Origin of the sequence: uncultured Paracoccus sp. (genome assembly GCF_947487305.1) — a bacterium.
Taxonomy (GTDB): Bacteria; Pseudomonadota; Alphaproteobacteria; order Rhodobacterales; family Rhodobacteraceae; genus Paracoccus.
Genome location: NZ_CANKWH010000016.1, coordinates 1 through 54284, shown reverse-complemented (window position 1 = coordinate 54284; position 54284 = coordinate 1). Strand labels below are relative to the sequence as shown.

The following is a 54284-nucleotide window of genomic DNA, read 5'->3' as shown; positions in this document are numbered from 1 at the left end:
TTCGGCGGTCACGGCTATATCGAGGAACATGGCATGAGCCAGTTCGTCCGCGATGCCCGGATCACCATGATCTATGAAGGCGCCAATGGCGTGCAGGCGCTGGACCTGGTGGGCCGCAAACTGGCGGCCGAGGGCGGCAAGCCGGTCATGGCCTTCTTCGAGATGGTCAAGGGCTTCTGCAAGGAGCATGGCAGCAACGAGAAGCTGGCCGCCGACTTCATCGAGCCGCTGAAGGCCGCCTCGAAGGACCTGCAGACCGCCGGGATGTTCTTCATGCAGAACGGCATGAAGAACCCGAACGCGGCGCTGTCGGGCAGCTATGACTTCATGCATCTCTTCGGGCAGACCGTCATGGGCCTGATGTGGGCGCAGATGGCGGTTGCGGCGCAGGCCAAGCTGGACGCCGGCGAAGGCGATGCCGGGTTCCTGAACACCAAGCTGGCCACCGGGCGCTATTACATGAAGCGCCAGCTGCCGATCACCGCCACCCATCTGGCGCGCATCCAGTCGGGCGCCGAGCCGGTGATGGCGCTGGACGCCGAGCAGTTCTGATCCCTCATCCCCGGCGGAGATGCCGCAAGCCTCCGGCGGGGATATTTCAGTGAAGAAGAAGGGGCCGCCCCGGCCCGCGCGCGGCCAGCTGTCCGCCGATTCAAGCCGGGGCTTTCTCCTTCAGCGGTCATCGGCTTCCCAGCCTGTACCGCAAGGCCGAGACTAGGGAAGAAGGGTTGCGGAAGCGTTAATCCGGCCTTTCTTCTTCAGGAAAATATCCCGCGGGGGTGCGGGGGCCGCGCAGGCCCCCGATCGACAGGAGGAACCGCAGATGACCGCGAAACTCTGGTGCTTTGGCGAAAGCGGCAATGCCTACAAGGCGGCGCTGACCATGGAACTTGCCGGTTACGACTGGCAGCCGGTCTATGTCGATTTCTTCGGCGGCGAATCCCGCAGCCCGGAATTTCGCGCCCTCAACGAGATGGGCGAGGTGCCGGTCTTCCGCGAGCGGGATCTGACCCTGACCCAGTCGGCGGTGATCCAGTTGCACATCGCCGAGAAGACCGGAAAATTCCTTGGCACCGACCGCAACGAGACCCTGCGCTGGCTGATGTTCGACAATCACAAGCTGTCGGGCGTGGCGGGTTCGACCCGCTTCCTGATGAATTTCCTGCCCGAGGACAAGCGCCCGGCCGAGGTCATCGCGTTCCAGCAGGGCCGGCTGAAAAGCACCTACAAGATCCTGAACGACCAGCTGTCGCGCAGCACCTGGATTGCGGGCGCTGATCCCAGCATCGCCGACTTCGCCTGCTGCGGCTATCTCTATTACCCCGAGCCTTTCGGTTTCGACCGCGCCGACTGGCCCCATATCAACCGCTGGCTCGACGCGATTGCCGCCCTGCCCGGCTGGAAACACCCTTATGATCTGATGCCCGGCAATCCCTCCGACCGGGCCTAAAGGAGGACCAATGACCGAAGCCTTTATCTATGACGCCGTCCGCACCCCGCGCGGCAAGGGCCGCGCCGATGGCAGCCTGCACGAAGTCACCTCGCTGGCGCTGTCCGCCCGCCTCCTGAATGCCGTCAAGGACCGCAACAACCTGGAAGGTCACGCGGTCGAGGACGTGATCTGGGGCAATGTCACCCAGGTCAAGGAACAGGGTGCGTGCCTTGCCCGCTCGGCCGTGCTGACCTCGAACCTCGATGAATCGATCCCGGGTCTCGCGATCAACCGCTTCTGCGCCTCCGGCATGGAGGCGGTGAACCTTGCCGCCAACCAGGTCAAGGGCGGGGCCGGTCAGGCCTATATCGCGGGCGGCGTGGAAATGATGAGCCGCGTGCCGATGGGCAGCGACGGCGCCGCCATTGCCGTTGACCCGACGCTGACCTTTGGCACCTATTTCGTGCCGCAGGGCATCAGCGCCGACATCATCGCCACCGAATACGGTTTCACCCGCGAAGATGCCGACGCGCTGGCGGTTGAATCGCAGCGCCGCGCCGCTGAGGCCTGGGCCGACAACCGCTTCGCCCGTTCGATCGTGCCGGTTCTGGACCAGAACGGCCTGACCATTCTGGACCGCGACGAATACATGCGACCCGGCACCACGGTCGAGGACCTGGGCAAGCTGAAGGCCAGCTTCAAGGACATGGGCGAGGTGATGCCCGGTTTCGACAAGGTGGCGATGCTGAAATACCCGCATCTCGACCGGATCAACCACATCCACCATGCCGGCAACAGCTCGGGCATCGTCGATGGCGCCGGCGCCGTGCTGATCGGCAACGAGGAGTTCGGCAAGGCCTATGGGCTCAAGCCCCGCGCCCGCATCCGCGCCACCGCCAAGATCGGCACCGATCCCACGATCATGCTGACCGGCCCGGTGCCTGTGACGGAAAAGATCCTGCGTGACAGCGGCATGTCGATCAAGGACATCGACCTGTTCGAAGTGAACGAGGCCTTCGCCTCGGTCGTCCTGCGCTTCATGCAGGCCTTCCAGGTCGATCCGGCACTGGTGAATGTCAATGGCGGCTCGATCGCCATGGGCCACCCGCTGGGGGCGACCGGCGCCATCATCATCGGCACGCTGCTGGATGAGCTGGAGCGTCAGGACAAGAACGTCGGCCTCGCCACGCTCTGCATTGCGTCCGGCATGGGCGCGGCCACCATCATCGAACGCGTGTAAGGGGAGGTTTCCGACATGACCGATTTCACCATGACCAAGGACGCCGACGGCGTCGCCCTGATCACCTGGGACGTTCCCAACAAGTCGATGAACGTGCTGAGCCTCGATGGCGCGGCCACGCTGAACGGCCTCATCGATGACGCGCTGGCCGATGCGGCCGTGAAGGGCATCGTCATCACCTCGGGCAAGAAGGACTTTGCCGGCGGCATGGACCTGAACGTCATCGCCGGGATGAAGCAGAACGGCGGCGCACAGGGCGTGTTCGACGGCGTGATGACCCTGCACCACCTGCTGCGCAAGATCGAGCGCGCCGGCATGGATGCCAAGACCCTGAAGGGCGGCAAGCCGATTGCGAGCGCCCTGCCCGGCACCGCGCTGGGGATCGGGCTGGAGCTGCCGCTCTCGACCCATCGCATCTTCGCGGCCAACAACCCCAAGGCCAAGATCGGCCTGCCCGAGATCCTCGTCGGCATCTTCCCCGGCGCCGGCGGCACCACCCGCCTGTCGCGCAAACTGGGCGCGATGGCGGCGGCCCCCTTCCTGCTGGAAGGCAAGCTGTCGGACCCGGTCAAGGCCAAGGCCGCCGGGCTGATCGACGAGGTGGTCGATGATCCGGTCGCCGCTGCACGCGACTGGGTGCTGAAGGCGACCGATGCCGATATCGTCAAGCCTTGGGATGCCAAGGGCTACAAGATGCCGGGCGGCGACCCCTACAGCGCGCCGGGCTTCCCGACCTTCGTCGGCGCCAGCGCGATGGTGCATGGCAAGACCATGGGCGTTTATCCGGCGGCCAAGGCGCTGTTGTCGGCGGTCTATGAAGGCGCGATGGTGCCCTTCGACCAGGCGCTGAAAATCGAGGCGCGCTGGTTCACCAATGTCCTGATGAACCCCTCGTCGACCGCGATGATCCGCAGCCTCTTCATCAACAAGGAAGCGCTGGAGAAGGGCGCGAACCGTCCCGAGGCGCCGGACCAGTCGGTGAAAAAGGTCGGCATCCTTGGTGCCGGCATGATGGGCGCGGGCATTGCCTATGTCTCGGCCATGGCCGGCATCCAGGTCGTGCTGATCGACGCCAAGCAGGAGTCGGCCGACAAGGGCAAGGCCTATTCGGAAGGTCTGCTGGACAAGGCGATCAGCCGCAAGAAATCGACCGAGGAGAAGAAGGCCGAAGTTCTGGCCCGCATCACCGCGACCACCGATTATGCCGCGCTCGAGGGCTGCGACCTGATCGTCGAAGCCGTGTTCGAGGATGTGGCCGTCAAGGCCGAGGTGACGAAGAAGACCGAGGCGGTGATCCCCGCCGACGCGATCTTCGCCACCAACACTTCGACCCTGCCGATCAGCGAGCTGGCCAAGGCCAGCAGCCGTCCGGATCAGTTCATCGGCATCCACTTCTTCTCGCCGGTCGACAAGATGCTGCTGGTCGAGATCATCAAGGGCAAGCAAACTGGCCCCGTTGCCGTCGCCAAGGCGCTGGATTTCGTCCGCCAGATCAAGAAGACCCCGATCGTCGTCAACGACGCCCGCTTCTTCTACGCCAACCGCTGCATCATCCCCTATATCAACGAGGGCATCCGCATGGTCGGCGAGGGCGTCAGCCCGACCCTGATCGAGAATGCCGCCAAGCTGATGGGGATGCCGCTGGGTCCGCTGCAGCTGGTCGACGAGACCTCGATCGATCTGGGCGTGAAGATCGCCAAGGCGACCCGTGCGGCGATGGGCGATGCCTATCCCGATGGCGCGGTCGATGAGGTGCTGTTCAAGCTCTACGATCAGGGCCGTCTGGGTCGCAAGTCGAACTCGGGCTTCTATGACTATGACGAGAAGGGCAAGCGCGGCGACTTCTGGGCGGGCCTCGCCAGTGAATGGCCGGTCTCGGACGAGCAGCCGGAACTGACCGACGTGCAGCATCGCCTGATGTTCGCGCAGTCGCTGGAAGCCGTGCGGGCGCTGGAAGAGGGCGTGCTGGAAGACATCCGCGAAGGCGATGTCGGCGCCATCCTCGGCTGGGGCTTTGCCCCCTGGTCGGGCGGCCCGTTCAGCTGGCTCGACATGCTGGGTGCAACCCGCGCGGTCGAGATCTGCGACCGTCTGACCGCCGCCCATGGCGAACGCTTCAAGACGCCCACCCTGCTGCGCGACATGGCCGCCAAGGGCGAAAGCTTCTACGGCCGCTTCGGCCAGCAGAAGAAGGCAGCCTGAACCCTCAGGTCTGTGACGATGCGGGGGCCTTCGGGCCCCCGTTTCCTTTTGTCGCGACAGGAACTTTCGGCCCGGCCTGCCGGTTGAACCGCCGGGATTTCAGCCTATGCTGCCCCGCAACAGCCGACGCAGACAAAGGACCGGCCCATGAGCACTGACAGCAAGACGCGCGCCGAGGCCGCGGCGAAGGACATCGAAGAGCTGACCGCCGTGGTCCTGCCCGAGCCTGCGCCCGAGATCGTGCCGCTGACCGATGCGCCCGCCCCGGTGGCCGAGGAAATCCGCAAGCGGATGGACGAGATCGACCTGAAGAATACCGGCTCGGTGGTGAATTTCGGCAGCCGCGCGCAGGCCGGTTTGCAAGAGATCAGCCAGAAGATGCTGGCCGATGTGAAGAACAAGGATGTCGGTCCCGCCGGCGAGAGCCTGCGCGAGATCGTCACCACCATTCGCGGCTTCTCGGTCAACGAGCTTGACATGCGCCGCAACCGCAGCTGGTGGGAAAAACTGACCGGTCGCGCCGCGCCCTTTGCCCGTTTCGTGGCGAATTACGAAGAGGTGCAGACCCAGATCGACAAGATCACCACCGATCTCGAAAGCCACGAGCAGCGCCTTCTGGTCGATATCAAGTCGCTTGATGTGCTCTATGAACGCACGCTGGCCTTCTATGACGAGCTGGCGCTCTATATCGCGGCAGGCGAGGAGAAGCTGCGCGAACTGGACCACGAGACCATTCCCGCCAAGGATGCCGAATTGCAGGCCGCCGGCGGCGCCGATCAGGTGATGGAGGCGCAGGAGTTGCGCGACCTTCGGGCGCTGCGCGACGATCTGGAACGCCGCACCCATGACCTGAAGCTGACCCGGCAGGTGACAATGCAGTCGCTGCCCTCGATCCGGCTGGTGCAGGAAAACGACAAGTCGCTGGTGACAAAGATCAATTCGACGCTGGTGAACACCGTGCCGCTGTGGGAAACCCAGCTGGCGCAGGCCGTGACCATTCAGCGCAGCGCGCAGGCCGCCGGTGCTGTGAAGGCCGCCACCGACCTGACCAACGAGCTTCTGACCCGCAATGCCGAGAACCTGCGTCAGGCCAACAGCGCCATCCGCACCGAGATGGAGCGCGGCGTCTTCGACATCGAATCCGTCCGCACCGCCAATGCCCATCTGATCGCCACGATCGAGGACAGCTTGCGCATCGCCGACGAGGGCAAGGCCCGCCGCGCCGCCGCCGAAGAAGAACTGCGCCAGATGGAGGGCGATCTGCGCGACGCGCTGGCCTCGGCCCGCGCCCGTCCGGTCTCCTCCGCCGCCGGCGGCCAGTCCGCCCGCGTCACGTCCCCGAGGTGATCCGATGGCGGCTGGCCTGTCCCTGAGTTTTCGTCCCCGCGTTCCCGCCGCCCCGCTTCTGGCTGCATTGCTGGCCCTGACCGCCTGCACCAGCGCGCCGCCCCCCGCCCCGCCGCCCGTGGTCGAGCCCGAGCCGGAACCCGAAGGACCGACGCCCGAGGAACTGGCCTCGCTGCGCCAGGCCGAGATCCGCGAGGCGCGGGCCGAACGCGCCCGCGCCACCAACGCCGCCGCACGTTCTGAAGACAGCGCCCCGGTCGGCAATATCCGCAGTTATCTGGCCAGCAGCGAAGCCGCGCTGATCGCGCGCGGCAAGCTGCGGACCGAACGCGTGCCTGAGGATGTGCCGTTCACCGCCGAGGGTCTCGCCCGCGATTTCCTGCAGGTCGCCCTGCGTGATGAATATGGCCGCGACGGCCAGCGCCTCGTCGCCGATCACCACACCGCGCCGCTGCGCCGCTGGCAGGACCCGGTGCGGATGCAGATCGAATGGGGGCCGTCCAGCGACATCGCCACCCAGCGCCGCGACCGGGGCGAGATCGCCGCCTTTGCCTCGCGCCTCGCCCGTGTCACCGGCCACGAGGTCGGGCTGGTCAGCGAGGGCGGCAATTTCGCCGTGATGATCCTGAACGAGGATGAGCGCCGCGAGATGGGCCCGAGGCTGGAACGCCTGCTGCCCGGCATCCCCAATACCGATGTGGCGGCGCTGCGCGATCTGGACCGGGGCAATTTCTGCACCGTCTTCGCCTATTCGCGCGGTGCCGGCTCGACCTATGTGAATGCCGTGGCGCTGATCCGGGCCGAACTGCCGCCGCGCCTGCGCAGCTCCTGCATCCACGAGGAACTGGCGCAGGGCATGGGTCTGGCGAATGACAGCCCCGAATCCCGCCCCTCAATCTTCAACGATGACGAGGAATTCGCGCTGTTGACGCTGCATGACGAGCTTTTGCTGCGCATCCTCTATGACCGCCGCCTGCGCCCCGGCATGTCGCAGGCCGAAGCCGCCCCGATCGTGCAGCAGATCGCTGCCGAGTTGCTGGACGGCTGATCGCAACCCCTTTCCCGACGGAGCATCCCATGGGCATTCTCGATTTCCTCTCTGGCGAGTTCATCGATGTCATCGAATGGACCGATGACACCCGCGACACCATGGTCTGGCGGTTCGAGCGTTACGGCCACGAGATCAAGTACGGCGCCAAGCTGACCGTGCGCGAGGGGCAGGCCGCCGTCTTCATCCACGAGGGGCAATTGGCCGATGTCTTCGGGCCGGGGCTGTATCTGCTGGAAACCAACAACCTGCCGATCCTGACCAAGCTGCAGCATTGGGATCACGGCTTCAAAAGCCCGTTCAAGTCCGAGATCTATTTCGTCAACACGACGCGGTTCAACGATCTGAAATGGGGGACGAAGAACCCGATCATCGCCCGCGACCCGGAATTCGGCCCGGTGCGGCTGCGCGCCTTCGGCACCTATTCCATGCGCGTCACCGATCCGGCCAAGTTCATGGCCGAGATCGTCGGCACCGATGGCGAATTCACCAAGGACGAGATCAGCTTTCAACTGCGCAATATCATCGTGCAGGAATTCTCGCGCATGATCGCCGGTTCGGGGATTCCGGTGCTCGACATGGCGGCGAATACCGAACAGCTGGGCAAGATGGTCGCCAAGGCCATCGCGCCCACCGTCGCAGCCTACGGGCTGACCATCCCGGAATTCTACATCGAGAACATCAGCCTGCCGGATGAGGTCGAGAAGATGCTGGACAAGCGCACCAGCATGGGAATCATCGGCGATCTGGACCGCTTCAACCAATATGCGACCGGCGAGGCGATGCTGAACGCCAGCACCAATCCGGGCGGCGCGGGTGCGGGTCTGGGCGCGGGGCTTGGCGCCGGCATGGGCATGGCGATGGGCGGGATGGCGATGGGGCCATGGGGCGCCCGTCCGGCGCAGGCCGGTGCGGCGACACCGCCACCGATGCCGAAACAATCTGAAACCGTCTGGCATATCGCCGTCGACGGCGCGGCACAGGGCCCCTATGGCCGCGGCCATCTGGGCCGGCTGGCCGCCGAGGGCACATTCACCCGCGAGACGCTGGTCTGGACCCCCGGTCAGGACGGCTGGAAATCCGCCGACGAGGTGACGGAACTGGCGCAGCTGTTCACCAACATGCCGCCGCCCCTGCCCACGCCGCCCGCACCACCGCAGGCGTAGATGCCGACGCCGCAGTCCGAATACCGCTATCCCTGCGAGAATTGCGGGGCCAGCCTGCGCTTCCAGCCCGGGCAGGAGGTGCTGGTCTGCGACTATTGCGGCCACACGCAGCGCATCGGTCAGGGCCAGTCCCGCGCCCCGGCCCGGCAAAAGCAGGGCGGGGCAGATGGCGAGGCGGCGATCCTGCGCGATCCCTCGACCGGTCGGGCGCTGCAATGGGATGCGCAGCACAAGTCACCGGGGCTGGTCGAGATCCCGCTCGACAAGGGCTTGCGGCTGGACCAGGGCAGCGAATTCGTCGAGGAGGTGCGCACCCTCTCCTGCCCGAACTGCGGTGCCAAGATCGAGGTCGATGCCGACAGTCACGCCACCGAATGCCCCTTCTGCGCGACGCCTGTCGTCACCGATACCGGCGTCACCCGGCAGTTGAAGCCGCAGGGCGTGCTGCCCTTTGTCCTCGACGAGGGCAAGGCGCGGGCGGCGATGGAGGACTGGATGGGCCGGCTGTGGTTCGCGCCCTCGGGCCTTCTGGCCTATGCCCGGCGCGGGCGGAAGATGACCGGGGTCTATTCGCCCTTCTGGACATTCGACGCCCGTACCCGGTCCGACTATTCCGGTCAGCGCGGCGATTACTATTACGAGACGGTCTATGTCACTCAGCAGGTGAATGGCCGCAGCCAGCGGGTCGCCCAGCAGGTGCGCCGCATTCGCTGGCGCCGCAGTGCGGGACAGGTGGCGCGGGATTTCAACGACGTCTTGGTGCTGGCCTCCTCGTCGCTGCCGCGCCGCTTCACCGACGGGCTGACACCCTGGGACCTGTCGCATCTGGTTGATTACCGGCCCGAATACCTCGCCGGTTTCGAGGCCGAGCGTTACACCATCCCGCTGTCCGAGGGGCATGGCATCGCCCGGCAGGAAATGGCCGGGGTCATCATGATGGATGCCCGCCGCGACATCGGCGGGGACGAGCAACGGGTGGAACAGATCCGCACCGATTTCTCCGGCGAGACCTTCAAGCACATCCTGCTGCCGGTCTGGACCGCCGCCTATAAATACAACGGCAAAAGCTATCGCTTCATCGTCAACGGCCAGTCGGGCCGGGTGCAGGGCGAACGGCCCTATTCGGCGTGGAAGATCGCAATCGCGGTGCTGCTGGCGGCGCTGGCCATCGCGGCGATGGTCTGGCTGGCGAACGAGGGCGGCTATGTCCAGTTCGACGGCAGCGGCGGGCTGAACCTGCCGGGCGGCTTCGACCGCAATGGCGACTACATCATCCAGGGCTATTAGCGGGTCTGCGGCGCGCTCAGGTGGCGCAAGTTCTGGACATTCCGCCCTTCCTTGCCGCAACCTCTCAAGGGGGCTGTTTCACGCCATTGTCATACGCTAACATACCGGCATTATTCGAGGGAGGGCCAGAATGATCCTGTGCACGGGCGAATCGCTGATCGACATGGTGCCGGAGAACGGCAAATACCGTCCGCTGTCGGGCGGGGCGGTCTATAACACCACCGTCGCGCTTGGCCGGCTTGGCATCCCCACCGCCTATTTCTGGCCGATCTCGCGCGATCCCTTTGGCGAACAATTGCTGCGCCCGCTGCTCGAGGCCGGGGTGGATATCGATCTCTGCCCGCGGACCGACCGGCTGACCACGCTGGCCTTCGTGACGCTCACGGGCGGCGAGGCGCGCTATTCCTTCTACGACGAGGGATCGGCCGGGCGGATGCTGCACCCCGACGAGGTGCCCGCCCTGCCCTCCCAGATCACCGCGCTTTTCGCCGGTGGTATCAGCCTTGTTCCCGATCCCTGCGGCGCGGCGGTCGAGTCGCTGGTGGCGCGGGAATGCGGCCGGTTGCCGATCATGCTCGATCCGAACATCCGTCCCTTCTTCATCCAGGACGAGGCCGCCTATCGCGCCCGGCTGTCGCGGATGCTGCCCATGGCCGATATCGTGAAGCTGTCGGGCGACGATCTGGAATGGCTACACCCCGGCGCCTCGCATGAAGAGGCCGCGCGCTCGGTTCTGGCGCTTGGTCCCAAGGTGGTGCTGCAGACCGGGGGTTCCGAGGGCGCGCGGGCGCATTGGGCGGGCGAGACCGTGTTCGCACCCTCGTTCCGGGTGCAGGTCGCAGACACCATCGGCGCCGGCGACACCTTCAACGCGGGCGTGCTGACCAGCCTGTCGCGTCAAGGAATGCTGACCCCGGAGGGGCTGGAGTCGCTGGCGGCCGAACATCTGCTGGCGGCGCTGACCCTTGGCGCGCAGGCCGCCTCGATCACCGTCTCGCGCCACGGGGCGAACCCGCCCTGGGCGCATGAGATGACGGCATAGGGCGCGCGAACCTCAGGCCGGGGCTTCGACCAGGATCTTGATCTGGGTCTTCTCGGCCACCAGCGCCTCGAAGCCCTGTGCCACGATGTCATCGATGGCAATGCGCTTGGTCACCAGCTTCTCGGCGCTGAAATAGCCCTGCAGCATCAGCTGCATCACCGCCGGATAGACATCGCGATAGGCGATGGTGCCCTTGATCTGGCGCTCCTTTAGCACCACGGAATTCGGCTGGAAGGACGCCTCGCTTTCCCAGATCGACACGATCAGTGTCTGCCCGTCATAACGGGTCGCCTCGATCGCCTGCGGCAGGACGCGAGGCACCCCGGTCACCTCGAAGGCCACGTCGACGCCCGATCCGGTCGCCTTGCGGATCGCCTCGACCGGGTTTTCGCCCGCCGGGTCGATGGCCGATGTCGCGCCCAGTTCCAGCGCCTTCTGCCGGCGCTCGGGTGATGGCTCGACCACATGGATCGCCGTCGCACCCGCCACCCTCAGCGCCTCGATCACCAGAAGACCGATCGGCCCGGCGCCAAAGACCGCCGCCGTCCCGCCCGGCCTGATCGCGCTGATGCGGATCGCGTGCAGGGCGACCGCGGCAGGTTCTACCAGCGCGCCCTGCTCGATCGACAGTCCGTCCGGCATCTTGTGGCACATGCGCGCCGGCACAACGGAATAGGCAGCGAATCCGCCCCAGCCGCCAGACAAGCCGACGAAGCCCAGTTTTTCGCAGAGGTTATAAAGGCCCGAGCGGCAGGGCGCGCAGTCGTCACAGGCAAAGATCGGCTCGACCGCCACCCGATCGCCGATGGCAAGGCCAGTGACGCCCTCACCCAGTTCGGTGATCTCGCCGCAGTATTCATGTCCCATGACGATGGGCGCGGCATCATGGCTCAGCGGGTGCTCGGACCCCACCGGAATGAAGATCGGCCCGGCCAGATATTCATGCAGGTCGCTGCCGCAAATGCCCGTCCAGGCGACCTTCATCTTGACCTCGCCGGGGCCGGGTTGCGGCTCGTCGATTTCTTCCACGCGGATATCGCGTGCGGCATGCCAGCGCGCAGCTTTCATCGTCTCGATCCTTTCGGGGAAATGGCAGATGCCGCGCCGGCGCGACGGGCCGGCGCGGCGAAGGGGGTCAGCCCTTGTGATGCACCTCTTGCAGCGCATAGACGGGGGTATCGATCCCCTCATGCCGCGCCTTCAGCTGCAGCGCGAGATACAGCGAATAGTGCCGCGACTGGTGCAGGTTGCCGCCGTGGAACCACAGGTTCTGCTGCTGGGTCGGCTTCCACATGTTGCGCTGCTCGCCCTCCCAGGGCCCGGGATCCTTGGTGGTGTCCGAACCGAGGCCCCAGACCTTGCCCACCTTGTCGGCGACCTCGCGGCTGATCAGGTCGGCGGCCCAGCCATTCATCGAGCCATAGCCGGTGGCCAGCACGATCAGATCGGCCTCGAGCTTCGTGCCATCCGACAGCACCACGCCATCAGCCTCGAATTGATCCACCTGCCCCTTCACCAGCTTGACCTTGCCGTCGATGATCAACTGGCTGGCGCCGACGTCAATGTAATAGCCCGAGCCGCGGCGCAGGTATTTCATGAACAGGCCCGAGCCGTCATCGCCCCAGTCGAGATCAAAGCCGGCGCGCTCCAGCCCGGCATAGAACTCGGCATCCCGCTCGCGCATCTTGTCATACAGCGGGATCTGGAACTCGTGCATGATCTTGTAGGGCAGCGAGGCAAAGATCATGTCGGCCTTCTCGGTCGTCATGCCGTTCTGCACCGCCTCTTCGGAGTACAGCGAGCCGAGGCCGATCTCCATCAGCGAGTCCGAGCGCACGATATGGGTGGATGACCGCTGCACCATGGTCACGTCGGCGCCGTTTTCCCACAAGGCGGCGCAGATATCATGGGCCGAGTTGTTCGAGCCGATGACCACCACCTTCTTGCCGCTCCAGCGGTCTGGCCCCTCGTGCTCCGAGCTGTGCTGGATCTCGCCCTTGAAGTCGTCCATGCCGGGGAATTTCGGCTTGTTAGCCTTGCCCGACATGCCGGTGGCCAGCACCAGTTGCGTCGGCTGCAGCACGACCTTTTCACCGTCGCGATTGACCTCGACCGTCCATTTGCCACTGGCCTCGTCGAAGCTGGCCTTTGTCACCTCGGACCGGGTCCAGTAATTCAGCTCCATCACCTTGGTGTACATCTCCAGCCAGTCGCCGATCTTGTCCTTCGGCGTGAAGACCGGCCAGTTGTCTGGAAACTTGAGATAGGGCAGGTGGTCGTACCAGATCGGGTCATGCAGGCACAGCGACTTGTAGCGGCTGCGCCACTGGTCGCCGGGTCGGTTGTGCTTGTCGAGGATGATGGTCGGCACGCCCATCTGCCGCAGCCGCGCGCCAAGGGCGATGCCGCCCTGCCCGCCGCCGATGATGACGGTATAGGGCTGGGTCTCATAGCCGAGGGTCGCATCCTCGTGCTCACGCTTTTCCTTCCAGGTCTGGCGATCCTTGTCGGCGCCATGTTCCGCGCCCATCGGGCGGCGGAAGTTCTTCGGCTCCTCATGGTCCTTCAATTCCTGCAGCGCGGTCAGCAGGGTCCAGATGCGGTCCTCGCGGATCCGCACCAGCCCCCAGCCGCGCCCCTTGGCGGTCTCGAAGGTGATCCAGCCGGTGGTGACGCCAGCGTCCTCGGCCGGCACTTCGCCGTCCTGGATCTGGAAGCGCACCGGCTGGACCTGCGACAGCTGCGCGTCGAGCATGGCCTTGACCGCCTCGGGCCCCTCGACGGTCTTGAGGTTCCAAGTAAAGGCGACCAGATCGCGCCAATAGCTGTCGGTCAGGAACAGCGCAGCGGCTGCGGCGGTGTCGCCCTTGGCCAGCGCCTGGTTCAGCCGGTCCAGAATGATCTGGACGCGATCGCTTGCGGTTGTGTCGAGCATCGTCTCCTCCCGTCTGTCAACATGGGTTCAAGGTGACGCAAGGGGGCGATTCCGGGCAGTCCCCAATTCCGGCGCTTACGACCTTGGTCTAGCCTTCCAGGCGGGCGATGTTGCGCGCGCAACAGATCGCGCAACACGCCGTCACTGCGGGACGGCGATCCCGGCCTTGCGCATCCGCCGCAGGATGGTCGAGCGGTTGACCCCCAGCCGCCGCGCCGCCTTGGACATGTTCCAGCCACAGGCTTCCAGCACCCGTTCAAGCTCGTCATCCGGGGCCTCCTCCGGCGCCGCCGGGGCAGCAAGCGGCGGCGGCAGGTCGGTCAGGTCGATGACCGGGCTGCCGGCCAGCGCGACGGCCACATCCAGCACCCGCTCCAGCTCGCGGATATTGCCGGGCCAGTTGCGGCCGGCCAGTTCGGCGCGGGCGGCGGGGGACAGGCGCGGATCGTCGGACATGCGCCGGCGCAGCAACCGGTCGACCAGCCAGTCGAAATCCCGTCGCTGGCGCAGCGGCGGAACCGCCAGCACCGCCCCGCTGACGCGATAGAGGAGATCAGGGCGGATGAGCCCCGCCAGATCGCGCCGGGCCGAGACGATGATCCGCCATTCGGGATGGTCGTCGATCAGGGCCGAAAGCTGCGGCTGCTGATCCGGCGGCAGGTTATCCAGCCCGCGCAGGAGCAACGTCCCTGCCCGCACCTCGCCGCCTGCCATCGCCACCTCAAGCCGCGTGATGTCCAGCCGGGCGCAATCCTCGACCAGAAGACGCGCTCCGGGGCGCCCGATCGTATGGATGGCACGCCCCAGCCGCGTCTTGCCGGTGCCAGTCTCGCCGGTCAGAACCAGCGGAATATCGGTCGCTGCCAGCCGCTCGGCCTGACCCAGCAGCGCATCCATTTCCGGATCGGCACCGGCCAGATCCGCCAGCGCCCCGCCACGCCGGGTGGCAGCAGGAACCACACGCCCAATGCGCGGGTTCTGTGGCGCGATGGCATGGCCGAACAGCGCCCCGCCGTTGCGGGTGCGGATCAGCCGCTGCTCGGTCGGGCGGTCGCGCATCAGGTCGGGCAGTTCATCGACCGACAGGTCCAGATAGCTGTCGATGCCTTGGCCCAACAGCGCCCCCGCCCCGCCCTCGGCCAGCATCGCCGCCGCCCCGCCGGTAAAGCCGACGATGCGGCCCGACCCGTCCAGCGTGATCGCGGCCTCGGGGTCCACGTCCAGAAACTCGGGCCGCTCGGCCAGCCGCAGCACCCATTCGCGGCGGCTCTCGGCCATCAGGTTCGCCAGTTCCACCCGGCGCGCGGAGGATGTCACCAGCGTCATCGCCAGACGCTGGCTGGATTTCGGTCCGGGCGAGCGCAGCAGTGAAATGTCCAGCACCGCCGTCAGCTTGCCCAGACTGTCAAAGATCGGCGCGGCGGTGCAGGACAGCGGCGTATGGGCGATACCGAAATGGTCGGTCTGATGGATGGTCAGCGGCTGGCCGGTATAGAGGCAGGCCCCGACCGCGCTGGTGCCCGCCCGGTCCTCGGCCCAGTCCGAACCGAGGAAAAGACCCGAGCCGCGCAATTCATCCTCGAATTGCGGATCGCCGAAGTAATCGACGCAGACACCCTTGGCATCCGACAGCAGCAGCACGTAATTCTGCCCGGCGACCTGCCGGAACAGCGATTGCAGCCCGGACCTTGCGGTGGCGATCAACCGCTCGGATTGCTCGCGATGTTCGCGCAATTCGGTATCGGTAACGATATGCGCCGGGTCGCGCCGCGCGGGGTCGAGGCCGTAAAGCTCGACACAGCGCCGCCAGGACTCGGCCACAAGATCGTCACGCCCGGTCGCCCGCCCCCGCAGCGCGTGTTCGATTTCCTCGATATGGACCTTGTCGCTCATCCGGTGCGGCCCCCGATCTTCGGACAGCCTAGCAGAGATCGTCGGGTTTCACCCTGCCACTTTAGTCGCCAACCCCGCGCGGGCCGCCCCGCAACGATGGCCGGTGACAATCAGCGGCAGACAGTGCTCTCGCGCTCGATCACCGTCGCGTCAGCAGCAGCCTGATCGCCCGTTTCAGTGGCGTCCTGCGCCGACCCATCCTGCACCCCCGCAGCCTCGTCGCAGCCGCCGATCATTTCGGCATCTTGCGGCACGGCCTGGGCGGCCTCGGCGGCGGGCTTCGCCGGTGCGGGCGCATCGCCATGCGAATGGCCGGCATGGGCGTTCGCGGCCTGCGCGAGCATCAGGAAAAAGATGGGGGCAAGAAATCGACTCATTCCGGAACCTCGGTGGTCATGGACATCAGGGCGCAGGCCCAAATCCTAGCCCATCGAAACGGTTGCTGACCAGAGCCAGCGGCGCAGCCAAGGGTTGTCGGGCAGAGCATCTCCGCATCTTCGGGGACAGTTGCGCCTCGGCGCATCCGCGATCCAAGATGATCTGCCGGCTGGCGGGCGAGCTATTGCAGGCAATCGGCCAATCGGGCTTCGGGCTCGGGCATGAGATCGAGAGCAAACCCGAAATATTCACCATCGCGCAGCGATATGGTGGAATTTCATTTTGATTTACAATGCACTAATTTAATCATGAATATTTCAGATATAGGATTAATCCGGCAATTATAATTGGAATAAATATCTTCTGTTTCCGCCGATATTAATTCATTATATAATAATCGCTCGCCCGATCCCGTGGGGAGAATTCCGATGTCACTGGTCACCGATTTCCGCATCCTGCGCAGCCCGACCGAGATCGAGGCCTTCTTCTGGCGCATCGCCCCTTTCATCGACGCCAAAAGCATCCGTGCCTCGGTGGAGCATGGCCCCGCCCTGACGCGGATCGGCAGCTATGAGGCGCTGGTCGATCGCGCCGGGCGCACCGCCGCCGAGGAAGAGATCACCCATGAGATCGCCCGGGCCAGCAATGGCAGGGGTCTGCCGCAACTGATCCTTCTGCCCTCTGGCTCGCTGTCGGTGATGCGCTATTTCGGCAGGCTCGAACAGCAGGACAAGGAGAAGCCGGCCGAGACGATCATCCGCATGATGGTCTGCCCGGCCGCGCCCGATCAGGCCGCGCCCATGCTGGCGGCACTGGCACAGGCATTGTTGGGCCTGCGGGACAGTGTCGGTGACAAACCGGGGCGCGCGCCCCTGCGCGGACGCCGCGAGATGGCGTGGCCGGAAGCGGTTGCGGCACTCTTTACGCGCGACGCGGTCGAGGCGGCCTATAACCAGCTGGCAGAGCAGCGTGAGCGCACCGGCGTGCAGCGGCTCACCTCGCGTCACCGCGACGTGGTCGAGGCGCATGTCCGCTGGTTCGCCGAGCGGCGCAAGGATGATGACGAGAGCCTGGCCCGGGAAAAGGCGGCGACCTCGCCGCCCAAGCGCAAGGCATCGCCAGCCATGCGCAACGCCCGCACCGATGTCGACATGAAGTTGCACATCATCAACATGCTGCAACGCGAACTTCTGCCTGCGCGTGAACGAGCTGATCCCCGGCAATGACCAGACCCCGGGCCTCTACTGCGACCCATCCCGGCGCGACCTTGCCTTTCCGCTGGCCGGGCGCTGAGCCATGGGCGATCTTCCCCGCTGCACCGTCTCCGCGTTCATCGGCCGCGAGGCCGGGGTGGCCGCGGCCTGTTACCGGCTGAAGGGCAACATCCCCGCGGCGCTGCGCAAGGGTCAGGTCTATACGGTCGACAGCGCGATCCGCATTTCCGAAGGCGCGTTTTCCGAGATCAGCATCCCGCACGAGCCCCTGCGGCCCGGACCCGAGGGCAAGCTGTTTGCCGTCAGCGCCACCGATTTCGAGACCGGGCTGGACCGCAGCTTTCCCGATCTCGACCGCAGCAGGGGCGGTGAGTTCGGCTTTGATCAGGGCGATTTCGAGACCCATTGCCGCAATGTCTATCTCTCGGCCATGTCGGTCTATGAACTGTTCCGCCGCGCGCTGGGGCGCCCGGTGGCCTGGGCCTTCTGGACCGAGGACGCGCACCCGCCGCTGCGCCTGCGACCCTTCGCCCAGAGGGCGCTGAATGCCTATTACGACCGCGACCGGGCCGAGATCGGCTTTGGCTTCGACCGTGCCAGCCCCGACAGCGCCCGGGCCGATGCCCGGCTGCTGCGCTTTACCGCGCTGTCCAGCGACGTGGTGGCCCATGAGGTGACGCACGCGCTGCTGGACGGGCTGCGACCGGATTACGACTTGCCGGTGCATCCGGATGTCTTCGCCTTTCACGAGGCCGTCGCCGATATCGTGGCGCTGCTGTCGCGCTTTACCCGGCAGAATTACCTGGCCTATGTGCTGGCCGATTTCCGCAAGCGCGGGCTGAAATACGACTTCATGACCAGCCTTGCGCCCGAACTTGGCCGGTTGGTGCGGAAATCGGGGCTGCGGACGCTGACGGTGGAGCCGAACGACTACGACGCCGGTCTCGCGCCCTTCGACACGCCGCGCTATGTCACCGCCGAGCTTGCCGCCCATGAGCGCGGCGGGCTGTTGTCCTCGGCGGTGTTCGAGGCCTTTCTTCAGGCGCTGATGCGGCGGATCAAGCCGCTGGTGGATCTGGTTGCGCCGCCGGGCAATGGCGTCGCAGACCGCTACCTGATCGAGCAGATCCAGCACATCGCCGCTACCACCGCCGGGCATTTTCTGGAAATCTGCATCAGGGCGCTGGATTATTGCCCGCCGGCCTCGATCCGCTTTCCCGATTACCTGCGCGCGCTGATCACCGCCGACCAGATCCTGGTGGCGGATGATCGCTATGGCTATCGCGAGAGCCTGATCGAAGCCTTCCGCAACCGCGGCATCTATCCCGAGGATATCGATATCGTCTCCGAAGCCGAGCTGCGCTGGAATGCCCCCAGCATCCCGGTCTCGCGCATCCCGGGTCTTGCCCTGTCGGAGCTGCGGTTCGACATCTCACCCGTGCTGCCGCGCTCGGCGGATGAGGTGCGCCGGCAGGCACAGGCGCTGGCGCTGGCCATCGATGACGATCCGCGACTGGCGCGCGAGATGGGACTGGCCGACCCGGGCGAGGTCAAGGGCGGTGGCGTGTCGCCCCCGGTTGTCACCTCGATCCGCCCGACGCTGCGGGTCGGGCGCGAGGGCTATGTGGATTTCTCGATCATCGCCGAGGTGACACAGGACCGACTGGTGAGCATTGATGGCGGCATCGTGCGTTTGCGCGGCGGGGCGACGCTGATCCTGGGACCGCAGGGCGATCCGCAGATGATCGTGCGCCAGCGGGTCGACAATGACGCGCGCATCAAGGCCGAGACGGACCATCTGCAGCAGGCCATCGCCGGGCGGCAATTGGTGCTGCAGGATGGCCGTTATGTGGTCGCACAGGAATTCCGCCACGCGATGTGCGGCAGCCACTGAGGCTCAGCCGACCGGCTGCGCCACCTCGGCCAGGGCGGCGTCATAGACCTCGATCCCGCCACGGCTGGCGCCTTCCGACAGCACCCGCCGCCAGTTCCGCGCGCCGCTGCGGCCGTGGAAAAGGCCCAGCATGTGGCGGGTCATCTGGTGAAGCCGTCCGCCCGCTGCGAGATGGTCCAGCAGCAGAGGCCGCATCGCCAGCGCCACATCGACCGGGTCGGTGAAGGGCGGTTCCTCGCCCCACAGCCGATCGGCCTCGCCCAGGATATCCCAGGGCCGATGATAGGCCGCCCGGCCCAGCATGGCCCCGTCCATCACTGCCAGATGATCTCGCACCGCGTCCAGCGTCTCGATCCCGCCATTGATCGATAGGTGCAGGTCGGGAAAGGCCGCCTTCATCCGGTGGACCAGCGGATAGTCCAGCGGCGGGATCTCGCGGTTGTCCTTGGGGCTCAGCCCCTGCAGCCAGGCCTTGCGGGCGTGGATGGCGATGCGCCGCACACCTGCCACCTGCATCTTCTCCAGAAAAGCGGGCAGCACCTCCTCGGGTTCCTGCTCGTCCACGCCGATGCGGCATTTCACCGTCACCTCGACCGGGCTTTCCGCGATCATGCCCGCGACGCAATCGGCAACCAGGTCGGGCGTCTTCATCAGCACCGCGCCGAAACAGCCCGACTGCACCCGGTCGCTGGGGCAGCCGACATTCAGGTTGATCTCGTCATAACCCCAATCCGCCGCGATCCGCGTGGCAGACCTAAGCTCCGCCGGGTCCGAACCGCCCAGTTGCAGGGCCAAGGGATGCTCGACCGCCGCGTAATCGAGCAGGCGCCCCCGTTCGCCATGGATGACCGCCGGCGCCGTCACCATCTCGGTATAAAGCAGCGCACGGCGAGAGATCATCCGGTGGAAAACCCGGCAATTCCGGTCAGTCCAGTCCATCATCGGTGCGACAGATAGCCGCGAAGCAGCGCCTGCTTGGGAGTTTTCGATACTACGCATCCACTTCGACCGTTGCTACGGCTTGCCCAGAGTCATTACAGTGCAGGGCTTTTCCGGGTTTTTTCCGAGTATCGCAAGCGGAGTCGCGGCTGCCCGGCAATTCGTTGCATCTTGCCATCTCCGTTTTCATGTCACCGGTGGCTCCGGTGATTTGCGGAGGGGACAATGGCGAGGAAAACCATCCGCGCCACAACCCGCGCCCTCCCTAGCGCTCGGCAGTCAGGCGCTGGCTCAGCCAGGTGCGGTACTGGCCGTTCCTCCGACGGGTGCGCAACTGGTCGGCAATCAGCACAGCTGGCGCCCAAGCGCCCGGTTTTGGCACCTTACCCGCCCCCAACCGGCGCATCTGCAGCTTGGCCAGTCCCATGGTCGCGAGACCGGCCAGCGCTGGCTTCCTCCAGCCAAGCACCGGCACTTCGGCAACCGCCTCGGCGCCGCGCCAGCGGTTCGGAAGGTCGGGCTGATAGGCCAGCGCCGTCGCGATGCCAATCATGGCGACGCCAGGACGACCGTCTTCTGGGGCAAGCGCCGCCTCTGCGGTGGCGCGGCGGCGAATGCCGCCTGTGACCATGACTGGCATGCGCGCCTCGGTCACGACATCACGGGCGAAGTCGACGAAATAGGCCTCACGGGCACGAGTGCTGGCGCGTTCGGGGCGGCCTTGCATCGCCGGGCTTTCATAGCTGCCGCCCGAAAGCTCGACCAAATCGACCGCTTCGGCGTTCAGCAAACGGACCACCGCGACCGCATCCTCGGCCTCGAACCCGCCCTTCTGGAAATCGGCCGAGTTCAGTTTGACGCCGACCCCGAAACCTGCCGGCACCCGGGCGCGCGTGGCGCGGACGATTTCGATGAGGATCCGGGCGCGGTTCTCCAGCGATCCGCCCCAGCGGTCGCTGCGAAGATTGGTCAGCGGCGACAGGAACTGGCTCAGCAGATAGCCATGGGCGGCATGGATCTCGACTCCGTCGAACCCAGCGCGTTCCGCCAGTGCCGCGCTCTCGGCAAACTGGCCGATGGTGCGCTGAATCTCATCCTCAGTCATCGCACGGGGCCGGGCAAACAGCGTCGAGAACCCCTCGATCGCGACCGGCACGGCCGAAGGGGCGATGGCCTCGGGATTGGTCGCAGCGAAGACTTGGCGACCGGGGTGATTGATCTGCATCCAGATCCGCCCGCCTCCCGCCCGACCGGCTTCGGCCCACCGCCGGAAGGGTTCAAGCGGCTGCCATTCGTCCAGCACCACACCGCCGGGGCCGGTCATCGCATCGGCGGCGACCATCACATTGCCGGTCAGCAGCAGACCGGCACCGCCCGCGCCCCAGCGACGATAGAGCCGCCACAGCGCCTCGCCCGGCAGTTGGCCCGCATCGGCCATGTTCTCCTCCATCGCCGCCTTGGCGATCCGGTTCGGGATGACCTGACCATTGGGCAGGCTCAGCGGCGCGAAGAGGTCGGTACTGTGGTCAAACTCGAACATTGGTGCGATCCTTGAAAGGGCTTCGCAGGTGATATAGGGTTTGAACCTAAGTTTAAGGTCAAGGGCTCTGGTCATGAAAATCGGCGAAATTGCCCGAGCAGCCGGCGTCAGCACCTCACGCATTCGCTTCTACGAGCGAGAGGGCATTATCCCGAACGGAGAGCGCAGGGCGAATGGCTATCGCGACTACCCGGCGGATCTGGTGGGCCTGTTGATGTTCATCGAACAGGCGCAGAGCCTTGGCTTCACACTGCGCGAGATCGCTCAGATAGGGGCACAACCGGGCGGGCATATCATTTCGTGCGATGACGCGATGACCGCGCTTGCGGCCAAGAACGAGAGTATCTCTGCGCTGATCGCAGAGGCCGAGGATCGCAAACGCCGGATCGAATTGTTGATGGCAGATCTAGCAGCCAGCAAGGCAGGCAGGCCGCCGATCTTGCCGGCGCCGTCAACGTGACCTGGCCGGCCTGACCAAACGGCGCCAGCCTCCGGCGAGCCGAAGGCCCATCAGCAAAGTGGCAAAGGAGGCCCGCCGCTTCAACCCCGCGCCCGGACGACCTGCAGAAGCGGCATCACATCGGCCATTTCCGGGCCATGCGCCTGCCCGGTCAGTGCCTTGCGCAAAGGCATGAACAGGCCTTTGCCCTTGCGGCCCGTCGCCTCTTTCACTGCGGCGGTCCACTCGCCCCAGGTCGTATCTGTATAGGGCGGCGGCGGCAGGAGTTTCATGGCCTCGGCGATGAAATCGGCATCCTCGGGCTCGATCTGCGGCTCGGCGCCGTCGCTGAAGATCGTCCACCAGCCTGCCAGATCGTCCAGCTTGGTAATGTTGTGGCTGGCCACGCGCCAGAAGCGTTCGGCCAGATCAGCCGGCACGCCAAGTGCGGCGATGCGGTCCTGCACGGCGGCGAAGGGCAGGTGCTGATTCCGCTCGCGGGTCAGGGGCCACAGGTCCTCGGCGTCGAACTTGGTCGGCGAGGCACCGAATTGCGACAGGTCGAACCCGTCCGCCAGCTCGTCCAGCGACATCCGCAGCTCGACCGGCTGGCTCGACCCCAGACGCGCCATCATCGACAAGAGCGCCTCGGGCGCCACGCCCGCCTCGCGCAGGTCGCGGATCGACAGCGCGCCGATGCGCTTCGACAGTTCCTCGCCCTGCGCCCCGGTCAACAGGCTGTGATGGGCGAAACGCGGCGGCGTGCCACCGATGGCCTTGATGATCTGAATCTGGGTCGCGGTATTCGTCACATGGTCGGCACCGCGCACGATGTCGGTGACGCCCATGTCGGTGTCATCGACGGAACTGGCGAAGGTATAAAGGACCTGCCCGTCGGCGCGGATCAGCACCGGATCGCTGACCGAGGCCGCGTCGATGGAAATATCGCCCAGGATGCCATCGGTCCATTCGATGCGCTCCTGATCCAGCAGGAAGCGCCAGTAGCCCTCGCGCCCCTCGGCCCGCAGGCGCTCCTTGTCGGCCTCGGACAGCGCGTGCCCGGCGCGGTCATAGACCGGCGGCTTGCCCATGTTCAGCTGCTTCTTCCGCTTCAGGTCCAGCTCGGTCGGGGTCTCGAACACCTCGTAAAGACGACCGTTGCCGCGCAGCTGTTCGGCCGCCTCGGCATAGCGGTCAAGGCGCAGCGACTGGCGCTCGACCCGGTCCCAGTTCAGGCCCAGCCATTCCAGATCACGCTTGATGCCATCGGCATATTCTTCCTTGCTGCGTTCCTGGTCGGTATCGTCGAGCCGCAGGATGAAGCTGCCGCCCGCCTTGCGCGCGATCAGATAGTTGAACAGCGCCGTGCGCAGGTTGCCCACATGGATGTGGCCGGTGGGCGACGGGGCGAAGCGGGTGGTGGTCATGGCGGTCTCCTGTACCCGCCCGCTCTTTCACAATGGCCGGATTTTGTCCATATGAGGGGCAGAGAAGCGAGGTAACGAATGGCCGACTGGACCGATCTGACCGCCCCCGACGCCGCCGAGATCGAGGCGATGGCCCGCGCCGCGATGGCCGCCCTGCCCGAGGCCTTCACTGCCCATGCGCAGGACGTGGCCGTGCAAGTGGCCGAATTCGCCCCGGAAGAGGTGCTGGACGAGCTGCAGGTGGATGATGCCTTCGAGCTGACCGGGCTCTACGAGGGCATTCCGCTGACCGAGAAGTCCTTTGCCGACCAGCCGGCCGGGCCGGATATCATCTGGCTGTTCCGCCGGGCGATCCTGGACGAATGGGCCTCGCGCGGGAACGTGACGCTTGGCGATCTGGTCGGGCATATCGTGGTGCACGAGCTGGCGCATCATTTCGGCTGGTCCGACGAGGACATCGCCACCATCGACCGCTGGTGGGAGTGATGCAGGAGCCGATCCTGACCATCACGCTGAACCCGGCGCTGGACCTGTCCACCGGGATCGAGCGGGTGGTGCCGGACCAGAAGCTGCGCTGCGAGAAACCGGAGGTCGATCCGGGTGGCGGCGGCATCAATGTCAGCCGCGCCATCCAGATCCTTGGCGGGCAATCGACGGCGCTTGTCGCGCTTGGCGGCGCCACCGGCACGCGCATCGCCGACATGCTGAAATCCGACGGGCTCAGCGTCATGCGCCTGACCGCGCCGGGCGAGACAAGGCAATCGCTGGCAGTGTCGGAACGCGAGACCGGGCATCAGTTCCGCTTTGTCCTGCCGGGGCCGGAATGGCACCGCGCCCATGTGGCCGATGCCATGTCGGCCATCGCCGAGGCGGCGCGGGCCGGGGGCTGGGTGGTGCTGTCGGGCTCGAACCCGCCCGGCGTGCCGGCGGGCTTTGCGCAGATGCTGGCGGTGCGGCTCAAGGACAGCGCGGCGCGTCTGCTGGTTGACACCTCGGGCGAGGCGCTGCGGGCCATTGCCGCCTCGTCCACGCCGGTCGATGTGCTGCGCATGGACAGCCTCGAGGCCGAGGGGCTGGCGGGCCGCCCCCTGCCCCATCGCCGCGACAGCGCGGAATTTGCCGCCGGGCTGGTGCGCGACGGCGTGGCGCGGGCGGTGATCGTGGCGCGCGGGGCGGATGGGTCGGTGATCGCCGGGGACGAGGGCGTCTGGCATGCCGAGGCGATCTCGGTCCCGGTCGTCAGCGCCGTTGGTGCGGGTGACAGCTTCGTCGCCGGCTTCCTGCTTGCGACGGCCCGCAACCAGCCGGTTCCCGAGACGCTGGCGCTTGGCGCCGCTGCGGCCTCGGCCGCCTGCATGACGCCCGCCACCGATCTCTGCCGGGCCGAGGATGTCTGGCGCTTTTATGAGCAGCGGGTGGTGACGCAGCTTTAACGAGCCGCGCAAACGAAAAGGACCGCCCTGCGGCGGCCCCTGTTCACCGGCGTTGGTCCCATTGGATCAGGCGGCTTCGGCCTCGTCGGCCTCGGCGGCCATGCGGCGTTCGCTTTCCTCGCGCGACAGCGCGACCGAGGTGCGCACGCCCTTGGACACGAATTCCATCAACCCCTTCACCACCCGCTCGTTCGGGTCGATGCCGGCGCAGGACAGCACTTCGCGGCCATCGCGCGAGCGCGCCCAACGGGCAATCTGTTCCGGGCCATTGCCATATTTCTTGTCATCGGCAATAGCATCGTCCAGCGCCGCCAGTACGACGGCGGCAAAAAGCTTGCGGGCGCGCTGACCTTGCTCGAAATTGAAAGCGGAACCGTCAACGAAATCACGCATGTCGTTCGTCCTGTTATTCTGATTAGCAGCCGGCCCATCGGACCTGCCGTTCGTTTTGTTCGACCGGCGTTTCTGCGGTGCCGCATTGATTAGCCGATCAAACCCCTGATTCGGTATGCCTTCCAGTGCAGAACAGCCATGCAGTAACTGCATATCGACACATCCGGCAAGACTTTATTCCAAGACCGACATCTTCTTGCGGTTGCGCGACAGCGCCGGTAAGCTAGGGCAAACGCCGTCAACCCGCAAAAGGTTGCCAGCCCGGCCCGGCACCGATATAGGTGCGCGCGATTGCCGGTCAACCGGCGCATGCCCGAAAATTCCGCACTATTTGCAAGGTTTCAAATGCCCAAGATCAACGGCAACGAGATTCGTCCCGGCAATACGCTGGAGCATGACGGGGGCCTCTGGGCAGCCGTCAAGGTCAACCATGTGAAGCCCGGCAAGGGCGGCGCCTTCGCCCAGGTCGAGCTGAAGAACCTGCGCGACGGCCGCAAGCTGAACGAGCGCTTCCGCAGCGAAGACAAGGTCGAGCAGGTGCGGCTGGAGCAGAAGGACCAGCAATTCCTGTATGAATCCGATGGCAAGCTGGTCTTTATGGACAGCGAAACCTATGAGCAGACGGAACTGGACGCCGATCTGCTGGGCGATCGCCGCCCCTTCCTGCAGGATGGCATGACCGCAACCGTCGAATATTACGGCGACGAGGCTTTGTCGGTGTCGATCCCGCAGAAAGTCACCTGCAAGGTCGTCGAGACCGAGCCGGTGGTGAAGGGCCAGACCGCCGCCAACAGCTACAAGCCGGCGATTCTGGACAATGGCGTCCGCATCACGATCCCGCCCTTCGTCGGCGAGGGCGAGGACATCATCGTCAACACCGAAACCTTCGAATACAGCGAGCGCGCCTAATACGTCGCGTAACGGTTCAAGTAAACGCGCCCCGGAGCCAGGCTTCCGGGGCGCTTTCTTTTATCCGGGATCATCCCCGGCGCGACATCAGGCCGCAGGCATCCGCGCCTCGACCATGCCGGCATACCAGCTGCTGCCGGCCGGAATGGTCTCGTCGTTGAAGTTATAGGCCGGGTGATGAACCATGGCCGTATCGCCATTGCCGACCCAGATATAGGCCCCGGGGCGCTCGTTCAGCATATAGCTGAAATCCTCGCCGCCCATCATCGGCTCCATGTCCATGTTGATGTCACCGGCGATGCCGCGCGCCACGTCGGCGGCCCAGACCGTCGCCTCTTCATTGTTCATCGTGACCGGATAGCCGCGATGGTAGACCACCTCGGCCTTGGCGCCGAAGGCGGCGGCGACATTGGTCGCGATGCGGGTGATCCCCTCTTCCAGCTGGGTGCGCACATCCGGGTCAAGGCTGCGCGCGGTGCCCTTCAGTTGCACCACCTGCGGGATGACATTGTAGGCAGTGGAATCGGTCGAGACCACGCAGGTCGAGACCACGGCATTCTTCAGCGGATCGACATTGCGCGAGACGATCGATTGCAGCGCGGTGATGATCTGGGCCGAGACCAGCACCGGGTCTATGGTGGATTGCGGCTTCGCCGCATGGCCGCCCTTGCCGGTAACGGTGATGTCGAACTGGTCAGCCGCCGCCATCATCGCGCCCGGACGGATCGAGAAGCTGCCGACCGGCATCCCCGGCATGTTGTGCATGCCATAGAATTCCTGAATGCCCCAGCGATCGACCAGCCCGTCCTCGATCATCGCCAACCCCCCGGCCCCGCCCTCTTCGGCCGGCTGGAAGATGACCACGGCGGTGCCGTCGAAGTTGCGGGTTTCGGCCAGATACTTGGCCGCGCCCAGCAGCATCGCCGTATGGCCGTCATGGCCGCAGGCATGCATCTTGCCCGGGGTCTTCGAGGCATATTCCACGCCGGTCTGCTCGATGATCGGCAGCGCGTCCATATCGGCGCGCAGCCCGATGACCCGGCCCTTGCTGTCGGTCTTGCCACGGATCACACCGACAACCCCGGTCTGCCCGATGCCCTCAACCACCTCGTCAACGCCGAACTCGCGCAGCAATTCTGCCACGCGGCCGGCGGTGCGATGAACGTCGTAGAGAAGCTCGGGGTGTTGGTGGAAATCGCGCCGCCATGCCGTGATCTCGGGCAGCAGTTCGGCAAATCGGTTCTTGACTGGCATCTCGGTTCTCCTTCGCCGGACAGGGTAAGGATTTCGGCGCGGGTCGCAATGGGCCGGGCGCGGATCAGCCCCGGCGCCGGACCTTCATCGAAACACTATCTCCATCGCGCATTATGTCGCAGCAAAATTCCGCCGCTTCCGGGCACAAAATTAATCAATTAATTATTTGTTAACTCTCCTGACCCTAAACAGGGTGATCGGAAACGTTAACGAGGTCCATCCGGTCCGCCCTGTGGGCCCGGGCGGCAGTCAGGGGCCGTTGCCCGGAAAGCAGTCTGAATGATCGGCGATGCACTTGTGGTCCTCAACCAGTTCGGCCTCGTGTCGATCTGCTCGCTCATGGCGGGGGGTCTGATCCGTCGCACCGGGCCCGGCCATCTGCGCTCGACCCTGCTCGGGCTGATCTTCGGCATCGGTTGCTGCACCGCCATGCTGTCGCCGCTGCATCTGCAGGAAGGCGTCTTCTTCGACCTGCGCAGCCTGTTCATCGGTCTCAGCACCGGCCTTTTCGGGCTGGTCGCGGGAACCGCGACGGTCGTCGTGGCGATCCTGTTCCGGGTCCAGATCGGCGGCGATGGCGTGGTGATCGGCGTCTCGTCGATGGTGGTCAGTTTCGTCGTCTCGGTCGTCTGGCGCCGCGCCTTTGCCTCACTGGTCGAGCGGGATGCCGATGCGACGATCCCGTTGGCTCTGCTGGGCCTGTCGATGTCGGCCTATCTGGTCGTGGCGTTGATCTGGCCCGACTATTTCCTGCGCGCCCTCTCCCGTGGCTATCTGCATTATGTCGCCATCGGCAATGTCGTCGGCATGGTGTTCCTCGGCTCGCTGCTGATCGGTGCGCTGCGCACCATCTCGATGGAGCGCAAGTTCTCGCGTCTGGCGATGCGCGACCCGCTGACCGGGCTCTTGAATCGGCGCGGTCTCAGCGTCGCTTACGAGAAATGGCAGGCGGTGGCGCCCAGAGATGCGGGGGCGGTGGTCATCAGCGCCGATATCGACCAGTTCAAGGCCTTCAACGAAAGCCACGGTCATCAGGTCGGCGATCGCTGCCTGATCGCGGTGGCCGAGGCGATGCGCCGGGTCTTGCACAGCGGCGATCTGGCCGCCCGCGTCGGCGGGGACGAGTTCGTCATGATCCTGCGCGATGTCGCCCCCGAGGACAGCCGCCGGGTGATGGAGCGGGTCTGCCACCAGATTGCCGGCATCACCGTCGATCTGGGCGGCGGCACGCGCCTGCCGGTCACGCTGACCTTCGGCAGCCATTACGCCCGGTCGCAGGCCGCGCTGCAGGACGGGCTGAACCTGTCGGACCTGTTGATGATGAAGGAAAAACAGCAGCGCCGCGCGCCCGTCACGCATGGCAACCTGGCGGTCGTGGCCAGCGCCTGAGCCGGCGCCGACCCCTGCTCAGGAATGGGTGACGGGGTCGATCAGCACCCGGTGCCCCGGCGCGATCTCGCGATAGCGCGAGGGCTGGGCCTCGTAATCCACCGGATGCATGGGCGAGGGAATCGGCTTGAAGTTCAGATCCTCGCTGATCTTCTTCTCGCGCGGATCGGCCACCGGCACCGCCAGCATCAGCTGCCGGGTATAGCTGTGCTGCGGGTTTTCGAAGACCTGCTGGCGGGTGCCCATCTCGACGATGCGGCCAAGATACATGACGCCGACATAATGGCTGACACGCTCGACCACGGCCATGTCGTGGCTGATGAACAGCATCGAGATGCCCAGTTCCTGCTGCAACTCCATCAGCAGGTTCAGCACCTGCGCCTGCACCGAGACATCCAGCGCGCTGACGGCCTCGTCGGCAACGATCAGCTTGGGGTTCAGGGCAAGCGCGCGGGCGATGGCGATGCGCTGGCGCTGGCCGCCCGACATCTCGTGCGGATAGCGGCGCATGAAGCTGCGCGGCAGTTCCACCCGGTCAAAGAGGCCCGCGATCCGGTCCTGCCGTTCCGAGCGATTGCCGATGCCATAGTTCAACAGCGGCTCGGCCACCTGATCGTACAGCTTCATATGCGGGTCGAGGCTGGCGAAGGGATCCTGAAAGATCATCTGCATATCGCGCCGGGCCTTGCGCAGCCCGCCCTGCGACAGCGCCAGAATGTCCGTGCCATCCAGCGTCACGCTGCCCGATTCCGGCTCGACCAGCCGCAGGATCGATCGTGCCACCGTCGACTTGCCCGATCCCGATTCGCCCACCAGCGACATGGTCTCGCCGTTGTTGATGGTGAAGCTGACATCCTCGACAGCGTGGACCCGCGCGACCGTCCGGCGCAGCACCCCGCCCTTGACGGCAAAGCGCGTGGTCAGGTGTTCGACGTTCAACAGTGGACGCGGATCCTTGGAAATCACCGGCGCCGCCGCCTCGCGCGAGCCGTCGCGCATCAGCCGCATCGGCTCGGGTGCGGCCTTCCCGGTCATTTCCCCCAGCCGTGGAACGGCGGCCAGAAGCATCTTGGTATAGTCCTTTTGCGGCGCCTCGAAGATCTGCTCGACCGGCCCCTCCTCGACCTTGTCGCCGCGATACATGACCACCACCCGGTCGGCCATCTGCGCCACCACCGCCATGTCATGGGTGATGAACAGCACGGCGATCTGCTTTTCGCGCTTCAGCCGGTCGATCAGCGCCAGGATCTCGGCCTGGATGGTCACATCCAGCGCCGTGGTCGGCTCGTCGCAGATCAGGAGGCGCGGTTCGCAGGCCATGGCGATGGCAATGACCACGCGCTGGCGCATCCCGCCCGAGAGTTCATGCGGATACTGGTCCAGCCGCCGCTCGGGTTCGGGGATGCGGACCTGTTTCAGGATCTCCAGCGCCCGGGCGCGGGCCTGTTTCTTGTCCATGCCGCGATGGACCATCAGCCCCTCGGTCAGCTGATCGCCGACGGTGAAGACCGGGTTCAGCGCCGTCATCGGCTCCTGGAAGATCATGCCGATCTGGTTGCCGCGAATGTCGCGCATGACCGGCGAATTCTGCTTGGCAAGGTCGATCACCTCGCCATTGCCACGGTCGAACATCAGCTTGCCGTTTGTGATGGTCCCACCGCCGAATTCGACCAGCCGCATCAGGGACAGAGAGCTGACCGACTTGCCCGAACCGGATTCGCCCACCACACAGACGCATTCGCCCGGCTTGATGTCAAAGCTGATATCCTTGACGCCGACGACCACGCCATCGTTGGTTTCAAACTCGACGCGCAGTTTCTCAATGGAAACAAGGGGTTTTTCGTCCAGCATCGGCGTTCCCATCCATGATGATCGGCAGATGGTTAACGGGTCGGCCTCAAAAGTCAAACCTGAAACCCCGATCTGCTCAAACCGCAATTAAGCTTGATTTCCGAAACGGTCTCGGCTGAAACTGACCCCATTCCGCCCGCTCAACGAGGCCGGAAGGTGAACGCCAGGGGAGTGACGGCCATCGACGCCGCCAAGTCAGAACGACGCCACAAAGACGCGCGCCCTGCGTTTGACTGCCCGCTGACCGGGTTTTCCAACAAGGAGCTTGTTTCATGAAACTCAGAACCATCCTGCTGGGCGCCGCCGCAACCGCGGTCATGGCCCCCGCCGCCTTTGCCGAGCGCGGCACCGACGGACAGGTGAACATCATCTACTGGCAGGCGCCGTCGACGATGAACCCCTACCTGTCCTCGGGCACCAAGGACGTCGAAGCCTCGAGCCTGGTGCTGGAAGGGCTGGCCGGCTTCAACGAGAAGGGCGAGGTCATCCCGAAACTGGCGGCCGAGATCCCGAGCCTCGAGAACGGCGGCATCAGCGAGGATCTGAAATCGATCACCTGGAAGCTGCAGGAAGGGCTGAAATGGTCCGACGGCACGCCCGTCACCTCGGAGGATGCCAAGTTCACCGCCAGCTATTGCATCAACCCCGATGTGGGTTGCGCCCAGGCCGCGCGTTACGAGGGCATCGACAATATCGAGACGCCGGACGCGCTGACCATCAAGATCAACTTCAAGGAACCGCGTTCGAACCCCTTCACCGCCTTCACCGGCGCCACCTCGCCAATCCTGCAAAAGGCCCAGTTCGAGCCCTGCCTCGGCTCGAATGCCTCGAGCTGCACCGAGCAGAACTTCAACCCGATCGGCACCGGCCCCTTCCGCGTCACCGAGTTCAAGACCAATGACGTGGTGTCGCTGGAAGCCAACCCCGAATATCGCGATGCGTCGAAGCCGGCCTTCGCGACGGTGAACCTCAAGGGCGGCGGCGATGCCGCAGCGGCGGGCCGGGCGGTGCTGGAAACCGGCGAGTTCGACTATGCCTGGAACCTGCAGCTGGCACCCGACGTGCTGGCCAGCATGGAAGCCGCCGGCAAGGGCAAGCTTGTGACCGGCTTCGGCACGCTGGTCGAGCGGATCGAGATGAACCTGACCGACCCGTCCTCGAGCCTGCCCGAGGGCGAACGCTCGACCACCAAGCATCCGCACCCGATCCTGTCGGATGAAAAGGTCCGTCGGGCGCTGTCCATGGCCATCGACCGCACGCTGCTGACCGAAGTGGGTTACGGCACCGCTGGCCGCCCGACCTGCAACCTGGTGCCGGCGCCCGAGCTGTTCGCCTCGGACAATACCGACTGCATCCCGCAGGACATCGAGGGCGCCAAGGCGCTGCTGGAAGAGGCCGGCTGGACCGTCGGAGGCGACGGCATCCGCGAGAAGGACGGCATGAAGCTGAAGCTGCTCTACCAGACCAGCGTCAATGCCGTGCGCCAGGACTTCCAGGCGCTGGTCAAGCAGTGGTGGTCGGAAATCGGGGTCGATACCGAGCTGAAGACCGTCGATGGCTCGGTCTTCTTCGGCGGTGACGCGGGTTCGCCCGACACCTTCCAGAAGTTCTATGCCGACGTGGAAATGTACGCCAACAACTTCGACGGCACCGATCCCGAGCCCTACCTGGCGCAATATACCTGCGAGAAGATCCCCAGCCCCGAGGATCAGTGGCAGGGCGAGAACGTGAACCGTTTCTGCGACGAGGCCTATGACGCCAAGGTCGTCGAACTGGGCAAGACCGGCGAGATCGAGGCCCGCGCCACGCTGGCGAAACAGATGAACGACATGCTGACCAAGGACAGCATGGTCATCGTCCCGCTGGTCGATCGCGGTCGCGTCTCGGCGCATTCGAACACGCTTGGCGGTGTCATCCTGAACACTTGGGACAGCGAGCTGTGGAACGCCGCAGACTGGCATCGCGTCGCACAGTGATGCATCCTTGACCCGATGTGCGGCCCTGCGCCCAGCAGGGCCGCACAGTTTTTCGGAACCACAGGGAGGTATGATCCGATGACCAGACGAACCACGCAACTCTTCGCGGCAACCGCATTGGCCGGTATGGGCCTTGCAACAACCGCGATGGCCGAGCGCGGCAGCGATGGGCAGCTGAATCTGCTTCTGTGGCAGGCCCCTTCGACCCTGAATGTCTACCTGTCGACCGGCACCAAGGACATGCTGGCTTCGTCCCTGATCCTCGAGCCGCTGGCGGCATTCGCCCCCGATGGCAGCATCATCCCCCGGCTTGCGGCCGAGATCCCCAGCCTCGAAAATGGCGGCATCTCGGAAGACATGACCAGTATCACCTGGAAGCTGAAGGAAGGTCTTAAATGGTCGGACGGCACGCCGGTCACCGCCGATGATGTGAAATTCACCGCCGATTACTGCATGAATGATGAGGGTGGCTGTGCCCAGGCCGCCAAGTTCAGCGGCATCACCTCGATCGAAGCGGTCGATCCGCTGACCGTCAAGATCACCTATGACGGCCCGCGCCCCAATCCCTTCGACGCCTTTGTCGGCAGCCAGGCCCCGGTGCTGCAAAAGGCGCAGTTCGAATCCTGCATGGGAGCCGCCTCGGCCAGCTGCACCGCGCAGAATTTCGGCCCCATCGGCACCGGCCCCTTCCGCGTGACCGATTTCCGCACCAATGACGTGGCCTCGCTGGACGCCAATCCCGAATATCGCGAGGCCGACAAGCCCGCCTTTGCCACCGTGAACCTGAAAGGCGGCGGCGACAGTTCGGCGGCGGCGCGGGCGGTGCTGGAGACCGGTGAATATGACTATGCCTGGAACATCCAGATCGCGCCCGACGTGCTGGACGGGATGCTGGCCGCCGGCAAGGGCAAGCTCGAGGTCGATTTCGGCGCCACGGTCGAGCATATCAAGCTGAACATGACCGACCCCTCGTCGAGCCTGCCCGAAGGCGAACGCTCGACGCTGGCCCATCCGCACCCGATCCTCTCGGATGTGAAGGTCCGTCGGGCGCTGTCCATGGCGATCGACCGTCAACTGCTGAACGAGATCGGCTATGGCGATACCGGCCGCGCGACCTGCAACATGGTCCCCGCCCCCGAGATCTTCGCCGCCGACAATCCCGACTGCCTGACGCAGGACATCGAAGGCGCCAAGGCGCTGCTGGACGAGGCCGGCTGGGTGCCGGGCGGCGACGGCATCCGCGAGAAGGACGGTCAGCGCCTAAAGATGCTGTTCCAGACCTCGGTGAATCCGGTGCGTCAGGACTTTCAGGCGCTGATCAAGCAGTGGTGGACCGAGATCGGCGTGGAGACCGAGCTGAAGACCATCGATGCCAGCGTCTTCTTTGGCAGCGATCCCGGCTCGCCCGACACGCTGGTCAAGTTCTATGCCGATGTCGAGATGTACACGGATGTCTATGACGGCACCGATCCGGGCAGCTTCCTGTCCGAACATACCTGCGCCTCGATCCCCAGCCCCGAGAACCAGTGGCAGGGCGAGAACGCCGCCCGCTTCTGCAGCGAGACCTTCGACGCGATGTCGGTCGAGATGGGCAAGACGGCCGGGCTCGAGGCACGGGCGGAGCTGGCCAAGACGATGAACCTTATGCTGACCCGCGACGAGATGGTGCTGCTGCCGCTGATCGCGCGGGGCCGCGTCTCGGTCAGCTCGAATGCGCTGGCTGGTGTCCAGATGAACGCTTGGGACAGCGAGTTCTGGAATGTCGCCGACTGGTCGCGCGCGGCCGAATAACATGAAACAGGCGATCCGCGGACGGCAAGAAGCCGCGGATCGCATGACACTGGGGGTGGTCTGATGAACGGAACCAAAGACATGAGGCATGGGTCACGACCCCGGATGCGGAGGGCGTGGCGATGCTGAACTTCACCATTCGTCGGACCCTGCTGGCCATTCCGACCTTGCTGTTCATCTCGCTGGTGATCTTCCTGCTGCTGGAAGCCTCGCCCGGCGATCCGCTTGGCGATGTGCCGCTGACCGTGCCGCCGGAAGTCAAGGAACGGATGCGCGAGGCGCTTGGCCTCGGGCAGGCTTGGTACATCCGCTATGTGCTGTGGCTGAAGCAGTTCTTCTGGGTCGAGCCGCTGCACTGGTTCGATCAGGTCTTCGGCACCAGCTACAGCGCCGGGATGCAGCGGGTCATCAGCTTCCAGTCGCGCAGCCCGGTCTTTGACGTGATCGCGCAGCGCGTGCCGCAGACCCTGACCGTGGTCGGCATGTCCTACGTGATCGGCGTGCTGATCGCGATCCCGATCGGGATCATCTCGGCCTACAAGCAATACAGCTGGTTCGACCAGCTGGGCACCTTCGTGTCGATGGTCGGCTTCTCGATGCCGACCTTCTTCACCGGGGTGGTGCTGATCATCATCTTCGGGGTCAAGTTGCAATGGTTCCCCTCGATCTATGACACCACCCATGTGGTCAGGGACTGGCCCAGCTTCCTTGTGCAGGTGAAGCAGATGGTCATGCCGGTGACGGTTCTGGCGCTCTACAACGCCGCGCAGATCAGCCGCTTCATGCGTGCCTCGATGCTGGACAACCTGAACCAGGATTACGTCCGCACCGCCCGCGCCAAGGGCCTGTCGGAAAAGACCGTGGTGCTGAAACACGTGCTGAGAAACAGCCTGATCCCGGTGGTCACGGTCATCGCGCTGGGGCTGCCCGCGGTCTTTGGTGGTGCCATCATTACCGAGCAGGTGTTCAAGGTGAACGGGCTTGGCCAGCTTCTGATCTCGGCCATCCATGCCAACGACATTCCGATGGTGCTGACCCTGACCTTCATCTTCGCCATCCTGATCGTCGCTTTCACCCTGATCGCCGATATCGTCTATGGCCTTCTAGACCCGCGGATCCGCTATGACTGAGACCGAACGCCAGCAGCAGCTGGACACCGCCGAGCTGGTCGCCGAGACCGCCGGCCCCGCCCCGGTCACCGGTGAGCTGCCGCCGAACAACCCGGTCCATGCCGACGGCGAGACGCGCAGCCAGTGGCTGGACGTGTGGCGCCAGTTCCGCAGCCATACCGGCGCCATGGTCGCGCTGGTCCTGTTCCTCGGCGTGATCCTGTTCGTCACCATCGGGCCGCTGATCTGGACCATCGACCCGACCTATGTGGACATCCGCGCCCGCAACAGCGGCTTCACCGCTGCCCATCCGCTTGGCACCGATCAGTTGGGCCGCGACTTGCTGGCCCGGCTGATGTCGGGCGGGCGGGTCTCGATCGCGGTGGGGCTGACGGCGATGACGCTGGCCATCACCTTGGGCAGTTTCATCGGGGTCATGTCGGGCTATTTCCGCCGCCTCGACGCGCCCCTGATGCGCATGACCGAGCTGTTCCTGGCCCTGCCTCTTCTGCCGCTCTTGCTGCTGATGGTCACGCTCTTCCGCGAGCCGCTGTCGCAGACCTTCGGCCCGGCCATGGGGATCTTCCTCCTGATCGTCACCGCCATCGGCGCGACCAGCTGGATGCAGTCGGCGCGCATCGTGCGGGGCGAGGTGCTGGGCCTGAAGGAGCGCGAGTTCATCCTGGCTGCCAAGTCCATCGGCACACCGCCCCGGCGGATGATCCTGCGGCATATTCTGCCGAACGTCCTGTCGCCGATCATGGTGGCCGCGACGCTGGGGATCGCCACGGCGATCATCACCGAAAGCGCGCTCAGCTTCCTCGGTCTCGGATTCCCGCCCGACTTCCCGACCTGGGGGCGGCTGCTCTTTGACGCGGTGGACCAGATGGTGCTCTATCCGTGGCGGGTGATCCTGCCGGGGCTCTTCATTTCGCTGACGGTGCTCTGCGTGAACTATATCGGCGACGGCCTCCGCGACGCGATGGACCCGCGCATCCGCGGCCGGTGAGCGTCTCTGCGACCCTGCCAGCGCCCGCAACCGGGCGCTGGCGCGCCTTGGCGCTGATCTGCGCGGCGGTGGTGCTGTCGATGACGCCGTGGTTTTCCGCCACCGCGATCCTGCCGGAACTCAGCGCCCGCTGGCAGATGGACGAGGTGACGGCTTCGTGGATGACCATTGCCGTGCAGCTGGGCTTTGTCACCGGCGCGCTGGGGCTGACCGTCACCGGCCTTGCCGACCGGCTGCCGATGCGGCGGCTGATCGGCTGGTCGGCCTGCACGGCGGGCCTCTGCAACCTCGCCCTGCTGGCCGCGCCGGGACCGGGCAGCGCGACGCTGCTGCGCTTCCTGACCGGCATGGCGCTGGCCGGGGTCTATCCGCCCGCAATGAAGCTGGTGACGACATGGTTCATCGGCGGGCGCGGTCTGGCGCTTGGCATGGTGACGGGTGCGCTCACCTTTGGCTCGGCCTTTCCCCATCTGGTCCGCGCCGCCAGCGCCGGGCTGGACTGGCGGGTTGTGGTCGTCATCACCTCGGGCGCCGCGCTCGCCTCGGCGCTGATGGTGGCGCTGATCGTGCGCGAAGGGCCGCATGGCTATGTCCCCGCCGCCTTCAGCCTGTCCGAGCTGAAGAACATCGTCCTGAACAAACCCCTGATGCTCGCCAATACCGGCTATTTCGGCCATATGTGGGAGCTTTATGCCATGTGGGGCTGGTTTCTTGCCTTCGCCTCCGGCGCGCTGGCGCAGGCGGGACTGGGTGGCGCGCTGGCCTCGTGGCTGACCTTCTGGGTGATCGCGGCGGGTGCCGTCGGCTGCGTTGCCGGCGGCTGGCTGGCCGACCGGATCGGGCGGACCGCGACCACGGCGACCATGCTCATCCTCTCGGGCGGTTGCGCCGCGCTGATCGGCTTTGCCTTCGCCGGTCCGGGCTGGCTGCTGGTCATTCTGGCGCTGGTCTGGGGTTTTACCATCGTGGCGGATTCGGCCCAGTTCTCGACCATGGTTACCGAGCTGTCCGAGCGCCGACTGGTCGGCACCGCGCTGGCCTTCCAGATGGGCGTGGGCTTTGGCCTGACCGTTATCACCCTGCGGCTGATGCCGGCCTTCGCGCAGTGGATCGGCGGCTGGCAATGGGCCTTCGTGCTGCTGGTTCCCGGCCCGGTGATCGGCGCGGCCGCGATGCTCTGGCTGCGCCAACTGCCCGAGGCCGGCCGCATCAATGGCGGGCGGCGTTAGGCTATCTGGTCAGAGACAGGATTTTTGGTGCCGGTTGCAGGAATCGAACCCGCGACCTTCTGATTACAAATCAGCTGCTCTACCTGCTGAGCTAAACCGGCCTTGTCACTGGGCCTCGGGTGCCGCCGACACTGCTGCGATAGCGCGAGACGGGCCACGACGCAAGCCAAGGTTCGCCCGAGCCAGCAGCGCCACGGCGACGAGGCCCACGCCCACGACCAGCAGCGCGGCGGGCGAGGCATTGCCCAGATCCTCGAGGCTGGCCTTTTCATGCACCCGCGTCGCCAGCGTCTCGTAGTTGAAGGGGCGCAGCAGCAGCGTGGCGGGCAATTCCTTGGTGCAATCGACGAACACCAAGAGCAGCGCCGAGCCGACCGAACCTTTCATCAGCGGCAGCAGCACATCACGCAGCACCCCGCGCGCGTCACGCCCCAGCGAGCGCGCGGCCATGGGCAGCGAGGGCGGAATGCGGGTAAAGGCGCCGTCCACCGCGCCTTGGGCGATGGCAAAGAAGCGCACGATATAGGCAAGGATGATGGCGAAGCCGGTGCAGGTCATCAGAAGACCGGGATCGGTGCCGGTCAGCGCCAGCCACGCATCGGCCACGCGGTGATCCAGCGCCGCCAGCGGGATCAGGATGCCCACCGCCAGCACCGCGCCGGGCGCGGCATAGCCGATGGTGGTGATCGGCAGCAGCAGCCGCGGCAGGCGACGGTTCGACAGCCGGACGCCATAGACCATGATCAGCGCCAGCAGCACCGCCAGCACCGAGGCCGCCGCGCCAAGCGACAGCGTGTGCCACAGCGCACTGCCCAGACCCGGCGTCAGCCACCCCTGCGGATAGGACAGCGCATAGCGACCGATGATCGCCACCGGCATAACGAAGCCGAGGGCAAAGGGAATGGCGCAGGCGATGAAGGCCGCCCAGCCCTTCAGCCCGGACAACCGCTGCCGGATGATCGGGCGGCTGTGCCGCGCGCTCTGGTGATAGCGTGCATGGCTGCGGCTGATCCGCTCCCACACCGCCAGAAGCGCGATGATCAGCAGGATGACGCAGGCGATCTGCGCCGCGCCTCCGGCATTGCGGGCCTCGAGCCAGGTGGTGAAGATGCCGGTATTCAGCGTCTGGATGCCGAAATAGCTGACGACGCCGTAATCGGCCACGCTTTCCATCATGGCGATGGCCGAACCGGCGACAATCGCCGGGCGCGCCAGAGGCAGGCCGACGCGCCAGAACAGACGCCAGGGGCCGGTGCCAAGCGCGCGAGCGACCTCGTAGGCGCCGGCAGATTGTTCATGCAGCGCGGCGCGGGTCAGCAGGTAGACATAGGGGTAAAGCGCCGCCGACAGGACCAGCACCGCCGCCCAACGGGAATGGATCGCCGGGAACCAGTAGTCCCGTGCCGAGGTCCAGCCAAAGGCCTCGCGCAGGGCGATCTGCACCGGCCCGGAATAGTCGAGGAAATCCGACAGCGCATAGGCACCGATATAGGCCGGCACCGCCAAGGGCAGCAGCAGCAGCCATTCCAGCCCGCGCCGCCCCGGAAAATCGAAGATCGAGACCAGCCAGGCCGCCCCGGTTCCCATCGCCGCCGACAGAAGCCCGGTGCCAAGCGCAAGGATCAGCGTGTTGAGCCCGTAGCGCGGCAGGGTGGTCGAGACGAGATGGGGCCAGATGTTCTCGCTGGGGAACAGCGCCATCCAGCCCACCGCCAGAACCGGCATCAGCACCAGCGCCGCGATCAGCACGGAAGCCGCCGACCAGCCCCAGCCGCTGCCATGCCGCAGGGACTCGGAGCCGGTTGGGTTTCGCGGGTGTCTGGCCATGCGGGCGGGTTACAGCAAAGCGGTTTCCCTGTCCACGAATGCTGGCTAATGTACCGCAAAAGTTGAGCAATCGGGCAGGCAGGGCAGGATGCAGATCGTCTATCACATGCGCGTACACGGCACCGACGACGACCGCATGGTCAAGTCGCTGCTGATGAACCGCGACTGGCTGCATCAGAACGATACCGAGGTGCTGACGCCGAACCGCCTGCGCGGGGTGCTTGATGAGTCACTGGCGGCGCTGCAGGGCGGCAGCGCGACCCCGGCGATGGAGCAGATCATGCTGGACGCGATACTGGAAAGCGACCATCCCGAGCGGGTGATCTGCTCGATCCCCGGCTTTATCGGCGCGATGTCCAAGGTGGTGGCACCCGAAGGCCTTTATCCAGCAGCGCCCGCGCGCATGGCTGCGATGGCGAACCTCTTTCCCAGCAGCGAGACCGAATTTTTTCTGGCACTGAAGAACCCGGTGACGCTGCTGCAGGCGCTCTACACCCTGACACCCGGGCGCAGTTACGACCAGATGATGCAGGGCATCGACCTTTCCACGCTGCGATGGGCGCCGACAGTCCGACGCATGGTGCAAAGCCTGCAGGGCCGGCGGCTGGTCCTCTGGCGCAACGAGGACGGGCCGCTGGTCTGGCCCGAGATCGTCCGGCTGGTAGCGCAGATGCCGATCGAGGCGCCGCTGAATGAAGGTCTGGCGCCGGTCTACGACCTGCTCAGCGATGCCGGGCGCGACAGCCTTGCCAAGGCCATGGCCGAGCGGGATCAACTGTCTATCGCCGCCCGGCGTGATCTGTGCATTGCGCATCTGGCGCAGCACGCCCTGTCCGGTCGGGTCGAAGAGATCGTCACCCTGCCTGGCTGGACGCAAGAGATGGTCGACGAGATGACCCGCCAGTATCACGCCGACATCGCCGAAATCGCCGTCCTGCCCGGTGTCGAATTCGTGATCCCTTAGGTCCGGCCCCTACCCTGTTCAGCAGCGTCCGGAGAAGCTGAGGCCACCGCCAGACATGGGCTGGATATCGATGGCGCGCGGTCGTCTGCCACCGCATTCCATGCTGGCCGCCTGTGCCTGCACTTCCTCGCGGGTCCAGGCCGATCCTGCGCGACCGCGAAAATTACCGCCCCCCATCGTGTCGATGGTCAGCTCGTTCGGTTGCGGCTGGCCCGGAGTGACCTGCACGGGCGCACGCTGCGCGGGCCCCGTGGGCGCGGCGCAGCCCGCCAGCAACGCCAGCGTGCCGAGGGCGATGATCGTCATCTTCATTACTCGTCTCTCCCCGTCTGCCTCATGGGGCCGAGGTTCCCTTGCCCGGCCTCACGGGTCAAGCGGTGTTCTGCGCCACGCGCTTCCGGCGCACGACACAGCAAAACGCCCCGGCCTTGCGGACGGGGCGTTTCGATTTCCGAACTAACGGGGCTGGGATCAGCCGCGCTCTTCGATGATGACGGCCAGATGCGGGATCTTGGCGACCATGCCGCGGATCGCAGGGGTGTCCTGCAACTCGCGGGTGCGGTTCATCTTGTTCAGCCCGAGGCCCTTCAGCGTCTCGCGCTGGATGGCGGGGCGACGGATCGGCGAGCCGATCTGCTTGACGACGATGGTTTTTGCCATTGCAGCCTCTCCTTACGCTTCGACAGCGGCGTCAGCCGGCTTGTCGTTGGTGCCCAGGATGTCGGCCACTTTCTTGCCGCGACGCTGCGCGACCGAACGGGGGCTGGCTTCGGCTTTCAGACCGTCCAGCGTGGCGCGGATCATGTTGTAGGGGTTCTGCGACCCCAGCGACTTGGCCACGACGTCCTGAACGCCCAGCATCTCGAACACGGCACGCATCGGACCACCGGCGATGATCCCGGTCCCCGGAACGGCGGTGCGCATCACCACGCGGCCCGCACCATGGCGGCCCTCGATGTCGTGATGCAGCGTGCGGCCATCGCGCAGCGGCACGCGGACCATGTTGCGCTTCGCCTGCTCGGTCGCCTTGCGGATCGCCTCGGGAACCTCTTTGGCCTTGCCCTTGCCGAAGCCGACACGACCACGCTGATCGCCGACAACCACGAGAGCTGCAAAGCCAAAGCGCTTGCCGCCCTTTACGGTTTTCGACACGCGGTTGATCGCGACCAGACGATCGGCGAATTCCGGGGTTTCCTCGCGCTCTTCGCGGCGGCCCCGACGGTTTTCACGTTCTGCCATAAGGCATTCCTTCTTATCTGGCGCATCAACCGCGCCGTAAATGTCAATCCAGGTGGGCCACCCGCAAAGGCAGCCCCCGGATCATCGGGGTGGCGAAACCGCCACCCGCAGGATCAGAACTTCAGACCGCCTTCGCGGGCTGCGTCGGCCAAAGCCTTGACCTTGCCGTGGAACAGGAAACCGCCGCGGTCGAAGTAGACTTCTTCCACGCCGGCCTTCTTGGCCCGCTCGGCAATCGCCGCGCCGATCTTGGCGGCGGCTTCGACGTTGTTCTTGCCCACCAGACCGAAGTCCTTCTCGAGCGTGCTGGCCGAAGCCAGGGTCACGCCCTGAGCATCGTCGATCAGCTGGACGCTGATGTTCTTCGACGACCGGTGAACCGACAGACGCGGGCGGCCATTGGCCTCGGCCCGCAGTTTGTTCCGCACGCGCAGGCGGCGCTTCTGGAACAGCTCTTGCTTTTTCAGTGCCATTTTCGCGCCCCTTACTTCTTCTTGCCTTCTTTGCGGAAGACATACTCGCCCTTGTAGCGAATACCTTTGCCCTTGTAGGGCTCGGGCTGACGCCACTCGCGGATGTTCGCGGCTACCTGGCCGACCAGCTGCTGGTCGATGCCTTCCACCACGATCTCGGTCTGCTTCGGCGCGGTGATCGTCACGCCCTCGGGCGTTTCGAAGTTCACCTCGTGGCTATAACCCAGCGACAGCTTCAGGGTCTTGCCCTGCATCGCGGCGCGGTAACCCACACCCTGGATCTCCAGCTCGCGCTTGAAGCCTTCCGACACGCCCGTTGCAAGGTTCGCCACCATGCTGCGGGTCATGCCCCACTGCTGGCGCGCACGCTTGCTGAGGCCGCGCGGTTTCACCGAGACAGCACCCTCTTCCAGCACCAGATCGACATCGTCGGTCGCGGTGAAGGAACGCGAGCCCTTCGGACCTTTGACCTCGATGGTCTGGCCCTTGATTTCCGCCGTCACGCCCTTGGGCAGTTCGACCGGTTTTTTACCAATACGAGACATCCTGCCCTCCTTAGAACACGGTGCAGAGGACTTCGCCGCCAACATTGGCGTTGCGAGCCGCTGCATCCGTCATCACGCCTTTCGGCGTCGAGACGATGGAGACGCCCAGACCCTGACGGACCTGCGGGATTTCCGTGGCGCCGGCATAGACGCGGCGACCGGGCTTCGACACCCGAGCCAGCTCGCGGATGACCGGAGTGCCGTCATGGTACTTCAGGCCGATTTCCAGCTCTTTGTGGCCCTCGGGCGTGGTCACTTCTTCATAACCACGGATGTAGCCTTCGGATTTCAGCACATCCAGAACCCAGGCGCGCAGTTTCGAGGCGGGCGTACGGACGGTCGATTTGCCGCGCATCTGCGAGTTGCGGATACGGGTCAGCATATCGCCGAGAGGATCGTTCATGTTCATTTTCGCCCCCTTACCAGCTGGATTTCACCAGGCCGGGGATCTTGCCGTTCGAGCCGAGCTCGCGCAGCATGATCCGCGACAGTTTCAGTTTGCGGTAATACGCGTGCGGACGACCGGTCAGTTGGCACCGGTTGTGCAGACGCGTGGCCGAGCTGTTGCGCGGCAGTTCCGCGAGCTTCAGCGAGGCCTTGAAACGCTCTTCCATCGGAAGGTCCTGGTTGCGGACGATTTCGTTCAGGGCAGCGCGCTTGGCGGCGTATTTCTGGACCAGCTTCTCGCGCTTCAGTTCGCGCTCGATCATGGATTTCTTAGCCATATCTTCTTTCCCTCCGCGATCAGCTGTTGAACGGCATGTTGAAAGCCTTCAACAGCGACTTCGCTTCCGCGTCGGTCTTCGCGGTGGTGCAGATGATGATGTCCATCCCCAGAACTTCGTCGACCTTGTCGAAGTTGATTTCCGGGAACACGATCTGTTCCTTCAGGCCCATGGCATAGTTGCCGCGGCCGTCGAAGGAGGTGCCTTTCACGCCGCGGAAGTCGCGGACGCGGGGCAGCGCGATGTTGATCAGGCGATCGAGGAATTCATACATCCGGTCGCCGCGCAGCGTGACCTTGGCGCCAAGCGGCATTTCCTCGCGGACGCGGAAGCCGGCGATCGAGTTCTTCGCCTTGGTGATGACAGCCTTCTGGCCAGCGATCAGCGACAGTTCCTCTGCGCCCTGCTTGACCTTCTTGGTGTCTTTCACGGCTTCGCCGATGCCCATGTTCAGGACGATCTTGTCCAGACGCGGGATCTGCATGTCGTTCTTGTAGCCGAATTCTTCTTTCAGCGCGGCCCGGATCTGCTCGCGGAACAGCGTTTTCAGGCGCGGCGTGTATTTCGATTGGTCCAGCATCAGATCACGTCTCCCGTGGTCTTGGCGAAACGGACCTTGCTGCCGTCTTCTTCCACGCGGAAGCCGACGCGGGTCGCTTTGCCGTTCTTGTCCAGCAGCGACAGGTTCGACAGGTCGATCGGCATTGCGACCGGCACACGGCCGCCCTGGCTGGACTGGGTTTGCTTGCGGTGACGGATGGCAATGTTCACGCCATCGACCACGGCCTTGTTCTCTTTCGGGAACACGGCGGTGATTTCACCCTGACGGCCCTTGTCCTTGCCGGCAAGGACGACGACCTTGTCGCCTTTTTTCAGCTTGGCAGCCATCACAGCACCTCCGGAGCGAGCGAGATGATCTTCATGAAGTTCTTCGCACGCAGTTCGCGCACGACCGGCCCGAAGATACGGGTGCCGACCGGTTCGCCCTGGTTGTTCAGGATGACGGCGGCGTTGCGGTCGAAGCGGATCGAGGTGCCGTCTTCACGCGTGACTTCTTTTGCGGTGCGCACGACGACGGCCTTGCGGACGTCACCTTTCTTCACGCGACCCCGCGGGATGGCTTCCTTGACGGATACGACAATGATGTCGCCCACCGACGCATAGCGACGGTGCGAACCACCCAGGACCTTGATGCACTGAACTCGGCGAGCGCCGGAGTTGTCAGCAACATCCAGATTGGTCTGCATCTGGATCATTTGGTTACTCCCGACCTTTGGGGACTTACTCTTACAGCCCCAGGGTTTCGATCAAACTGGATCAGGAAGCGCTCAGGACTGAGCAGCTTCCTCCGTCAGAACGGTCCAGCGTTTCGTCTTCGAGATCGGCGCGCATTCGATGATGCGAACGGTGTCACCGATCTTGAATTGGTTGTCCGCGTCATGCGCCCGATATTTCTTGGACGAACGGACGATCTTGTGCAGCACCGGATGCTTGAAGCGACGCTCGACCAGAACCGTGACGGTCTGCTCGTTCTTGTCGCTGGTCACCGTGCCTTGCAGGATGCGTTTGGGCATGGCGGCCTCCTTACTGCTGGGCGGCCGCGTCGGCGGCCTTCTGGTTCAGAATGGTTTTCACCCGCGCGACGTCACGACGGACGGCACGCATGCGGGCGGTCGATTCGATCTGGCCGGTGGCCTGCTGGAAGCGAAGATTGAACGCTTCCTTTTTCAGCGCGATCAGCTGGTCTTTCAGCTGGTCGGGCGTCTTGTCTTTCAGGTCTTGCGCTGTCATGCGCCTCTTCCTTTCAACATCACCGGAGAGCCCCGGTCATACCGGGCCACCCTGATTCCGGTGGAGTTTCGTGATGAAGGCCTGCCCATACCCCCCAAAGGCCAGTCTTGCAAGGGGTTTTCGGGCCGATCCTGCGGAAAAGCCTGACCCCGCCAGTTGCCCGGCGGGGTCTTTCGTTGCCTGCGCTGTCAGCGCAAGATTCTTACCAGTCAGCGCGCTCGACGATGCGGCACTTGATCGGCAGTTTCATCGCGCCGAGGCGCAGGGCCTCGCGGGCGACGGTGTCGTTCACGCCGTCGATCTCGAACATGATCCGGCCCGGGTGCACGCGGGCAGCCCAGAAATCGACCGAGCCCTTGCCTTTACCCATCCGCACTTCCGTCGGCTTGCCGGTGACCGGCAGGTCCGGGAAAATCCGGATCCAGACCCGGCCCTGACGCTTCATGTGGCGGGTGATCGCGCGGCGGGCCGCTTCGATCTGGCGGGCGGTGACGCGCTCGGGTTCAGTGGCCTTCAGGGCATAATGGCCGAAGTTCAGGTCGAAACCGCCCTTCGCCTCGCCGTGGATCCGGCCCTTGAACTGTTTGCGGAACTTCGTCCGTTTCGGTTGCAGCATTGTATCTACTCCTTACCGGGCGTCGCGACGCGGGCCACGGGGCGCCGGACCTTCCTGGGCCTCGGCGGCCTTGCGGTCGCGAGCCTGCGGATCATGTTCCATGATCTCGCCTTTGAAGATCCAGACCTTCACGCCGATGATCCCATAGGGGGTCGTGGCTTCGGACAGCGCATAGTCGATGTCGGCACGCAGCGTGTGCAGCGGCACGCGGCCCTCGCGGTACCATTCGGTCCGCGCGATTTCCGCACCGCCAAGACGACCGGCGACGTTCACCCGGATACCCAGGGCGCCCATGCGCATGGCGTTTTGCACGGCACGCTTCATCGCGCGACGGAACGAGACCCGACGCTCGAGCTGCTGGGCGATCGACTCGGCCACCAGCTGGGCGTCCAGCTCGGGCTTGCGCACTTCGACGATGTTCAGGTGCAGTTCCGAATCGGTGAACTTTGCGACTTTCTTGCGCAGAGTCTCGATGTCGGCGCCCTTCTTGCCGATGATGACGCCCGGACGCGCAGCGTGAATGGTCACGCGGCACTTCTTGTGCGGACGCTCGATGATGACGCGGCTGATGCCGGCCTGCTTGGCTTCCTTGTGGATGAAGTCCCGAATCTTCAGGTCTTCCAGCAGCAGATTGCCGTAATCCTTGTCATCCGCGTACCAGCGGCTGTCCCAGGTGCGGTTGACCTGGAGGCGCATCCCGATGGGGTTAACCTTCTGACCCATTACGCTTGCTCCTCGACTTGACGCACCTTGATGGTGATTTCCGAAAACGGCTTCATGATCTTGCCATAGCGGCCACGTGCCCGCGGACGGCCACGCTTCATCACCAGGTTCTTGCCGACCCAGGCTTCGGCGACGATCAGGCTGTCGACGTCGAGACCGTGGTTGTTCTCGGCGTTGGCGATGGCCGACTGAAGGCATTTCTTCACGTCACCGGCGATGCGCTTGTGCGAGAAGGTGAGGTCGGCCAGGGCCTTGTCAACCTTCTTGCCGCGGATCAGCTGAGCCACGAGGTTCAGCTTCTGCGGCGAGGTGCGCAGCATCTTCGTTTTCGCGAACGCTTCGTTCTCTGCCACGCGGCGCGGATTCTGTTCCTTACCCATGACGATTACTTCCTCTTGGCTTTCTTGTCCGCCGCGTGACCGTAATAGGTGCGCGTGGGCGAATATTCACCGAATTTCTGGCCGATCATCTCTTCCGACACGTTGACCGGAATGTGCTTGTGACCGTTGTAGACCCCGAAGGTCAGGCCAACGAATTGCGGCAGGATGGTCGAGCGACGCGACCAGATCTTGATAACGTCCGACTTGCCCGCCTCGCGAGCTTTCTCGGCCTTGCGAAGCACATAGGCGTCGACAAAAGGCCCCTTCCAAACAGAACGTGCCATTGATTAACGCCCCTTCTTCTTCGCGTGACGCGACCGCAGGATGTACTTGTCGGTCGCCTTGTTCGAGCGAGTCTTCTTGCCCTTGGTGTCCTTACCCCAGGGCGTGACCGGCGTACGGCCACCCGAGGTACGACCCTCACCACCACCATGCGGGTGGTCGATCGGGTTCATGGCGACACCGCGGACCGAGGGACGGATGCCCTTGTGGCGGTTCCGGCCGGCTTTACCGAGGTTCTGGTTCGAGTGGTCGGCATTCGACACAGCGCCGATCGAGGCGATGCATTCCTGGCGGACCAGACGCAGCTCGCCCGAGCTGAGGCGGATCTGGGCATAGCCACCGTCGCGGCCGACGAACTGGGCATAGGTGCCAGCCGAACGGGCGATCTGGCCACCCTTGCCGGGCTTCAGCTCGACGTTGTGGACGATGGTGCCGATCGGCATGCCGCTGAAGGGCATGGCGTTGCCGGGCTTCACGTCGACCTTGGCGCCGGCGATGACGCTGTCACCCACGGCCAGACGCTGCGGCGCGAGGATATAGGCCTGCTCGCCGTCTTCGTACTTCACCAGCGCGATGAAGGCGGTGCGGTTGGGATCGTATTCGATCCGCTCGACCGTGGCGGCCACGTCGAACTTGTTGCGCTTGAAATCGACGATGCGATACAGGCGCTTTGCCCCGCCGCCCTGGCGGCGCATGGTGATCCGTCCGGTGTTGTTCCGACCGCCCTTCTTGGTCAAACCCTCGGTGAGGGATTTGACCGGACGCCCTTTCCAAAGCTCCGAACGGTCGATCAGAACCAGCCCGCGCTGGCCAGGCGTCGTCGGTTTATACGACTTCAATGCCATCTTTCTGTCTTCCGTTGCTTTGGACCTGCCCCACGTTCTCGAAGCAAGGGTCCGTTTCAGTCAAAAGTCACGCGGCCCCCGTTTTCACAGGGGCCGCACATCAGCGGCTACCTATCAGAGTCCCGTCGAGACGTCGATGGTGTTGCCTTCTTCCAGCGTCACATAGGCTTTCTTGACGTCGCTGCGGACACCTTTGATGCCCTTGAAGCGCTTGGTCTTGCCCTTGGTGATGGTGGTGTTGACCGCCTTCACCTTCACACCGAACAGCGCCTCGACCGCAGATTTGATCTCGGGCTTGCTGGCCGACTTGGCAACCTGGAAGACAACGCCGTTGTTGTCCGAGGTCATGGTGGCCTTCTCGGTGATGATCGGCTTGACGATCACGTCGTAATGTTCAGCTTTCGCGCTCATTTCAGGCGAGCCTCCAGAGCTTCGACGCCCGCCCGCGTGATCACCAGCGTGTCGCGCTTCAGGATGTCATACACGTTTGCGCCCATCGACGGCAGCACATCGACGCCCTCGACATTGCGGGCGGCGCGGGCAAAGCCCTCGTTCACTTCCGCACCGTCGATGATCAGGACGCGCTTCCAGCCGTTCTCGCGAACCGCCTTGGCGACGACCGAGGTCTTGGCATTGGCCAGATCGAGATTGTCGATGATGACCAGCTCGCCCGCGGTGGCCTTGGCCGACAGCGCGTGCTTCAGACCCAGAGCCCGGACCTTCTTGGGCAGGTCAAAGGCGTGGCTGCGCGGGGTCGGGCCCTTGTAGACACCACCCTTGCGGAAGATCGGCGCCTTGCGCGACCCGTGGCGAGCGCCGCCGGTGCCCTTCTGGCGATAGATCTTCTTGGTCGAGTAGCTGACCTCGGACTTGCCCAGCACCGAGTGCGTCCCGGCCTGTGCCTTGGCGTGCTGCCAGCGCACGACGCGCTGCAGCAGGTCGCCGCGCGGCTCCAGCCCGAAGATCTCGTCGCTGAGATCGATCGAACCGGCTTTGCCGGTTTCCAGCTTGATCACATCGAGTTTCATTTATCTTCTCCTTCCGGAGCATCGCCTTTGGCCGCGTCATCGGCCTTGTCGGCAACCGGATCGGCATTCGGATCTGCAGCTTCCTTGTCGGCAGCGATCGAGGCTTCGGCCTCGGCCAGCGCCGCAGCTTCCTGCTCGGCGGCCAGACGGGCGGCTTCCTCGCGGGCGGCTTCTTCCTCGGCGGCAGCAGCGGCAGCAGCTTCCTCGGCCAGTCGCTTGGCTTCGGCAGCAGCCGATTTCAGCGCGGCGGGGTAGATCAGGTTCTCGGGCGTCGCTTTCTTCACGGCGTCCTTGACAGTGACCCAGCCACCTTTCGAACCCGGAACCGAACCCTTGACCATGATCAGGCCACGGTCGGCATCGGTCTTGATAACCTGCAGGTTCTGCGTGGTGACGCGAACGGCACCCAGATGACCCGCCATTTTCTTGCCCTTGAACACCTTGCCGGGGTCCTGGCACTGGCCGGTCGAACCATGCGAACGGTGGCTGATCGACACGCCGTGCGAGGCGCGCAGACCACCGAAGTTGTGGCGCTTCATCGCACCCGCAAAACCTTTACCGATCGAGGTGCCGGCGATGTCCACGAACTGACCTGCGAAGTAATGGTCAGCGGTGATCTCTTCACCAACCTTGATCAGGTTTTCTTCGGCGACGCGGAATTCCGCGATCTTGCGCTTGGGCGCGACCGAGGCTTTCGCGAAATGGCCACGCAGCGCCGCAGTGGTGCGCTTGGCCTTGGCTTCACCAGCGCCCAGCTGGACGGCGGTATAGCCGTCACGCTCGATGGTGCGCTGATCAACAACTTGCAGGCCGTCCAGTTGCAGGACGGTGACGGGGACCTGACGGCCGTCTTCCAGGAACAGCCGGGTCATGCCCAGCTTCTTGGCGATAATACCGGTACGCAGCATGTTCGCCCCCTCAGACCTTGATCTCGACATCCACGCCAGCGGCGAGGTCGAGCTTCATCAGGGCGTCAACAGTCTGCGGGGTCGGATCGACGATGTCCAGCAGACGCTTGTGGGTACGGATTTCCCACTGGTCACGCGATTTCTTGTCGATGTGCGGGCCGCGCAGAACGGTGAATTTCTCGATCTTGTTCGGCAGCGGAATCGGGCCGCGAACGGTCGCGCCAGTGCGCTTGGCGGTGTTGACGATCTCCTGGGTGCTGGCGTCCAGAACCCGATAGTCAAACGCCTTCAGCCGAATCCGGATGTTTTGGCTTTGCATAGTCATCCCTCTTGCGGGGAGTTCCAGTTGAGAGGCTGACGACACCCCATGTGGCGCCAGCGTCGAACCGTATAACAAAATTGCAAGGCCGCCCCCATAGCGGGCGGCCCTGACAATGGCAACCGATTCCTTGAGGAAGGGCTGCGATGCGCGGCTTATGGCTTGACGGTTGGGTGGTGTCAAGCCTCGCAAAAGCGAACCAAGGACTAACTAGACTTTCACAGGATTCCGAATTGCCGAGGCGTGAACCGCTTTGATCCGTTTCTCAAGTTCATGTAGCAAATCAGCTTTCCACGGCTCCATAGTCTTGTTTGGGCCGGCCAGAAACGAGAACTTTAGGCTTCCGACGTGCACATTGCTAAAAGAGTTGGTTCGGTGCTCGAGGGGCACGAAGTAAGCTGTGGGAGCAGTGATAGAATAGGTTACCTTCCTGCCATCCCGCTCAACCGCCGGGCGACCGTTTGCCAGAGTTGCGTCCTCATACCAGCCTACGATGTGGAGTCCGGTTTTGCTCGGCTCCTTCGCAACGAATATTACAGTCCATCCGTCGTTCTCATCGTTCCTTGCTGTGTCGACTATGCCTGACGGCGGCACGTAACCATAATAAACGCCGTCGTAAGGAGCGAAGGTATATCGCTCAGCACCGTCGGCATCCTGTAGGTAGTCGAAATTTCCGGCTACCTCGCGCCCTTGGTACGCCTCCGACCAACCAAATTTCACTAACAAGACTTTTTCGAAGTTCATTCCCTACTCCTCGTAAACTAAACACCACGGGTTAAAGCACGCAGCCACAGTCACTTATCACTATATTTCGCATGGTCGTAGAGAAAGAACCATCACCTGCGCTTTGGCCGCCGGTTAAGTGTCATCCTCGACCGTTCATCTTCAGTATCTCCATGCTCAGCATCTTCCACCTCGGCTCTCGCCCAGGGCAACCGCCCCGACCGATCTCGAGCATCACAAACCAACACTTTTCCTCCGTCAGAATTTGGGCGATCAGCCTCCCGCTGTGCGCCAACCATTTTGCCCGTAGATGAACTGCAACAGCTCCGGCGCCCGGAACCCGGCCTCGTCCATCGGCGCGATATGCCGCTCGATCCGAAGGTCGTCGCCGTCGACCTCCAGCACCGCGAACTCGTTCTGCCGGTCGTCCAGCCTTGCGCAAAGCGCAGTGCCGGCCTGGATCTGCAAGAGATGCGGATGACCCAGTTCCAGCAGCGAGCCTACCGCCCAGAGATGCAGATGCCCGGTCAGCGCGATCCTGACCCCCCCCGCCTCGAAGCGCGCCAGCGCCTCGGGCGCGCGGCGGGCCAGTTCCTTGTCGACCTGCGGCAGTTGCTGCAGCGGATGATGCAGCGCCACGATATTCACGGCCAGCGCGTCGAGACTGCCAAGCACCCGGCCAATGTCGTCCTCATGCACCACGCCGCGCTGCCAGGCAAAGGGATCGACGCTGTTGATGCCATGCACCCGCGCCCAGCCCGCCGCCCCGGTCGGCGCGCGGTCGGGGCTGATCGCCTCGTCGTAATCCGCATAGGGCCGCAGGAAGCGCACCGGGATATTGTAAAGCGGCACGTCATGATTGCCCGGCACCGCCATGTGCGGCGCGGTGAGGCGGGCGAGGAACTCGGCGGCCTGCCGGAACTGGCCGGGGCGGCCGCGATGGGTCAGATCCCCCGTTACCACGACCAGATCGGCGCCAGAGCCATTCACGCGCTCCAAGAGCGGCTCGACCAGATCCTCGCGATGAAAGCCGAAATGCAGGTCGGAGAGATGCGCGATGCGGGTCACGCCTCGGCCTCCGCAGTCTTGTTGGTGCCATCCGCCGGCAGCAGCACCTTCAGCGCCTCGTGCCGCACCTTCAGATGCAAAGGCGAGGCCATGGCGGATTTCTCGCCGTCATGGGCAACCAGTTGCCGGCGCTTCTTCGGCGTCTCGATGGTCAGCTCGTCAGTCTGGATCAGGTCGAAATCATTGTCCTGGGCCGAGAACCCCAGCGCCAGCCGCAGGGCCGAGCGCATCAGCGGCAGCGGCTTGCGGGCCTTGGCGATCAGCACGGCGAATTGCCCGTCACGGATCGCATCGGCGCCTTCCAGCCCGAAGCTTTCCAGCTGATAGGCACTGCGCGCAACGAAGACGAGCGCGGTGGTGAAATGCTGCTCTTCCCCGTCAACCCTCGCGGTCAGCGACATCGGGCGGCGCAGCCGGCGCATCGCAACCAGCACCGACCAATAGGCCGCAATGCGCGAGCGCCCCCAGCGGCGATAGATGCTTTCGCGGGTCTTCAGGATATGCGGATAGATGCCGAGGCTGACATTGTTCAGAAAGACCAGCCCCTCGATCTCGCCGATATCCACCGTCTCGACGCGGGCGTCGAGGATCGTCTCCAGCGCGGGTTCCAGATCTTCGCCGACGCCAAGATCGCGGGCGAAATAGTTGAACGTCCCGGCCGGCAGCACGCCCATGACGACATCGGTATCGGCCAGCACCCCGGCCACCGCCGATTGCGTGCCGTCCCCGCCAGCGGCGATGATAACGTCAAAGCCGTCATCGACCGCCTTGCGGGTCAGATCGACGATATCGCTGCCCTTCGCCGTCTTGCGCAGGTCGAACTCTGCGCAGGCCGGTTCCAGCGCCTCGCGGGTCGTTGTGGCATAGCTGTCGTCGTCCTTGCTGCCCGAACCGAGGTTCAGGATCACGCAAACCCGGCTCTGCGACAGATCGAATGGGGTGTCCGTCATGGTGTCCTGCTCTGCTTGTGTCGGGACATAACACGCCCGGACCGCGAGGGTTGCACGCGTCGGAACAGAGGCCCCGCCAAACGAAAGGGGCCGCCCCTCTCGGGACGGCCCCTCCTGTCAATGCGATCGGCTGATCAGTAGCCGGATTCGCTCGAGGCCTCGTCGATCAGGTCGGCGATCTCTTCGGGATGCGAGGCCAGCGAGGCATGGCTGGCGGCCAGTTGCACCAGGTTCTTCGGGTTCATCCGCTCGGCCATCATCTTCTGATTGTCCGGGTGGATCATGTGGTCATGGGTCGACAGCTGGTACCAGCAGGGCTTGGCCTTCCAGGCCGGCGCGGTGACATTGTCGCCGAAGGTGCTGGCCAGCGGCGCCTTCTGCGTCACCGCCATGACCAGCGCGTCAGCTTCGGGCAGATCCTGGCAGAAGCTCTCGTGGAACTTGTCCTGCTTGATCCACAGGTAGCCGTCGCTGTCCGGAGCGAGGTTCGGGAAGGCCACGGGCGGATGCGCCTGGCTGATGGCGCCGGGGCTTTCGCCGGCATCGGGTGCAAAGGCCGCGACATAGACCAGACCCTTGACGTTGGGCAGATCGCCCATCTCGGTGATGACCGCTCCGCCATAGGAATGGCCGACAAGGATCACCGGGCCGTGGATCTGCTTGACCATCTTGCGCGTCCGCTCGGCGTCATCGGCCAGCGAGGTCAGCGGGTTCTCGACGGCGTGGATGTCTTTGTAACCGCGCTTGTGCAGCTCCTTGATGACGCCGGCCCAATGGGCGGCACCGCCCCAGAAGCCGTGGACAAGAACGATTGCGGGTCTTTGCGGCATGGTCTCCCCTTCCGGATCATGACGTGATTCTAGTATTATTGCTCAGGCACGAATTGGCCTGCAGGCCAGACTGCACGATCTGCAGAAGTTCCGAAAGGTATTAGCAAATATTTATTTGGTATCGCTACCATACCCAAGAGTAAGCCCGTCCCGCCACGAAAAAGGCCGCCCCTTTCGGGACGGCCTCTCATCTCTCACGCTCGTACGTCAGATCACTTGATGATCTTCGACACCACGCCGGCGCCGGCCCGATCCGCGGTTTCCGCGGACGGTCCCGTTTCC

At 64.7% G+C, this 54284-nt stretch carries 58 protein-coding genes and 1 tRNA gene (1 of these 59 running past the window's edge); 22 read left to right on the top strand and 37 right to left on the bottom strand.

Features of this window, described 5'->3' with window-relative positions; genetic code table 11:
• The 9 genes from Q1A36_RS16820 to Q1A36_RS16780 form a co-directional block, all read left to right on the top strand.
• A protein-coding gene (locus Q1A36_RS16820; RefSeq protein WP_299846582.1) for an acyl-CoA dehydrogenase C-terminal domain-containing protein crosses the window boundary here: on the top strand, positions 1–552 show its final stretch. It extends 1224 nt beyond the left edge of the window; only the last 552 of its 1776 coding nucleotides appear in the window; the start codon falls outside the window, past its left edge; its stop codon occupies positions 550–552.
• A 271-nt stretch (positions 553–823) separates the two neighbouring features.
• Entirely contained in the window at positions 824–1450 is a 627-nt protein-coding gene (locus tag Q1A36_RS16815) for a glutathione S-transferase family protein (protein ID WP_299846580.1), read from the top strand.
• 10 nt (positions 1451–1460) lie between these two features.
• A complete protein-coding gene (locus Q1A36_RS16810; protein ID WP_299846578.1) occupies positions 1461–2672 on the top strand; it encodes an acetyl-CoA C-acetyltransferase in 1212 nt (403 codons plus the stop codon).
• A 15-nt stretch (positions 2673–2687) separates the two neighbouring features.
• Positions 2688–4874, top strand: coding sequence for a 3-hydroxyacyl-CoA dehydrogenase NAD-binding domain-containing protein (locus tag Q1A36_RS16805; protein ID WP_299846576.1), 2187 nt, complete (start codon positions 2688–2690; stop codon positions 4872–4874).
• A 147-nt stretch (positions 4875–5021) separates the two neighbouring features.
• Entirely contained in the window at positions 5022–6221 is a 1200-nt protein-coding gene (locus tag Q1A36_RS16800; RefSeq protein ID WP_299846574.1) for a toxic anion resistance protein, read from the top strand.
• 4 nt (positions 6222–6225) lie between these two features.
• The gene (locus Q1A36_RS16795) at positions 6226–7269 is read left to right on the top strand and encodes a DUF2927 domain-containing protein (protein ID WP_299846572.1); all 1044 of its coding nucleotides are present in this window, start codon (positions 6226–6228) and stop codon (positions 7267–7269) included.
• 29 nt (positions 7270–7298) lie between these two features.
• On the top strand, positions 7299–8435 hold the full coding sequence (locus Q1A36_RS16790) for an SPFH domain-containing protein (protein WP_299846570.1): 1137 nt from the start codon (positions 7299–7301) through the stop codon (positions 8433–8435).
• Positions 8436–9722 (top strand): zinc ribbon domain-containing protein, encoded by a 1287-nt coding sequence (locus Q1A36_RS16785; RefSeq protein WP_299846568.1) that lies wholly within the window; start codon positions 8436–8438, stop codon positions 9720–9722. It begins immediately after the preceding gene.
• 130 nt (positions 9723–9852) lie between these two features.
• Positions 9853–10764, top strand: a complete 912-nt coding sequence (locus Q1A36_RS16780) for a carbohydrate kinase (protein ID WP_299846566.1) — start codon at positions 9853–9855, stop codon at positions 10762–10764.
• 12 nt (positions 10765–10776) lie between these two features.
• On the opposite strand, the gene Q1A36_RS16775 is transcribed toward Q1A36_RS16780, so the two are convergent.
• From Q1A36_RS16775 to Q1A36_RS16760, 4 genes are all read right to left on the bottom strand, one after another.
• Positions 10777–11832, bottom strand: a complete 1056-nt coding sequence (locus Q1A36_RS16775) for a 2,3-butanediol dehydrogenase (RefSeq protein WP_299846564.1) — start codon at positions 11830–11832, stop codon at positions 10777–10779.
• Positions 11833–11899: 67 nt separating this feature from the next.
• On the bottom strand, positions 11900–13699 hold the full coding sequence (locus tag Q1A36_RS16770) for an NAD(P)/FAD-dependent oxidoreductase (RefSeq protein ID WP_299846562.1): 1800 nt from the start codon (positions 13697–13699) through the stop codon (positions 11900–11902).
• Positions 13700–13840: 141 nt separating this feature from the next.
• A complete protein-coding gene (locus tag Q1A36_RS16765) occupies positions 13841–15592 on the bottom strand; it encodes a sigma-54-dependent Fis family transcriptional regulator (protein ID WP_299846560.1) in 1752 nt (583 codons plus the stop codon).
• A 110-nt stretch (positions 15593–15702) separates the two neighbouring features.
• Entirely contained in the window at positions 15703–15969 is a 267-nt protein-coding gene (locus tag Q1A36_RS16760; protein WP_299846559.1) for a hypothetical protein, read from the bottom strand.
• A 429-nt stretch (positions 15970–16398) separates the two neighbouring features.
• Between Q1A36_RS16760 and Q1A36_RS16755 the strand changes: the two genes are divergently transcribed.
• Both Q1A36_RS16755 and Q1A36_RS16750 read left to right on the top strand, forming a co-directional pair.
• A complete protein-coding gene (locus Q1A36_RS16755) occupies positions 16399–17196 on the top strand; it encodes a hypothetical protein (RefSeq protein WP_299846557.1) in 798 nt (265 codons plus the stop codon).
• A gap of 70 nt (positions 17197–17266) precedes the next feature.
• A complete protein-coding gene (locus Q1A36_RS16750) occupies positions 17267–19078 on the top strand; it encodes a hypothetical protein (RefSeq protein WP_299846555.1) in 1812 nt (603 codons plus the stop codon).
• Between the two features lie 3 nt (positions 19079–19081).
• Here the strand turns inward: Q1A36_RS16750 and dusA are convergent, their stop codons facing one another.
• Positions 19082–20077: a tRNA dihydrouridine(20/20a) synthase DusA gene (dusA, locus tag Q1A36_RS16745; protein ID WP_299846553.1), complete on the bottom strand. Its 996-nt coding sequence runs from the start codon at positions 20075–20077 to the stop codon at positions 19082–19084.
• 205 nt (positions 20078–20282) lie between these two features.
• Entirely contained in the window at positions 20283–21557 is a 1275-nt protein-coding gene (locus tag Q1A36_RS16740; protein WP_299846551.1) for an NADH:flavin oxidoreductase/NADH oxidase family protein, read from the bottom strand.
• 73 nt (positions 21558–21630) lie between these two features.
• On the opposite strand from Q1A36_RS16740, the gene Q1A36_RS16735 reads away from it, so the two are divergent.
• Positions 21631–22017 carry a MerR family transcriptional regulator gene (locus tag Q1A36_RS16735; RefSeq protein ID WP_299846549.1) on the top strand — a complete coding sequence of 129 codons (387 nt, stop codon included), beginning with the start codon at positions 21631–21633 and terminating at the stop codon, positions 22015–22017.
• Between the two features lie 80 nt (positions 22018–22097).
• Here Q1A36_RS16735 and gltX read toward each other — a convergent pair whose 3' ends face one another.
• Complete coding sequence (gene gltX, locus Q1A36_RS16730) at positions 22098–23423, bottom strand: glutamate--tRNA ligase (RefSeq protein WP_299846547.1); 1326 nt, start codon at positions 23421–23423, stop codon at positions 22098–22100.
• 78 nt (positions 23424–23501) lie between these two features.
• Here gltX and Q1A36_RS16725 point away from each other — a divergent pair, with 78 nt between their 5' ends.
• Positions 23502–23909 carry a metallopeptidase family protein gene (locus tag Q1A36_RS16725; RefSeq protein WP_299846545.1) on the top strand — a complete coding sequence of 136 codons (408 nt, stop codon included), beginning with the start codon at positions 23502–23504 and terminating at the stop codon, positions 23907–23909.
• Positions 23909–24856 carry a 1-phosphofructokinase family hexose kinase gene (locus Q1A36_RS16720; RefSeq protein ID WP_299846543.1) on the top strand — a complete coding sequence of 316 codons (948 nt, stop codon included), beginning with the start codon at positions 23909–23911 and terminating at the stop codon, positions 24854–24856. Before Q1A36_RS16725 ends, Q1A36_RS16720 begins: the two co-directional genes overlap by 1 nt.
• Positions 24857–24922: 66 nt before the next feature.
• Here the strand turns inward: Q1A36_RS16720 and Q1A36_RS16715 are convergent, their stop codons facing one another.
• Positions 24923–25249: a DUF6280 family protein gene (locus tag Q1A36_RS16715; protein ID WP_101752457.1), complete on the bottom strand. Its 327-nt coding sequence runs from the start codon at positions 25247–25249 to the stop codon at positions 24923–24925.
• A 345-nt stretch (positions 25250–25594) separates the two neighbouring features.
• On the opposite strand from Q1A36_RS16715, the gene efp reads away from it, so the two are divergent.
• Complete coding sequence (gene efp, locus Q1A36_RS16710; RefSeq protein ID WP_299846538.1) at positions 25595–26158, top strand: elongation factor P; 564 nt, start codon at positions 25595–25597, stop codon at positions 26156–26158.
• An 87-nt stretch (positions 26159–26245) separates the two neighbouring features.
• Here the strand turns inward: efp and Q1A36_RS16705 are convergent, their stop codons facing one another.
• The gene (locus Q1A36_RS16705; protein ID WP_299846536.1) at positions 26246–27412 is read right to left on the bottom strand and encodes a M20 aminoacylase family protein; all 1167 of its coding nucleotides are present in this window, start codon (positions 27410–27412) and stop codon (positions 26246–26248) included.
• A gap of 279 nt (positions 27413–27691) precedes the next feature.
• Here Q1A36_RS16705 and Q1A36_RS16700 point away from each other — a divergent pair, with 279 nt between their 5' ends.
• On the top strand, positions 27692–28801 hold the full coding sequence (locus Q1A36_RS16700) for a diguanylate cyclase (protein WP_299846534.1): 1110 nt from the start codon (positions 27692–27694) through the stop codon (positions 28799–28801).
• A gap of 18 nt (positions 28802–28819) precedes the next feature.
• Here Q1A36_RS16700 and Q1A36_RS16695 read toward each other — a convergent pair whose 3' ends face one another.
• Positions 28820–30652 carry an ABC transporter ATP-binding protein gene (locus Q1A36_RS16695; protein ID WP_299846611.1) on the bottom strand — a complete coding sequence of 611 codons (1833 nt, stop codon included), beginning with the start codon at positions 30650–30652 and terminating at the stop codon, positions 28820–28822.
• 272 nt (positions 30653–30924) lie between these two features.
• On the opposite strand from Q1A36_RS16695, the gene Q1A36_RS16690 reads away from it, so the two are divergent.
• The 5 genes from Q1A36_RS16690 (at position 30925) to Q1A36_RS16670 (ending at position 37766) form a co-directional block, all read left to right on the top strand.
• The gene (locus Q1A36_RS16690) at positions 30925–32628 is read left to right on the top strand and encodes a peptide ABC transporter substrate-binding protein (RefSeq protein ID WP_299846532.1); all 1704 of its coding nucleotides are present in this window, start codon (positions 30925–30927) and stop codon (positions 32626–32628) included.
• Positions 32629–32706: 78 nt separating this feature from the next.
• Entirely contained in the window at positions 32707–34419 is a 1713-nt protein-coding gene (locus Q1A36_RS16685) for a peptide ABC transporter substrate-binding protein (protein WP_299846530.1), read from the top strand.
• Between the two features lie 122 nt (positions 34420–34541).
• Positions 34542–35549, top strand: coding sequence for an ABC transporter permease (locus Q1A36_RS16680; RefSeq protein WP_101754248.1), 1008 nt, complete (start codon positions 34542–34544; stop codon positions 35547–35549).
• The gene (locus Q1A36_RS16675) at positions 35542–36537 is read left to right on the top strand and encodes an ABC transporter permease (protein WP_299846529.1); all 996 of its coding nucleotides are present in this window, start codon (positions 35542–35544) and stop codon (positions 36535–36537) included. Before Q1A36_RS16680 ends, Q1A36_RS16675 begins: the two co-directional genes overlap by 8 nt.
• Positions 36534–37766 (top strand): MFS transporter, encoded by a 1233-nt coding sequence (locus Q1A36_RS16670; protein WP_299846527.1) that lies wholly within the window; start codon positions 36534–36536, stop codon positions 37764–37766. The genes Q1A36_RS16675 and Q1A36_RS16670 overlap by 4 nt, the downstream gene beginning before the upstream one ends.
• A 25-nt stretch (positions 37767–37791) precedes the next feature.
• Here the strand turns inward: Q1A36_RS16670 and Q1A36_RS16665 are convergent.
• Positions 37792–37867: transfer RNA gene (locus tag Q1A36_RS16665), tRNA-Thr, on the bottom strand.
• A gap of 4 nt (positions 37868–37871) precedes the next feature.
• Positions 37872–39593 (bottom strand): iron ABC transporter permease, encoded by a 1722-nt coding sequence (locus Q1A36_RS16660; RefSeq protein ID WP_299846525.1) that lies wholly within the window; start codon positions 39591–39593, stop codon positions 37872–37874.
• Between the two features lie 88 nt (positions 39594–39681).
• On the opposite strand from Q1A36_RS16660, the gene Q1A36_RS16655 reads away from it, so the two are divergent.
• Positions 39682–40557 carry a hypothetical protein gene (locus Q1A36_RS16655; protein ID WP_299846523.1) on the top strand — a complete coding sequence of 292 codons (876 nt, stop codon included), beginning with the start codon at positions 39682–39684 and terminating at the stop codon, positions 40555–40557.
• A gap of 18 nt (positions 40558–40575) precedes the next feature.
• On the opposite strand, the gene Q1A36_RS16650 is transcribed toward Q1A36_RS16655, so the two are convergent.
• The 25 genes from Q1A36_RS16650 to Q1A36_RS16530 form a co-directional block, all read right to left on the bottom strand.
• Complete coding sequence (locus Q1A36_RS16650; protein WP_299846521.1) at positions 40576–40869, bottom strand: hypothetical protein; 294 nt, start codon at positions 40867–40869, stop codon at positions 40576–40578.
• A 159-nt stretch (positions 40870–41028) separates the two neighbouring features.
• Positions 41029–41217, bottom strand: coding sequence for a 50S ribosomal protein L30 (gene rpmD / locus Q1A36_RS16645; RefSeq protein WP_101752479.1), 189 nt, complete (start codon positions 41215–41217; stop codon positions 41029–41031).
• 12 nt (positions 41218–41229) lie between these two features.
• Entirely contained in the window at positions 41230–41796 is a 567-nt protein-coding gene (gene rpsE, locus Q1A36_RS16640) for a 30S ribosomal protein S5 (RefSeq protein WP_101752480.1), read from the bottom strand.
• Between the two features lie 113 nt (positions 41797–41909).
• Positions 41910–42269: a 50S ribosomal protein L18 gene (gene rplR, locus Q1A36_RS16635; RefSeq protein WP_299846518.1), complete on the bottom strand. Its 360-nt coding sequence runs from the start codon at positions 42267–42269 to the stop codon at positions 41910–41912.
• 11 nt (positions 42270–42280) lie between these two features.
• Positions 42281–42814, bottom strand: a complete 534-nt coding sequence (gene rplF, locus Q1A36_RS16630) for a 50S ribosomal protein L6 (RefSeq protein ID WP_299846516.1) — start codon at positions 42812–42814, stop codon at positions 42281–42283.
• Positions 42815–42824: 10 nt separating this feature from the next.
• Entirely contained in the window at positions 42825–43223 is a 399-nt protein-coding gene (gene rpsH, locus Q1A36_RS16625; RefSeq protein ID WP_299846514.1) for a 30S ribosomal protein S8, read from the bottom strand.
• A 10-nt stretch (positions 43224–43233) separates the two neighbouring features.
• Positions 43234–43539 (bottom strand): 30S ribosomal protein S14, encoded by a 306-nt coding sequence (rpsN, locus tag Q1A36_RS16620; RefSeq protein ID WP_299846512.1) that lies wholly within the window; start codon positions 43537–43539, stop codon positions 43234–43236.
• A gap of 19 nt (positions 43540–43558) precedes the next feature.
• Positions 43559–44119 carry a 50S ribosomal protein L5 gene (rplE, locus tag Q1A36_RS16615; protein WP_101752484.1) on the bottom strand — a complete coding sequence of 187 codons (561 nt, stop codon included), beginning with the start codon at positions 44117–44119 and terminating at the stop codon, positions 43559–43561.
• Positions 44119–44427 (bottom strand): 50S ribosomal protein L24, encoded by a 309-nt coding sequence (gene rplX, locus Q1A36_RS16610; protein WP_299846509.1) that lies wholly within the window; start codon positions 44425–44427, stop codon positions 44119–44121. Before rplX ends, rplE begins: the two co-directional genes overlap by 1 nt.
• Entirely contained in the window at positions 44427–44795 is a 369-nt protein-coding gene (gene rplN, locus Q1A36_RS16605) for a 50S ribosomal protein L14 (RefSeq protein WP_090746457.1), read from the bottom strand. Before rplN ends, rplX begins: the two co-directional genes overlap by 1 nt.
• 72 nt (positions 44796–44867) lie before the next feature.
• On the bottom strand, positions 44868–45113 hold the full coding sequence (gene rpsQ, locus Q1A36_RS16600) for a 30S ribosomal protein S17 (protein ID WP_101752486.1): 246 nt from the start codon (positions 45111–45113) through the stop codon (positions 44868–44870).
• Positions 45114–45123: 10 nt separating this feature from the next.
• Positions 45124–45330, bottom strand: coding sequence for a 50S ribosomal protein L29 (gene rpmC, locus Q1A36_RS16595; protein WP_299846506.1), 207 nt, complete (start codon positions 45328–45330; stop codon positions 45124–45126).
• A 202-nt stretch (positions 45331–45532) separates the two neighbouring features.
• Positions 45533–45946 (bottom strand): 50S ribosomal protein L16, encoded by a 414-nt coding sequence (gene rplP, locus Q1A36_RS16590; RefSeq protein ID WP_101752488.1) that lies wholly within the window; start codon positions 45944–45946, stop codon positions 45533–45535.
• 12 nt (positions 45947–45958) lie between these two features.
• Positions 45959–46669, bottom strand: coding sequence for a 30S ribosomal protein S3 (gene rpsC / locus Q1A36_RS16585; RefSeq protein WP_101752489.1), 711 nt, complete (start codon positions 46667–46669; stop codon positions 45959–45961).
• Positions 46669–47049 carry a 50S ribosomal protein L22 gene (rplV, locus tag Q1A36_RS16580; protein ID WP_299846504.1) on the bottom strand — a complete coding sequence of 127 codons (381 nt, stop codon included), beginning with the start codon at positions 47047–47049 and terminating at the stop codon, positions 46669–46671. Before rplV ends, rpsC begins: the two co-directional genes overlap by 1 nt.
• Before the next feature lie 5 nt (positions 47050–47054).
• Positions 47055–47333 (bottom strand): 30S ribosomal protein S19, encoded by a 279-nt coding sequence (gene rpsS, locus Q1A36_RS16575; protein ID WP_101752490.1) that lies wholly within the window; start codon positions 47331–47333, stop codon positions 47055–47057.
• Positions 47334–47336: 3 nt separating this feature from the next.
• Positions 47337–48176: a 50S ribosomal protein L2 gene (rplB, locus tag Q1A36_RS16570; protein WP_101752491.1), complete on the bottom strand. Its 840-nt coding sequence runs from the start codon at positions 48174–48176 to the stop codon at positions 47337–47339.
• A 114-nt stretch (positions 48177–48290) separates the two neighbouring features.
• Positions 48291–48587 carry a 50S ribosomal protein L23 gene (locus tag Q1A36_RS16565; RefSeq protein WP_101752492.1) on the bottom strand — a complete coding sequence of 99 codons (297 nt, stop codon included), beginning with the start codon at positions 48585–48587 and terminating at the stop codon, positions 48291–48293.
• Positions 48584–49204 (bottom strand): 50S ribosomal protein L4, encoded by a 621-nt coding sequence (rplD, locus tag Q1A36_RS16560; RefSeq protein ID WP_101752493.1) that lies wholly within the window; start codon positions 49202–49204, stop codon positions 48584–48586. The genes Q1A36_RS16565 and rplD overlap by 4 nt, the downstream gene beginning before the upstream one ends.
• Positions 49201–50112, bottom strand: a complete 912-nt coding sequence (gene rplC, locus Q1A36_RS16555) for a 50S ribosomal protein L3 (protein ID WP_299846499.1) — start codon at positions 50110–50112, stop codon at positions 49201–49203. The genes rplD and rplC overlap by 4 nt, the downstream gene beginning before the upstream one ends.
• A 10-nt stretch (positions 50113–50122) precedes the next feature.
• On the bottom strand, positions 50123–50431 hold the full coding sequence (gene rpsJ, locus Q1A36_RS16550) for a 30S ribosomal protein S10 (RefSeq protein WP_042247848.1): 309 nt from the start codon (positions 50429–50431) through the stop codon (positions 50123–50125).
• A gap of 210 nt (positions 50432–50641) precedes the next feature.
• Entirely contained in the window at positions 50642–51175 is a 534-nt protein-coding gene (locus Q1A36_RS16545) for a hypothetical protein (protein WP_299846497.1), read from the bottom strand.
• A 252-nt stretch (positions 51176–51427) separates the two neighbouring features.
• Positions 51428–52222 carry a metallophosphoesterase gene (locus tag Q1A36_RS16540; protein ID WP_299846495.1) on the bottom strand — a complete coding sequence of 265 codons (795 nt, stop codon included), beginning with the start codon at positions 52220–52222 and terminating at the stop codon, positions 51428–51430.
• On the bottom strand, positions 52219–53172 hold the full coding sequence (locus tag Q1A36_RS16535) for a diacylglycerol kinase family protein (protein WP_299846493.1): 954 nt from the start codon (positions 53170–53172) through the stop codon (positions 52219–52221). Before Q1A36_RS16535 ends, Q1A36_RS16540 begins: the two co-directional genes overlap by 4 nt.
• Positions 53173–53306: 134 nt before the next feature.
• Positions 53307–54002: an alpha/beta hydrolase gene (locus tag Q1A36_RS16530; RefSeq protein WP_299846491.1), complete on the bottom strand. Its 696-nt coding sequence runs from the start codon at positions 54000–54002 to the stop codon at positions 53307–53309.
• Between the last annotated feature and the right edge of the window lie 282 nt (positions 54003–54284).

What these genes read in the sequence shown, in the direction of transcription:
- Q1A36_RS16675 (WP_299846529.1), top strand. Translation starts at nt 35,542, where the DNA reads ATGACTGAGACCGAACGCCAGCAGCAGCTGGACACCGCCGAGCTGGTC.
- Q1A36_RS16695 (WP_299846611.1), bottom strand. Translation starts at nt 30,652, where the DNA reads ATGCTGGACGAAAAACCCCTTGTTTCCATTGAGAAACTGCGCGTCGAG.
- rplC (WP_299846499.1), bottom strand. Translation starts at nt 50,112, where the DNA reads ATGCTGCGTACCGGTATTATCGCCAAGAAGCTGGGCATGACCCGGCTG.
- Q1A36_RS16800 (WP_299846574.1), top strand. Translation starts at nt 5,022, where the DNA reads ATGAGCACTGACAGCAAGACGCGCGCCGAGGCCGCGGCGAAGGACATC.
- Q1A36_RS16700 (WP_299846534.1), top strand. Translation starts at nt 27,692, where the DNA reads ATGATCGGCGATGCACTTGTGGTCCTCAACCAGTTCGGCCTCGTGTCG.
- Q1A36_RS16720 (WP_299846543.1), top strand. Translation starts at nt 23,909, where the DNA reads ATGCAGGAGCCGATCCTGACCATCACGCTGAACCCGGCGCTGGACCTG.
- rplE (WP_101752484.1), bottom strand. Translation starts at nt 44,119, where the DNA reads ATGCTGGACCAATCGAAATACACGCCGCGCCTGAAAACGCTGTTCCGC.
- Q1A36_RS16735 (WP_299846549.1), top strand. Translation starts at nt 21,631, where the DNA reads ATGAAAATCGGCGAAATTGCCCGAGCAGCCGGCGTCAGCACCTCACGC.
- Q1A36_RS16680 (WP_101754248.1), top strand. Translation starts at nt 34,542, where the DNA reads ATGCTGAACTTCACCATTCGTCGGACCCTGCTGGCCATTCCGACCTTG.
- rplN (WP_090746457.1), bottom strand. Translation starts at nt 44,795, where the DNA reads ATGATCCAGATGCAGACCAATCTGGATGTTGCTGACAACTCCGGCGCT.
- Q1A36_RS16530 (WP_299846491.1), bottom strand. Translation starts at nt 54,002, where the DNA reads ATGCCGCAAAGACCCGCAATCGTTCTTGTCCACGGCTTCTGGGGCGGT.
- Q1A36_RS16775 (WP_299846564.1), bottom strand. Translation starts at nt 11,832, where the DNA reads ATGAAAGCTGCGCGCTGGCATGCCGCACGCGATATCCGCGTGGAAGAA.
- Q1A36_RS16545 (WP_299846497.1), bottom strand. Translation starts at nt 51,175, where the DNA reads ATGAACTTCGAAAAAGTCTTGTTAGTGAAATTTGGTTGGTCGGAGGCG.
- Q1A36_RS16725 (WP_299846545.1), top strand. Translation starts at nt 23,502, where the DNA reads ATGGCCGACTGGACCGATCTGACCGCCCCCGACGCCGCCGAGATCGAG.
- rpsE (WP_101752480.1), bottom strand. Translation starts at nt 41,796, where the DNA reads ATGGCAGAACGTGAAAACCGTCGGGGCCGCCGCGAAGAGCGCGAGGAA.
- Q1A36_RS16685 (WP_299846530.1), top strand. Translation starts at nt 32,707, where the DNA reads ATGACCAGACGAACCACGCAACTCTTCGCGGCAACCGCATTGGCCGGT.
- Q1A36_RS16660 (WP_299846525.1), bottom strand. Translation starts at nt 39,593, where the DNA reads ATGGCCAGACACCCGCGAAACCCAACCGGCTCCGAGTCCCTGCGGCAT.
- rpsJ (WP_042247848.1), bottom strand. Translation starts at nt 50,431, where the DNA reads ATGCAAAGCCAAAACATCCGGATTCGGCTGAAGGCGTTTGACTATCGG.
- efp (WP_299846538.1), top strand. Translation starts at nt 25,595, where the DNA reads ATGCCCAAGATCAACGGCAACGAGATTCGTCCCGGCAATACGCTGGAG.
- rplV (WP_299846504.1), bottom strand. Translation starts at nt 47,049, where the DNA reads ATGGGTAAGGAACAGAATCCGCGCCGCGTGGCAGAGAACGAAGCGTTC.
- rpmC (WP_299846506.1), bottom strand. Translation starts at nt 45,330, where the DNA reads ATGACAGCGCAAGACCTGAAAGACAAGACGCCCGACCAGCTGAAAGAC.
- rplR (WP_299846518.1), bottom strand. Translation starts at nt 42,269, where the DNA reads ATGGCACTGAAAAAGCAAGAGCTGTTCCAGAAGCGCCGCCTGCGCGTG.
- Q1A36_RS16790 (WP_299846570.1), top strand. Translation starts at nt 7,299, where the DNA reads ATGGGCATTCTCGATTTCCTCTCTGGCGAGTTCATCGATGTCATCGAA.
- rplD (WP_101752493.1), bottom strand. Translation starts at nt 49,204, where the DNA reads ATGAAACTCGATGTGATCAAGCTGGAAACCGGCAAAGCCGGTTCGATC.
- rplX (WP_299846509.1), bottom strand. Translation starts at nt 44,427, where the DNA reads ATGGCTGCCAAGCTGAAAAAAGGCGACAAGGTCGTCGTCCTTGCCGGC.
- Q1A36_RS16760 (WP_299846559.1), bottom strand. Translation starts at nt 15,969, where the DNA reads ATGAGTCGATTTCTTGCCCCCATCTTTTTCCTGATGCTCGCGCAGGCC.
- Q1A36_RS16785 (WP_299846568.1), top strand. Translation starts at nt 8,436, where the DNA reads ATGCCGACGCCGCAGTCCGAATACCGCTATCCCTGCGAGAATTGCGGG.
- Q1A36_RS16795 (WP_299846572.1), top strand. Translation starts at nt 6,226, where the DNA reads ATGGCGGCTGGCCTGTCCCTGAGTTTTCGTCCCCGCGTTCCCGCCGCC.
- Q1A36_RS16765 (WP_299846560.1), bottom strand. Translation starts at nt 15,592, where the DNA reads ATGAGCGACAAGGTCCATATCGAGGAAATCGAACACGCGCTGCGGGGG.
- rpsC (WP_101752489.1), bottom strand. Translation starts at nt 46,669, where the DNA reads ATGGGTCAGAAGGTTAACCCCATCGGGATGCGCCTCCAGGTCAACCGC.
- Q1A36_RS16565 (WP_101752492.1), bottom strand. Translation starts at nt 48,587, where the DNA reads ATGAGCGCGAAAGCTGAACATTACGACGTGATCGTCAAGCCGATCATC.
- rplF (WP_299846516.1), bottom strand. Translation starts at nt 42,814, where the DNA reads ATGTCTCGTATTGGTAAAAAACCGGTCGAACTGCCCAAGGGCGTGACG.
- rplB (WP_101752491.1), bottom strand. Translation starts at nt 48,176, where the DNA reads ATGGCATTGAAGTCGTATAAACCGACGACGCCTGGCCAGCGCGGGCTG.
- rpsN (WP_299846512.1), bottom strand. Translation starts at nt 43,539, where the DNA reads ATGGCTAAGAAATCCATGATCGAGCGCGAACTGAAGCGCGAGAAGCTG.
- Q1A36_RS16705 (WP_299846536.1), bottom strand. Translation starts at nt 27,412, where the DNA reads ATGCCAGTCAAGAACCGATTTGCCGAACTGCTGCCCGAGATCACGGCA.
- rpsH (WP_299846514.1), bottom strand. Translation starts at nt 43,223, where the DNA reads ATGAACATGAACGATCCTCTCGGCGATATGCTGACCCGTATCCGCAAC.
- dusA (WP_299846553.1), bottom strand. Translation starts at nt 20,077, where the DNA reads ATGCGTAGTATCGAAAACTCCCAAGCAGGCGCTGCTTCGCGGCTATCT.
- Q1A36_RS16815 (WP_299846580.1), top strand. Translation starts at nt 824, where the DNA reads ATGACCGCGAAACTCTGGTGCTTTGGCGAAAGCGGCAATGCCTACAAG.
- Q1A36_RS16780 (WP_299846566.1), top strand. Translation starts at nt 9,853, where the DNA reads ATGATCCTGTGCACGGGCGAATCGCTGATCGACATGGTGCCGGAGAAC.
- rpmD (WP_101752479.1), bottom strand. Translation starts at nt 41,217, where the DNA reads ATGGCAAAAACCATCGTCGTCAAGCAGATCGGCTCGCCGATCCGTCGC.
- Q1A36_RS16740 (WP_299846551.1), bottom strand. Translation starts at nt 21,557, where the DNA reads ATGTTCGAGTTTGACCACAGTACCGACCTCTTCGCGCCGCTGAGCCTG.
- Q1A36_RS16770 (WP_299846562.1), bottom strand. Translation starts at nt 13,699, where the DNA reads ATGCTCGACACAACCGCAAGCGATCGCGTCCAGATCATTCTGGACCGG.
- Q1A36_RS16805 (WP_299846576.1), top strand. Translation starts at nt 2,688, where the DNA reads ATGACCGATTTCACCATGACCAAGGACGCCGACGGCGTCGCCCTGATC.
- Q1A36_RS16655 (WP_299846523.1), top strand. Translation starts at nt 39,682, where the DNA reads ATGCAGATCGTCTATCACATGCGCGTACACGGCACCGACGACGACCGC.
- Q1A36_RS16650 (WP_299846521.1), bottom strand. Translation starts at nt 40,869, where the DNA reads ATGAAGATGACGATCATCGCCCTCGGCACGCTGGCGTTGCTGGCGGGC.
- Q1A36_RS16755 (WP_299846557.1), top strand. Translation starts at nt 16,399, where the DNA reads ATGTCACTGGTCACCGATTTCCGCATCCTGCGCAGCCCGACCGAGATC.
- Q1A36_RS16810 (WP_299846578.1), top strand. Translation starts at nt 1,461, where the DNA reads ATGACCGAAGCCTTTATCTATGACGCCGTCCGCACCCCGCGCGGCAAG.
- rpsS (WP_101752490.1), bottom strand. Translation starts at nt 47,333, where the DNA reads ATGGCACGTTCTGTTTGGAAGGGGCCTTTTGTCGACGCCTATGTGCTT.
- Q1A36_RS16690 (WP_299846532.1), top strand. Translation starts at nt 30,925, where the DNA reads ATGAAACTCAGAACCATCCTGCTGGGCGCCGCCGCAACCGCGGTCATG.
- rpsQ (WP_101752486.1), bottom strand. Translation starts at nt 45,113, where the DNA reads ATGCCCAAACGCATCCTGCAAGGCACGGTGACCAGCGACAAGAACGAG.
- gltX (WP_299846547.1), bottom strand. Translation starts at nt 23,423, where the DNA reads ATGACCACCACCCGCTTCGCCCCGTCGCCCACCGGCCACATCCATGTG.
- Q1A36_RS16715 (WP_101752457.1), bottom strand. Translation starts at nt 25,249, where the DNA reads ATGCGTGATTTCGTTGACGGTTCCGCTTTCAATTTCGAGCAAGGTCAG.
- rplP (WP_101752488.1), bottom strand. Translation starts at nt 45,946, where the DNA reads ATGCTGCAACCGAAACGGACGAAGTTCCGCAAACAGTTCAAGGGCCGG.
- Q1A36_RS16750 (WP_299846555.1), top strand. Translation starts at nt 17,267, where the DNA reads ATGGGCGATCTTCCCCGCTGCACCGTCTCCGCGTTCATCGGCCGCGAG.
- Q1A36_RS16535 (WP_299846493.1), bottom strand. Translation starts at nt 53,172, where the DNA reads ATGACGGACACCCCATTCGATCTGTCGCAGAGCCGGGTTTGCGTGATC.